Below are 57,671 nucleotides of genomic sequence, written 5' to 3' on the forward strand. Positions count from 1 at the left end.
TTAAATTAATTTTGAATGTAAAAAAATTAGTTGATAGGGGGAGGTTAAAAGAAAAATTTTTCTTTAATAATCTGTTTCTGACCATATGTCATTCATTTTATCAAAAGCTTGGTCAGCAGTAGGAATGTTTGTCTGAGTACCTTGTGTTTCCACGATGTATGATGAAACGGTACTTGCAAATCTTCCACAAGTTTTCAAATCATTATCTCTTAGGTATAAACTTAAGAAAGCTGCCCTGTAAGAATCACCCGCACCTGTTGGATCAACTGCTTTTGTTGGAACAACTTCAATATTTATTGGGTCTTCATTTTTAGCATAAATAATACTACCTTTATCTCCAAGGGTTTGAATTACCATATTAATATCTTCTTCAAGTAAATCTTCAACAGATTTTTCTAGTAAATCACATATATGATCTATTTCATGCTCATTTCCAAAGAGTATGTTACAGTTTTTTATCATTTCTTCAAGATTTTTAGTTGTATACAAGTGTAAATCTTGTCCTGGATCAAATGATACTAATTTATTTGATTCATAAGCATATTTTCCCGCTTTAATATTGTATTCTGGATCTCCTGTTGCTAAATGAACAGCACGTGCTTGGTCAATGGCAGCTTTAGGAACAGGGCTTGTTTCATATTCCTTTGCAGCACCCCAATAAAAATAAAACATCTGTTCATCTTCAGGGTTTGTTAATACAAAAGCTGTAGGCGTATTTGCATCTTCTGAAACTATCATATCAGAAATATCAATACCTTCTTCTATCATTTCTTGTTCGTACTCACTATCCTTAAAGTCTTTACCTATGCATGATATTAAACCAACATCTAACCCCATTTTGCTCGCGACAACTGCAACATTACCTGCAGCACCACCATGTAATTTTTCCATTTTATCTACAATAGCGGATGTGTTTATTTTTGAAAATTCTTTAACTTCCATAATATAATCAAAAGCTGTGTGTCCTAAAACTAGTAAATCCACGTTTTTCATGTTATCCTCCGAAATACTCTTTAATATGGTTTCTTTTTAAGCGTGTTAAAATAAATTGTAATTAACATTGTGTTTATTATTTTGATTTGAACAAAGGCAGAATATTGTTGATAATGAAAAAATATTCTAATTTTTTGTAGTAATACTTTTTTCTATCTAAAATAATTATGCCAAGTATCCTATAATTATTATGTAATTACATAATTATACTATTTGTCATGGAAAAAAATTATTATTAAAAGCTTCAAAAATAAGATTAGGTTTTTCAAATGTTTGAACATAAAATATTTACTTATGATAATTTATTATTGGGATTATCCATTTTTTCAGGGTTACTGGTTGGAAGTATAATAACCGGTATTTGCATATATTACCATTTAGTAATTTTTGGAGTAAATATTGATGTTTTTATTGCCCCTGTTGTTGCAGGTTTTGTTGAAACATTTGTTTCAATGTACCTTAGAAAAAAATCTTCCGGAGCAATAAGTGCTATAATTTTGTTCTTCTTAACAAATGGTATAGGCTGGCTTTTCCCATCACAACCTTTAACATTTAATATATTTACTGTTGGAGGTTTTTTATTGATGTTACAGGCAGCATTTCCTTTGTTAATAAATTATTTAATAATTGGGATATTTTTAGCATTCACTTATTTATTGGGCCTTGGTGGTAGTTTTATTGGTTCAAAGTTTAAAAATCAAAATGATTCTCAGTTAACCTTTAGCGATATTGAAGATACTGCACAATTAAAATTGCCTATATTAAATTCGAAACCTAATGTTCCTATAGCAAAGTATCATGGTTTGATTTGTGTAGAGGATGTAATAGAATTTGAAGAAAAGAATAGAAAAGAACAGATTAAATATATAGGATCTAATGTTGAAAATAAAAATATATTGAAGCTTAACGATTATGCAATGTCACGTAAATATATATTACATCTTCTTGAAGAACAGGCACTTAAATTAAATGCTAATGCAATAATTGAAGTTGAATTTGAATACACAAATTATAATCAGCAAATACCTCCAGACATAATAATAGCTGCATATGGTACCGCAGTAACTATTGATGAACAATACCTTGATTAAATTATTATTAATTTTAAATTTTTTTCTATTAAAAATGAGTTATTTTAAAAAAGGGGATTAAAATGATGAGATTCTTTTTTGATTATTGTTCCCATCGTTTTCTGTCAATTAATTCTTGTTTTTTACCAGCATTCCATCCACCGGATGCACTTTCTGAATGTCCTACTTGCTGTACATATCCTGTTATACGGTCATACCATTCAACATTTTTTGTTTCTCCACAATGTGTACATGTTGACTGTAATCCTTTCATTAATGTTTTACAGTTTATACAGAAACTAAGTGCACTACTGTATGCCCAGAATCCGATATCTGTTTTTCTTGCAATTTTGTTTGTTAAGCTCATTAAACTATCTGGGTCACTGTAACTTTCTCCCATAAATGCGTGGAAGATATGTCCTCCTTGTGTTAATGGATGGTATTCTGATTCAATTTTTATTTTTTCAGGTAGGCTCATAGGTGTATCTACTGGAACGTGGCTACTGTTTGTGTAGTAAGATGCATTGCTGTCTCCGTTACATATTACTTGGTCTGGATATTTTTCTCTGTCCATGGTTGCAAATCTGTATGCGGTACTTTCTGCAGGTGTCTGGATTACTCCCCATCTTAGGCCGGTTTCACTTTTAAGTTGGTCTGCCCTATCATTTATGTGTTGTATTATTTTATGTCCTAATTTGTTTGATTCCGGATCTTCTAGACCTGCACCTGTTTGTGCTAGTAACATTTCATTTAAACCTACAAATCCGAATGATAATGTACTGTTGTCTACTTGGTAGTATGGGTCTTCGCCCATTTTTTGTGTTAGGAATGGTAGTAATTTGTAATCATTTAAGCATTTTAGTGCTCTTTCTCTTCTTATTAAAAGTACTTCTTCTACGATTTTCATGTAGTCATCTAGGTAGTCGAAGATTTCGTTTTCGTCTCTTGCATTGTATCCGATACGTGGTAGGTTCATGGTTACATATGCTAGGTTTCCTGTTCTAAGACAGTCTTTTTCCCAGTCTCCTGTCCAGTTGTCGGATAATCTGGTTCTGCATCCCATATAGTTTGCATGGTTTCCCATGTATTTTGGTAACATGTTGATGAAATATGCGGTTCCGAACTTAGCGGATAAGTAGTGTACTCTGTCAATGTCTTCTTGGAATTCTGGTGTTAAGCATTCTTTTCTTAGGTAGTATATTGTGTTTGGGAAGAGGTGTGGTTTTCCTTCTGAGTCTCCTTTGATTAGTGCTTCTGTGAATGCTCTTTGTAAAAGTCTTACTTCTTTTTCATAGTCTCCGTATACTCCTACTACTTTTCCTCCTGGTCCATATGCTGGTTCGTTTTTCAGGAAGTCTGGGACTGTGAATTCTAATCCTACGCTTGTGAATGGTACTTGTCCTCCACGTGCTGCGTATGCCATGTTGAGGTTGAATATTAGCATTTCGACGGATTGTTTGATTTTATCATATGGGAGTCCTGCTGCAAATGGTGCTACAAATACATTCCATAGACTCATTGCTTGTCCACCACTCATGTTTTGTTGTGCTGCTAGCATTATTTCTCCTGAGTGGTTCATGAGTGTTTCTATGTGATTTGGTGATCCTGCTACGCTTGTATGGTCTCCTGTTCCATCTACTTTTAGTCCGTATCTTATGAATTGTCTTAAGTCGTGTTGTAAACAGTTTATTGGTCTTCCTGCGAAGAATTCTAGGTCGTGTATGTGTACTGTTCCGTTCATGTGTGCATCGGCTAGGTGGTGTGGTAGTATGTTTAGGAGTGTGTATTGTTTTAGGGATTCGTCTGCTACGTATTTGTGTATTGTTTCTGGGTTGTGCATCATGTTTGCATTATCTTTGTTTCCGTTTTCTATTAGGCTTGTTATGTTGTATACTGGCATTCCTAGTCTTGTGTATTTTCTTCTTAGGGATTCTAGTCCGTTTTCTGTTAGTTTGGTGTTTACCATTTCTCTTATGATTGGTGCTGTTAGGTAGTCTAGTTGAAGTTTTTTGAGTTCTTTGTATACTTCGTTTGCTATTTTGTTTGCGAGTTTTGGTGTTGTTTGTGTTTCTTGTATTAATGTATTTGCTATTTTGGTTTTGTCGAATGCTTCTATTGTGTCTCTTCCTGTTCTTACTCGGAGTGTGTTATTATTGTAGTATTTGTCTGCTAGTTTGGTATTTTCTTTTTTTAGTAGTTTATATATGAGATTTTTTATTTCTTTTGTTGTTATGTTGTCATGTGCTTCTTTGGATACTTTATAGGCTATTTTTTCTGCTAGGCCTAGTGGTATGTTTATCATTATGCATGATTTTATTAGTTTTTCGTAGCTGAATTTTTCTTTTATTCCATCGTTTTTTATTACGTGGATTTCGTTTAAGTTGTATGTGTCTTGTATTGTTTCAGGATCTTTCATCATTTTAATCACATGTTTTTTTTTCTAATATTATTTTTAGTTTTTGTTAATATATAAAAATTAGTATTTTTAGTTCGTATCTATTCAAATAGTTCGTATTAAAAAGAAATAAAATGTGGGGTGGTTATTAAATAATTCATTTAGAAGAATATGTCTAATGAACTTTGTTTAGATTTGTCACTTTCAAATAAAGAATTAATAGCAGTCTCTAAAATATCAATACGCTCCACTACATAAGGACTGATAGGATAACGATGAGCTAAATCCTTTGAAATATCCAAATACTTAAGAACAGAACCTTTGGAAATACTTAAAATTAAATCATTACCACAAGTACACTGTCCTGATAATGGAATACGCCTATACTTAGCTCCACACTTCGTACAACGTACCTTCTGTCTTGAAAATGCCCTAATATTTCCTGCCATATCTGGTAAGAAGTGAGAATTAATAACACCCTCAACAACACCTTTTTGGTCAACGGATCTTAATATTTCAGCAAGACCAATTTGACTCTCAACCTTCTCAGTCATAGTCTGTAAAGTTTTATACAAACAAACTTTTGGTCCGCTATGAATCGAACTAGTTGGATGGGAATACATAATACCACTATACTGTGCATCAGTACCTAACCTACCCTCAACATTATCCACTAAATTATTAACATCAGAAGGTTTAACACCTCCCTCCTCTGTTTTATGATAAATTTCCAAAGGAATACGTTTCATACAATCAATATTATGTGATTCATCATCTATTTCCTCAGGATCAATACGAATACTTAAAACCAAAGGAGCATCCATACTACCCCCACGAGTACTAGGAAGGTATGTTTTACCAAAATTCAACAAAGCATCTAACAACAACATAACCGCATCTTCATCACTATCACAATTACGTCTTTTAGCTGAATGGAAATAAGGATGAGCATAACAACCTGAAGCTTTAGTATAACCAACAATACGACCTAAAACACCAGCTGAAGTGTGAGGAGCAAGACCTGCAACTAATTCACCAATCAAATCAGTACGTGTCTCAGCATTATAAAATGGTTCCATATCATAATATTTGATAAGCAAATCATCAATAAACTGTGAAACCTTTAACAAATAATCCCCACAACTTTCACTAACAACAATATCCTGAATTTTAATTTCAACAATTTGATTCTCATCTGTAATAGGCTTACCATAAATATCCTCAGTATAACCCATCTCCAATATTTTATCCACACTAACACTAATTTCCCTAGGAATAAAATGTGTTAACGGAAGATCAGTAGAATCATGTCTGATAGTACCATCACGATAAGTATAAACATCATGTAATGCTCTAAGAATACCCTTTTCTAATGGTTCTGGATATTTATCTTCAGAAATCAATCCTTTAACACCTTTAACAGTGTCTAAACGCCGAACTTTCACACTATCAAAAGCATCATTTAACAATTTTCCTAATTTAATATTCTTAGCAGCTGATGATTCTAACTCCGTACGAGAACCACAAACAGGACATATTGACTTGAATGAAGTAACTTTACAAGTAGGATTAGTACATTTACATTTAGCAAGCGTAACTTTAATCGTACCTTTCTTTGCAGCTTCCACGATATTACGGATATTTCCAGCATAATTTCCTATAGGGAATAATGAATGTGGAGCAGGTCTCATAAGTCTCTCCTTAGTTTTTTCAGGACGACCAACACGACCACCTATATAAGTAGGTGCTTTTGCTTTAATACTAATCTCATTAATTTGGTTTATTGCTTCTATACTTTTTGTATCTTCATCTGGAGTCAAATGTTTATTTAAAGTTTTCATTAAAGCATAAAGATTATCATTAGATATAATTAATGAATTATTATTAACATGGTGTGGAACACCAAGTACTTCCAGTATTCTTTTATGATAATCAATAGGAATACGATTAATATCTACATTGAACACTTTATCCGGACTTTCAATATATTCATAAATATAATCATGAAGTGAATTCAATTCTTCTTTGGACACATCATGATAATAAAAGGTATACTTTGGATGAAGAGGAGTTTTTGTTTTTTCGGCAATTTCAAATGCTTTTTCTGCAGAAATATCTAATTTAAGCAAATCATTTAATTCAAGTTCTTCCTTAAATCCTATACCAAAATCGTCATGAGTTTCTTTAAAATAATCAGAAACTTCAACTTCCTGTGCCCACCATTCTTCACACCATGCTGAAACATCAAGAGGAATGTTTCCCCTGAGATACTCACCAAAAGCAACTAACATATCTCCAAGGAATAAAATCTCAGAAACATCCCTTCTAATCTTGATAGCCTGTGAAACATTATTAACTTGTACAACATCACCATTTTTTAATTTAACAATAGGACCCTCAACTGAATCACACGGCACAACACAATTTCCTTTTCCAGGTTTTTCAATTTTCATCTGTGTACCAATAGCTAGAAATTCTACAATTTCCATCGTAGCAGGATGTATTGCCATTGAAGCTAAACCACTATCACGTGTCCTACCATATCTTAATCTAAAACCACCTTTAGCACCAGGATAAGACATTACAGGTCTTCCTCCAATAATATCTTCCATATATTTTGCTTTTTTCTTAGGTTTTTTAACATTTTTTTCTTTAATTTCTTCTTCTTTTTTTTCTTCCTTTTTATCAGCTTTAGGGGCTGTGAAATATTCAAGCCAACTCCAACCATCAATACCTAAAGTATTTGCATATTTAACAATTTTTCTAGATTTTTGGATAACTCCTTCAGCTATAGCGAGTAAAGCTCCTCCACGAATATGGTTGGTTTCTACGCGGGGCAAATCCCTATTTTGCACTTCAATAGCATCTGTTTGTTCACCAGTAACTTCAACAGGAATGCTACGAACAGCTTTTCTTACTTCTTCGGGAGTAGGAGAATATTGGAGGTTTGTAACTTCAGATTCATATAATTCGACTTCTTCCACATACCTTTCAATTTCATCATCAGTAGGTTTGTACCTATCATGTCCTTGAGCAATACGTATGTAATCCCCTATTAATACAGCTAATGCAGCAGCTGTACCTCCAGCACTACGAATAGGTCCAGCGAAGTAAACACCAAAACATTTTGTTCCATCAGGATTATCTTTAATTTTTACTTTAGCAATACCCTCTAAAGGTGCTGCTACAACTCCTTCCGTAAGTATTGCAAGAGCAGTACGTATTGCACTATCTGCATTTTCCTCTTGAATTTCATAATTATTTTTTTCACCAAGAACATCATCTTTTGTTGCAATTTCTTTAGCTATTTGGAATGCTACTTCTTCCCTAGACATAGTTTCTTCTAATTTTTTTATTCTTTTTGCAACTCCTTCCGGACCTACAAGCCCTTCAACACGTTCGGCAAGGTCCTTTGCTAATGGTATTTCAGGTACTAATTCCAAGTCTTTTCCTTGTTTTCTAGCTTCTCGTGCAATATCATAAAGTTCTTCTGTTTTATCTTCAAGCATTTTAAAGTAATCCATTTTTTTACCTCCTTCTTTTCAATGTTTATGCTGGCGATATTTTTTTGCTAATAATAATATATGTGAAATATTTCTCTTATCTATTTTTGTATTACTATATTATTCTCAAAAATTTTTAGTAGAAACAAATTCATATATTATAATAATAGATAAATTTTTAGACAATAAAAAATTAGGATTGGTTCAATGTTAGATAATTCACTAAATAAACAATGGAAAATAGACTTTTTTAAGGTTTTTGCAACAGAATATGATAATATTCAAGTATTTGAAAAAGCAGACAAAAAAAAGTTCGAACATTTTCCTCCTGTCATAGGAAATTTCTATGAAAAAACAGTAAGTCCTGAAGAATTAAAAAATATTTGTGAAGGAAAGCTAAAAATAAAAAAGGCTAAACTGGATGAAAATTATAATGATATAGTTAAGATAGATTACTTGAAAAATATTAAAAGTCAGCTAAACAATGTAATGCATCAACAAATAATGAATCTTCAACAAGAAGATCCAACATTTCTCTCAGAAGAGGAAAAAGAAATTATTGAAAATGCAGATTTTCCATTTGCAAAACTTATGACTGTTGTATTCTCTAAGGATACTGATGAGATGACAGTTGAAGATCAACAAGAATGGAAAACTAACATGAACCAATTTATTAACCAACAATTCATATCTGGTATAATAAACATATATTTCACGATGAAGTTATACAAGGATAATAATTATGTGCGTTTATTCCAAACACCATATAATAAAAAAGAATTATGGGATGAATATGCAGGTAATCATAAAGGATTTTGTGTTGCTTATGACTTCAAACAAATAAAAAGAACTAACGCAATGAATCTTAACAGATTGTTCCCTGTATTATATGTTAAAGAAAAAATATCTGAAGATGAACTGGATTATGATGTATATAATTATCATTGTGCAAGTATTATGAAAGTAAGAAATGAAGTAACAGATTATGATAATGAATGGATGTTCATATACAATCATCATTACACTGAAACAGAATACCGAATGTTAGATAATCTTCTTGAACCAATATATCATAAAACAATGAATAATCCTAAAATTCAACAGATAACATTTAAAAACTATTTAAAAGAAGAAAATGATGAATTAATTTATAAACATGAAGATATAATAAATGACATCCTTAAAATATTAGAATCTGAAGAATTCGATAGTCAAATACATGATGAATTTGAAGAAGTACTTAAAATTACGGATGATGAAATCATGTTTGATTACATGAAACCAGAAGCAATATATCTTGGAATAAAATTCCCTGAAGAAAAAATTGAAAGCTACAAAAACATAGTGGAAAGTACTGGCACAAGAATATTTCAAATCAAAGAAAAAGATGGAAAAATATTTAAATCAATAATATAGTGATAAATATGTCAGGAATATTATACGAAGAATTAGTGGACGTATATGAAAAAATAGGAAGTACAACTCGAAGATTAGAAAAAGAGGAAATAATAGCCAACTTCCTTAAAACAATAAAACATAAAAGTCCAGAAACAACATATGATGTGACATTATTACTTCAGGGGAAAATATTTCCACCATGGAGTGATAAGGAAATGGGAGTTTCCACACAATTAATCATCAAAGCCTTATCCAAAATGCTTGGAGAAAACACTAAATCCATAGAAAATAAGTTAGCATCAGTAGGGGATATGGGTGAGATAACAGAAGAACTGGTATCAAATAACAAGCAAGTCACTTTCTTCAAAGTTCCTCTAACAATAACAAAGGTAATAAACAATCTTAGAAAAACTGAGTCTATCACGGGAAGTAATTCACAAAACAAAAAATTAAACCTCATACTGGAATTATACAGTTCTGCTTCACCATTAGAAGCAAAATATATAACACGTACAATAACAGAAAAACTGAGAATAGGTGTTGGGGAAGGAACGCTTGTGGATGCAATAAGTGATGCATACGGTATAGATAAAGAAATAATTGATAGGGCATACATGTTATCTAATGATCTTGGGGAAGTAGCCACAAGAGCACAAGAATCTATTGGTGCTGTTAAAGAATTATCAATTACTCCCGGAAAACCTATAAAGCCAATGCTTGCCCAATTAAGTCCGGGTATACGGGAAAGTATTGAGGAAATGGGTGAGGTTGTCTGTGAAACTAAATATGATGGGATACGTGTTCAAATCCATAAAATTGGTGATGAAATAAAAATTTTCACTAGACGTTTAGAAAATGTAACTCAAGCATTACCTGAAATAGTGGAATACATAAGAGAAGCATTACCTGATGAAGATTATATAATTGAGGGAGAAGTAATAGCAACAAGAGATAACAAGCCAATATCTTTCCAGTATATTCTTCAAAGAGTTAAACGAAAATATGATGTTGAAAAAATGAGGGAAAAAATTCCTCTGAAAATATTCTTATTTGATGTATTATATTATAAAGAACCTGTGGCAGAACAACCGATTGGTCAGAGAAGGCAATTACTTGAAGAGATAGTGCACACATCAGATGATGTTGAGTTAAGTACTATGAAAGTAGTGTCTTCGGATAATGTGGGTGATGCTGAAGAATTATTTAACTGGTCTATAGATAATGGGCATGAGGGGATTATGTTTAAAGATGTATCAAGTCCTTATTCTCCGGGTAAACGTGGAAAGAATATGTTAAAATTCAAACCAGTTAGGGAAACTTTGGATTGTGTTATAACTGGTGGATTGTATGGTAAGGGAAAAAGAGCTAAATTCTTTGGTTCTTATTTATTATCATTACTTGATAGTCAAACTGGTGAATATAAAACTCTTGTTCATGCTGCAACGGGGATGGATGATGAAATGTTGGCTTCATTAACGGATCGTATGCAACAGTATATCTTATCTACTAATGAACAAATTGTAACATTTAAACCGGCAGTTATTCTTGAAGTAGCGTATAGTGAAATTGTTGAAAGTAATGAGTACGAGGCAGGGTATTCTTTACGTTTTCCAGCTATTAAAAGAGTGAGGGATGATATTGGTTTGGATCAGGTGGATACTTTGGATAAATTAAAACAAATGATTGACTTACAAAATAATTAATTTATAATATTGGTATAAAAATAATAAACATTATCTATAATAAAGACATATATATTATTATAATTATTATGAATGACAAGAAAATATTTAAAATATCATTAATAACATTAATTATAGGATTGATGGGTATAATATTATTATCAGGATATGTAAACCCTGAAAAACTAACAATAAAACAAATAAACAAATCAAAAATAGACAATCAAATCGAATTAGATGCAAACATAGAATCAATCATCAAAACAAAATCAAATACTCAAATAATAAAATTAAAAGATCAAACCGGAAATATTAATTTAATAATTTTTCCCTCAACAAATCTAAAAACTAAATTAATCAAAAACCAGAAAATAACCGTTATAGGAAGGGTTACACAATATAATGGGGAATTAGAATTAATACTGGAAGAATCCAAAAATATTAAAATAGGATAACTCTATTGTAAACTATTCTAATTTTTAACCTCTTTTTTTCATTAAATAACTTAATTACAATATAAGACATTACAAATTATAATGAATTTATAATATCTTAGAACAATTTGTTAAATTAATAATTATAACATTTATCAATGATGAATGGAATATCTTAAATTAAATAAGATGAAGGTTGTAATTTTAAATGAATCTATTTTTAAAAGAAGATAAAAAATTATTAGTATTACCAGCAATCCTATCATTTATTTTAACATTACTCTTATTATACAAATATTCCTTCCCTATTTCATGGGATGTTTATTATCATATACATATGATTAATTTGTATGCTAATAATGGACTTGTTTTTTGGGATAATCTCACCGTTGCTCCCAAAGGTAGACTAATAATGTATCCACCATTATTCCATCTGGTATTCGCAGGCATTAGTAAAACCTTAAATATTTCATCAATAGAGTTATGCAGGTGTGCACAACCATTATTTTCAGCTTACCTTATAGGCATAATTACATTTACAACATATAAAATAACAAATGTCAGAACTTCATTTTTAACAGGATTTCTGGCAATGTTCTGTTTCATAACATTTAACAGATCCGTTATTTGCACACCCGCAACAATTGCAATAGGATTATTTTTAATAGCTATTGTCTATTGTTATAATGGTATCATCAAAGAAAATTATAAAGAAATCATAATATCCGCAATTTCACTTGCTTTAATATGGAATTTACATATGGCAACAGCTATACTAACAAGTGGCGTTATCGGATTATACATTTTAATACAATTGTTGAAAAAGCATATTAATTTGAAAATAATACTATGTTACTGTCTGATAGTACTATGTTTAGGTTTACCTTGGTGGATTTACATAGCAATAAATTATACTTTAGTATTTAATTCAATTTCAGGCACAGATACTATAATAACCAATTTCTTCTTCAAATACTTTGGAGTTATTACAACAATACTCCTATTAATTGGATATTATGTGTTGTTTAAAAAGAAAACAAAATTATCAATATTCCTATTATCAAGTTCATTATCATTAATATTATTAAGTCAGATAAAATATCTTGGATTTAACACAGTTTCGATAAGAATATTAGAAGTTGCATCCTATGTTCTCATAATTATTTCAGGTATTGGATTAAACTATATTTATGATAATAAAATAACTCAGATACAATACAAGAACCTTTTTGTGGCACTGGTAATATTATTATCCGTATCATCAGCATTATTATATGAAGACAGTTATACTCCTGATCTAATGGGAAATCATGATGTAAATAACACAATTATTGATGAACATATTCATTTAATTGTTAATCCTGTTGTAACATTATTTAAGCCAACAGTCATTTCTTCAAGATTCGCAGACAATAATCTAGCCCATAATCGTTATGAAATCATGAAATATTTTGAAGAAAATACTCCTAATGGAATGTTAATATCTGAAGATGCAATCATGGATACAATAATTGTTTCAACAAGTAGTACTCCAGTAGCTTACGGAGGTTTCACAGAATCTATACCAGATTATGTTACAGATCCCGTCCACATAATTAAAGGATGGTCCAATAAGAATGAAATACACCAACTCAATATTAGTCACATTCTATTGAAGAAGGATACAGCAGTACCATATTATGCAGAAATAGTAAAAGAAAATGATAATTATAAAATATGCAAAATAAGACAAGAATACAGGTAATTATTATGAAAACAACTCATAAAATAATGAGCATAATTATAATTGGAATACTGATAACATTATTCTTTATAAGCACATTATATACTGATACCATTGAATGTGATAATCAAACATTAATAATATCAGTATGCACAGGAGAAATGAGAGCATTAGAAACAGGAATAGCAGTATATGCAGGAATAGAAGAAGCACCATTAATCCTCTCAGATAAAACATTACCCGACCAATTAAACACATGGCTACCATCATACATAGAAAAAAACAACATAACAAAAATAATAATCGTAGGACCAGTAACGCCACAACAAATAATTGAATTCATGAAACTCAGAGTCACAATAAAACAAATAAATGGAGATAATATAGCAGATATCCTAACAAAAATAACAGAAAACAACAAAAACATAAACAAAAATGAAATAATAATAACCTCCTCTGATCCATTAGCAGGAATATTAGGAGCATACACAAAAACACCAGTATTCATAACAGCAACAAATAGCACATACCAATCAGCTAACACATTAAGTAAAGAATACAAAGAATACATAACAAAACACAACATAAAAAAGGCAACAATCATAGGAAACACACCACAAAACATAAAAGACGAACTAAAAAATCACAATATTCAAATAGAAGAAATAAGCGGAGAAACATCATTAGACGTAAGTAATAACTTAAACAATAAACTAAAACAAGAAGGATATCTCAAAAATACAAACACAGCATTTTATGGATTTTATGGAGAAATACCTACAATAATACCAACAGTAATAAAAGAAAATGCAATACTAATAGAAGACTCATCAAACAAAGGAAATATTATTCCATACTTACAAGAAAACAATATAACAACAGTATACATCTTAAGAAACACAGAATCACAATACATACAGATGGAAGAAACAGACTACATATCAACAGATGTAATAAACAATCTACAAAACAATAATATAACCATCAAATACCTAACAAAACCAAGAACACTAGATGAAGCAACAGGACTATACGACATGAAAATACTAACTGCAGAACACATGGAAAACACCACAGCCCCAACTATAAAAGAAGAAAAAACATCCCACATAAAAACACAACCACCATTAATAGCAATACTAGAAAAACAGAAAATAAAAGATTCAAACAACATAACTGCAACAATAACAAAACAAAACAACACAAAATACATACTAAAATGGGACACCATCCACCCATACACATATAATAAAATTAACGAAAACACTTATCATATAACCTCAAACACGGGCTACGAATACATATGGAAAAAACAACAAAACATGTGGAAAGAACAATACATATACAATAACACCACCTACTACAACATAACATGGACAGAAAACAAAGACAATACCTGGACCGAAACACATGAAAAACAAGAATACACCTGGAACTTTAACGGACAAAAATGGGTATGTTACAACCAACAACAAGAACCAATATACTATATTCAAAACATAACTTAACAAAAATGTATAACTCATTAAAAACATAAAATAATACAATAAAAGATAACATCAACATTTATCATTTTTTTTTATAAAAAATAATTCTTAAATAAGGCATGGGAGAATTGATATGAAACAATTATTTGGAACATTTGGAGTAAGAAGAATAGCAAACACAGTACTCACACCAGAATTTGCATCAAAAATAGCAGCAGCATATGGAACAAAAGTAAAAGGAACAATAGCTATAGGTTCAGACCCAAGAACATCCTCAGAAATGATTAAACATGCAGTAACTGCAGGACTATTATCTGCAGGATGTAATGTAGTGGACTTGGGAATGTTACCAACACCAGCAGTACAATATGCAGTAAGAAAATATTATGACGGTGGAATAATGATAACTGCATCACACAATCCACCAAAATACAATGGACTAAAACTATTAGATTCTGATGGAATAGGAACACCTGATGATTTAGAAGAAGAAATTGAAGACATATACTTCAACGACAAACAAGAAAGAGTCACATGGGATAAAATAGGAAAAGCATACAAACAAGACATCATAGATGAATACTGCGAAGAAGTAATAAAACGAGTAGATGCAGATAAAATCAGACAAGCAAAACTAAAAGTAGTACTTGACTGTGGATCAGGAGCAGCATGTGGAACCACACCATTTATTATAAGAAAACTTGGATGTGAAATCACAACACTAAACTGCCAACCAGATGGAGCATTTCCTGGAAGAAATCCAGAACCAACAGAAGACAACTTACAGGACCTGATAAAAGTAGTTAAAGCAACAGGAGCAGACATAGGAATAGCACATGATGGAGATGCTGACAGAACAATATGCATAGACGAAAAAGGACAATTTGTATTTGGAGACAAATCATTCGCACTAGTAGAAAAATCAATGCTAGAAAAAAATAATGGTGGAAAAATAGTAACAACAGTAGCTACAAGTAATGCTATTCGAGACATAGCATTAGAAAATAATGGTGAAATCATTCTAACAAGAGTGGGTGATTTAGTAGTAGCAAGAAAACTCCAAGAAGTTGATGGACTATTTGGAGGAGAAGAAAATGGTGGACTAATATTCCCTGACTTTGTATATGGAAGAGACTCCGGATTAGCAACAGCAATGTTACTAGAAATATTAGCAACAACAAAAAAACCATTATCTGAATTAATAAATGAACTACCAACATATTACTCTGAAAAAAGAAAAGTAGAATGTCCTGATGATAAAAAACAATTCGTTGCAGAAAGTATAATAAATGACACAACAGAATATGAAGTAGACACAACAGATGGAGTAAAAGTAATTACAGATGAAGGATGGGTAATTATAAGACCATCAGGAACAGAACCAATATACAGATGTTTCTCAGAAGCAAAAACTCCAGAAAAAGCAGCAGAACTAGCAGACTGGGGAATGACTTTAATCGAAAAATATTTAGATTAGAAAAAATGATTAAATACCTTTCATCCCTTTAAAACTTTTTTTTAAATAAAACCACTTATAAAACTAGTTCACTCTTTTTAAAATTTATTATCAACACATAACAAAATTATATATTAGATAAGAAAACAAATAATAGGAGAATAAAAAAAAATGTCAGACATAAAAAAGGAAATAGCCAGCAGAGTAAAAGATATGCGAGAAGTATGTGAAATAAGCATACAAGAAATGGCAGAAAAACTAGATCTACCAATAAAAACATACGAATCATATGAAACAGGAAATGTAGACATACCTGCAAGTATACTATATGAAGCATCACAAATATTCAATGTAGATACAAGTCTCTTACTAACAGGAGAAGACACAAGAATGAGTGTATTCGCAGTAACACGAAAAGACAAAGGAGTAAGAATAAACAGGAGAGAAGCATATGATTATGAAAACTTGGCATCAAGCTTCACACACAAAACAATAGAACCATTCATAGTAACAGTAATGCCAAGAGAAGATAATTACATACCTGAACCAAACTATCATAAAGGATATGAATTTGTATATGTACTCGAAGGAAAATTAAGATTATACATCAAAGACAATATCCTAGACTTAAATGAAGGAGACTCAGTATACTTCGACTCACAACATAAACATTCAATGATAGCATTAGAAAACAAAGCAGTAAAATTCCTAGATGTACTAAACAATAATGAGTAGGTGAAGAAATGGTTTCATTACTAAACAAATACATAAACAGGGATGACTTCACATCATATGAAGATTTCAACCAAAATTTTAAAATTAACGTACCAGAAGACTTTAACTTTGCATATGACATAGTAGATACCTATGCAAGAGAATGTCCTGATAAAGTAGCATTATCCTGGTGTGATGACAATGAAGATAAAGTATTCACATTCAAAGACTTAAAAACATTAAGTGACAAAGCAGCAAACTTTTTCACATCACTAGGAATAACAAAAGGAGACAGAGTACTGCTTACACTAAAAAGCAGATACGACTTCTGGTACTGTATGCTTGCACTACATAAAATAAAAGCAATAGCCGTACCTGCAACACACATGCTAAAACCTGAAGATATAGAATATAGGATAACTTCTGGTGGAATAAAAACAGTAATAGTAATTAGAGAGGATGGTGTTCCTGAAAACTATGCTGAAGTAGAAGAAACACTGGGAATAACACTCAATAAAATATTTGTAGGAACACAACCAAAAGAAGGATGGTATGATCTACGAGAAGAAGTAAAAAAAGCATCATCAAACTTCCCAAGACCAACCTATGAAGATGACTCTGTAGAAGACACATCAGTATTGTTCTTTTCATCAGGATCAACAGGACAGCCTAAAATGATAAAACACAGTTTTGGTTACCCACTAGCACACATAGTAACATCACACTACTGGCATCAAGTAGTAGAAGGTGGATTACACTATACAATAGCAGATACAGGATGGGGAAAAGCATTATGGGGAGAAATATATGGACCATGGATATCTGGATCAGGAATATACATCTATGACTATGACCGATTCCATCCTTATGAAGTATTATCAAAAGCATTAGACCACAAAATAACAACACTATGTTGTCCACCAACAATGTACAGATTCTTCATTAAAGAAAACATAGACCAACTGGACTTTTCCTCATTACAACATGTAACAACTGCTGGTGAACCATTAAATGATGAAGTATTTTATAAATTCCAAGAATTAACTGGATTAAGCATAAGAGAATCTTTTGGACAAACAGAAACTGTGGCAACAATAGCAAACTTCCCTTGGCTAGATATAAAACTGGGATCAATGGGGAAACCAGCACCACTATTTGATATTAAATTATTAAACCCTGAAGGACAAGAGTGTGATGTTGGAGAAGAAGGTGAGATAGTATTTGATATATCTGATGGATATCCATTAGGACTTTTTAAAGGATACTATAATAATGAAGAAAAAACTAATGAAACAATCTATGGTGGATACTACCATACTGGGGATTCCGCATGGAAAGATGAGGATGGTTACTACTGGTATAAAGGTAGAATTGATGATATAATTAAAAGTTCCGGTTACAAAATAGGACCTTATGAAGTAGAAAGTGCATTACTGTCTCATAGTGCAGTACTTGACTGTGCAGTAACAGGAATACCACATCCAATAAGAGGTCAAATAGTAAAGGCAACAATAGTTTTATCAGAAGGATACACACCATCGGAAGAATTAACAAAAGATATACAAAACCATGTTAAACATGTAACAGCACCTTACAAGTATCCAAGAGCAATAGAGTATGTTGATGAATTACCTAAAACTATTAGTGGAAAAATAATGAGAAAACAGATAAGAGTAGCTGACGAAGAAAAATATAAAAACGAATAACTAACTTTTTTTTATTATACCTTTTTTTTGGATTTGGACAGATACAGTAGAATGTTCTGGAATAAATCATTTTTTTTTAGTAGTATCTATGTTTAATTATTAGAATAATTTGTTTATTATTAAAAAAGAGTGTTGTTTGGGGATTAGAGTAAGTTTAGTTTTTTTATTTGTGTCTTTGTATAAGTTCTTCAAATAAGTCATCTAGGGGTATTCCTTTGTATGCTAAGTTTAATATTGTGAAAAATATTAAGTCTGCTGATTCATGCACCAAGTCTTCATTATTTTTACTTGCAAGTATGACTTCGGTAGCTTCTTCACCTAACTTTTCAAGTATTTTATCTTCGGCTTTTTTTTCTGAGTCTTGCATTAGTTGTGATGTATATGAATCGGTTGGATTATTCTTTCTATCTATTAGTGTATCATACACTTCTCTTATAATATTATCTTTCATAATCATTCACTTCTTAATTGTCGTATTTTTATCCCTTAAACTACCCGTTATTGCGATTAATGGATGTTGCGCATCATTAATTATCTCAATATCCTCAATTGTATGAATGCCATTCTTTTCAGCAGTCTTTTCTATTCCTAATTTTATAGGTTTATCTATTGTTATTACATATGCTAATATTTCATCATTACCCATTTGTGTTGATGCAACTAATCTATGATGTCCATCTATTACAAGATATTTATGTTCATCTACTTTCACGGACATTATTGGCTCTGCTAATCCTTTTTCTATTTCATAAGTTCTTCCCTGCAATTCATCTGCATAAACTTTGTCCTGTGTTGGTTTTAAATATGATACATTAATTTTTTCTTTAGTTAGTTCTGTTTTAACATCATATAATTGTTCTAGTGTTTGTCTATACTGACTTACTTTTTCAGGTGTTGATCGTTCTATGTGTGATCGAAGAATGTCTGTGTTTGTTATTATTCCTAATACTTTTTTCTTTTCATTTGTCACAGGTAATCTAGATATTCCCATCCTGAACATTACTCGTGCTGCATCATTGATTGATAATTCTTCGTTTGCTATTACTATGTCGTCTGACATCATTCCTCTAACAGTTGGTTTTGAATCTCTGATAAGAAGGTCGGATGCAGTGATTATGCCTACGATTTGGTTATCTTTTTCTACTGGGAATCCATCGTGTCCTGTGTTTTTTATGATTTTCTTAATTTCTGGTATTGGCATATCTGGATCTACTGTAATTACATTTCTTGTCATGTAATCTTTAACTTTTTTGTAATCACTCATCAAATCTCTCCATTTCATTGTTAATGGGGGGGATAAATTAAATTATAAAGAATCTAATTTATCTTTTATTATTTTGTTTGCTTCTCCGGCATTTGCTTTTCCACGGGTTAATCTCATTACTTGTCCTACTAGGAAGTTTACTGCATTTTCTTTTCCATTTTTGTAATCAGTTACTGCTTGTGGATTTTCTTCTATTGCTTGTTCTACTGCTTTTATTACAGCATCATCCTCTACTACTCCGATAATGTCCATTTCTTTTCCTATTTCTGTAGGTGTTTTATCGTTTCCAGGCATTTGTTCTATCAGTTTGTGTGCTGCTTCAGGTGTTACTTGTTTCGTGTTTATTAGTTCTATTAGTTCGATGATATCCTCTGGTGTTATTTTACTTTCAGTGTATTCAATTTTGTTGTAATGTAATACACGTTTGAGTTCATCTCTCATTAATCTTGTTGCTACATTAGCATCTACTTTTTTACATACTTCTTCGAATGCATCTGCTAGTTCTAATTCTGATGTTAATACTTTAGCATCTGCTTCGTCTATACCATATTGTTCTACAAATCTTGCACTTTTAAGGTGTGCTGGTTCTGGCATTACTTCTCTGATTTCTTCTACATGGTTTGGGTCAATTTGTAATGGTGGTAAATCTGGGTCTGGGATGTATCGGTAATCATCAGCGTCTTCTTTTGATCTCATAGGTACTGTTATCATTTGTGATTCGAGGAATGCTCTTGTTTCTTGTTGAACTTCTCCACCACGACGTAATATGTTTTTTTGTCTTATTAATTCGAATTTAAGTACTTTGTATGCACCACGGATTGAGTTAACGTTTTTAACTTCAGCTCTTTTTCCTCCTTCAATGGAGATGTTTACGTCAGCTCTCATAGTTCCTTCTCCACGAGTACATCCACTGTAGTTTAATACACGTACTAATTCGTTTAGGAAGTTTCTGGCTTCTTCAGGTGATTTCATGTCTGGTTCTGTTACGATTTCTATTAGTGGAATTCCTGATCTATTAAAGTCAACTGTTCCTCTGTCTGGTTTATATTGTCCTGGATCTTCTTCCACGTGTATTTCATGGATTCTTACACCATTTAATTCACCATTTATTCCAACAGGTACGGATGTTCTCTGGTATCCACTGGATAAATCAGGATAATCGTAGTGTTTTCTCATAAAGTATATGATTTCGTCAGAGATGTCACATCCTAACATTAATGCTACTTTTATTGCTTTGTCTAATACACTTTGGTTTGGTGGGTATGGTTTTGCTCCTGGTTGGTTTAAACATACATGGCATATGTTTGTGTTGTTAGGGGCTGATTGGTAGTTTGTTGGACAACTACAAAATAGTTTTGAATTTGTATCTAATTGAACGTGGATTTCAAGACCACACATCATGTCTGTAATAATTATTCCTCCAATTCCGATTTTTTATTTTTTTATAGAAAGATAATATTATATTATATATTTATATTTTGATTTTCAATTAATTTAAATTTTTATATTTTTTTCTTTGGTTATGTTTTTTAATTTAAATTCTTTTAATATCTAAGTTATCATAACACATATCAATATATCTCTGGATGTAAGGTTCTAGTTCTGGTCTAAGGTTGTTTCCTTTCTTTAATAAGTTCATGTTCGAAAAACTTCCTTTTAATTCACGATCTGCCCAATATACTTCTTCTTCAACTCTTTTTCCAAATCGGTTTCCGTACATTTTAAACAAAGGAAATTTTGTTAATCCATTACTTCCTGCTTTAAGCAGTACTCCCATATTTGCAAGGTTGTCTGTCCAGGTTCCTGTAATTATTTCTATGTTTGGGAATCTAATTCTTGTACTTGCAACTATGCTTGCATAATATAATGATGCAGGTTGTGGTGTTAAATGATATGCTGTATCAGGATGCGGATTTAATGAATAAAATATTATACGATCTATTTCTAGTTCTTCAATTAGATCAAATAAATCATTAATATGTTCTATTTCTTCGCCTAATCCTATTATGATTGTTATTGCTTTTTTATATCCCAGTTCTCCGGCAGTTTTTAGCATATTTTTGATATCGGGTATGGATTTACTTGGACATATTTCATCATGAAATTTGGGGTTAGCTGTTTCTACGGCACCTGTGACTCCTATTATTTCATCACCATATTGGTCTAATTCATCTGTTATACCTATATTTAACCAAACAGGATTGTCTGTAATGTCATATATTGTTTCGGATATTTCTTTTATTTCTTGGGTGGTGTATATTCCATATCCTCCGGATAAAAATTCTATATTCCAACCCATTCTTTTTGTTAATTCAGCTTCGGCATATATTCCCTTTACATGACGTTTTGCTTTGTCTGGATTATTTATTCTATCTTTTTGTGATGACATATAACAGAATTTACAGTCTCCTTTTTCACACCACCATGAAAGGAATATTGCTCGTTCTAATGTCACTTTTTTTCCATGAGTTTTGCGTGTTATTTTATCTGCTTCGATAAGTAAATCAAATATTTCTTTATTTTTGATTTTTCCTATTAAATCCATTTTTTTTGGACTCCTTTTTTAGATATCTTATTATAGTTTTTAATTTTTATTCTATTAATTATTTAACACTTTTTTAGTACTTATTTTTATTGTTTTATTATTTTATTTTTCTTTTTTTATTTTTCGTTTTACCTTAAAGTATATATACTATGAAAACAAATATTATATTGTACTGAAACTGTTAAGCTATATTTAGCTTAATGGGAAAGTTTATATATAATTATTTATAAATAAACTATTGTAAGATGGAAGTGCCGTCGTGGCTCAGTAGGTAGAGCGTTCGGCTGTTAACCGATTGGTCGCAGGTTCAAGTCCTGCCGACGGCGCTATATTACTTGGGCCCATAGCTTAGCCAGGTAGAGCGCCCGGCTCATAACCGGGCGGCCATGGGTTCGAACCCCATTGGGCCCATTTTACAAAAATTTAGTATATTGCTCCGATAGTGTAGTCCGGCCAATCATTTCGGCCTTTCGAGCCGAAGACTCGGGTTCGAATCCCGGTCGGAGCATTTCTAGAACTTTTTATTTTATATAATATTTATTCATGTTTTTAGTTTCTAGAACAATAGTAAGCGTAACATTCCTATATAAAGTATGCGGAAAAAACAATATTTTATATGCGGGGGTGCCCGAGCTGGCCAAAGGGGACAGGCTTAGGACCTGTTGGCGTAGGCCTACCAGGGTTCGAATCCCTGCTCCCGCACTCTAGAAGGAATATGTAATATGTTATGCCGGAGTAGGATAGTGGTTATTCTTCAGGACTGTGGATCCTGTGACTCGGGTTCGATTCTCGGCTCCGGCCCCATTTTAAAAATAAATTAAATTAATTTATTTAAGTAAGTAGCTCCGATAGTGTAGTCCGGCCAATCATTTCGGCCTTTCGAGCCGAAGACTCGGGTTCGAATCCCGGTCGGAGCATTTACCAATTTACTCATTTTATAAAAAATTTTATCATAATCTATAGAAAAAAAAATAGAAAATAAAATTAGATTTGTTTCATAAACCTGTTCTTTATTTTAGATGGTGATAAATCAATTATAGGTGCATCACTATTTCCAGGATTAACCTTAATATGAACAAAAATAGGACCATTTCTATCAACATAATTGCTCATATCAATATCTTCCACACTTTTTCTAGCATCAACGAAGAACACTTCCTTAAATCCAATACTATTTGCAATATCTGATAAGTTAATCTTTGAACTATACGTTTCCTGTGAACCAGTTGAACCATAAGCCTCATTATCAATCAAAGCAATAATTAAATTTCTAGGATTTTGAGCATATACAGTAACAAGTTCTCCAAAATTCATAAGAAGCGAACCATCACCATCAATAACAACAACTTTTCTATCATCATCATTTTCTTCCAAAGCTAAAGACAAACCTAAACCAATAGGAGTAGCCATACCCATAGAACCAGACATATAAAAAGTAGTTTTTCTATCCTTAATACCAAATAATTCCCTTGAAGGAAAACCAATATTCGATACAATAAAAGATTCATCATCTAAAGTTTCAACAATCTTTTTAATAACATCAAATCTCTTCACAACAAACACCTCTTTTCCAATACATTATATCAAATAATAATGCTATAGGTTCCTCAGAAATAAATGATAAATCCCAAGCCTTCTTAACAATTTCTCTTGATTCGTCAGGATTTTCAACTTTATAATATGAAATATCTAAACTATCCAGTACCTTTGTAGTAGCCTTACTCATAGGTATTTGTCCATAAACTCCTTCACCAAAAGTTCCCCTATGGCTAATAATCATAATAATGGGAAACTTATATAATTTCATAAGAGAAGCCAGAACATTTACACTATTTCCTAAACCAGAGTTTTGCATAAGAATAGCTGGTTTCATTCCACCCATATATGCTCCTGCACAAATACCAAATCCTTCTTCTTCACGCGTTACGGGGACATGTTTAATTTCATCATCTTCATCTATTAAGTTAAGTAATTTCTTCAGATTTGCACAAGGTACACTTACAATAAAATTTATACCTGCATCTTTAATTCCTTCATATATTACATCAGTACTGTCCAATACAATCACCATGTTAATAATGTCATGTTAATTTAATAATATATGAATAATAATTAAAATAAATTGTTAAAAAATAATATGAAATAATGGTGTGGGAGGTTAATGGTTTATTTATTTATTCTTCAAAGAAAGAAGTAATATCTAAATCTTTTTCTTCAGCAATTTCAATTAACTGATTATATAAAGCTTCATCTACAGGAATACCCTCTGTCATATTTTTGTTCATATTTTCTATTTCACGATCCCCTGGAATAACACCATTTTCTTCTCTAATTTCTCTTACAAATTGGTCAACATAGAATTTAAATTGCATTGAACCAGCAAAATATTCTGGATCTATTGCTATGAGTAAATCTCCTTTTGTACACATTACATCAGGAGTTGCAGTTCCCTGTACATCTACACCACATGCTGCTGCTACTAGTGGACCAGCTAATAACTCAAACATGAATGCAAGAGCATATCCTTTAAATCCACCAAATGGTAATATGGATCCTTCAAGTCCTTCTGCAGGGTCTGTTGTAGGTTTTCCATCTTTATCTAATGCAAGACCTTCTGGTATTGCTTCACCTTTTCTTTTGGATTCTAATAATTTTCCTCTTGCAGTTATACTGGTTGCCATATCCACACAGATATAATTATGTATATCGTCTGTTGGTATGCTGATGGTGATTGGATTTGTTCCTAATAAAGCTTTTTTTCCTCCGAATGGGGCCATAGCCGGTTCTGTATTTGAGATAACAATTCCAATCATGTCCTGAACTGATGCCTGGTCAGAATAGTATCCTGCAATACCGTAATGGTTACTGTCATGTATACCCACTACACCTACTCCATTTTTGCTAGCTTTTTCTATTGCAAGATCCATTGCTTTAACAGTAACGTAATGTCCAAATTTATGGTTTCCATTAATCATAGCTGAGGATTCTGTTTCTTTTTCTATTTCAAAATCACCTTCTAATCGTATGGTTCCTGCTTGTATACTTTTAATGTATTGTGGGAATCTTCCTAATCCATGTGTTGAAAATCCTTTGAGGTCGCCATCTGTGATTACATCTGCTACTATGGTTGCTTCATTATCTTTAACATCATATGCTTTAAGTATTGTGCTGATTAATTCTCTTTCATTATCTATGCTAATTTTCATATTGTAATCTCCATTATAATTCTATGTTTTCGTTTCGTGCTGTAATAACTACTTTGTTTTCAGCGTCTTTTTTTACTTCACCGATTACTGTGGTGTTATGGTATTTGTTAAGTATTTCTATTGCTTTGTCTTTGTATTCTTTATTTAAAATTACACAGAAACCAATTCCCATATTAAATACATGGTACATTTCCTTACTTTCTATTCCTGTGTCTTGAATTGCTTGGAATACTGGTAATGTTTCAGGTAATTCGTTAATATAATAACTCATATTCTTGTTTAATCTTTTAAGATTGCTGAATCCTCCACCAGTGATATGTCCTAATCCATGTACTTTAACATCTGAATTTAATAATTCCATTATTGGTTCTACATATATTATTGTAGGTTCTAATAATGCTTCACCAACGGTTGTTGTTTCATCTGTTGGTAGTTTGTCGTCTACGTTAAGTTTTGCAATGTCTAGTAGGGATTTTCTAGCTAAACTTAATCCGTTACTATGTACTCCACTACTGCTTATTCCTATTATTATATCGCCATCTTCTATTTCTGAACCTGTAATTATTTTGTCTTTGTCAACTGTTCCTATGCCTGTTCCGGCTAGATCAAAGTCTTTTATTATTTTTGGCAGTGATGCTGTTTCTCCACCTATCATGGATATTTTTGCTTGTTGACAACCAGTTTTTAAACCTTTTCCTATTTGGCTTGCTATTTCTGGGTCTGGTTCTTCTACTGCTAAGTAGTCTACCATTGCTATTGGTTCTGCTCCAACACATAATATGTCATTAACTACCATTGCTATGCAGTCTATTCCTACAGTGTCAAATTTGTTCATTAAATTAGCTATTAATATTTTACTTCCAACACCGTCAGTACTCATAGCAATAGCTTGTTTTCCAAAATCAACTAGTGCTGCGAAGTGGCCGGTGTTTTTAATTATATTTCTATATTCTAGTGTTTCTGATAGTTCTCCTGTTAATGCTTTAACAGTTCTTTCTTCTAAACTTATGTCTACTCCTGCTTCAGAATATGTTACCATTATTTCACCTACTTTATTTAGTATTTTGTTAAAAAAGTATTTCCTAGAGTATTATCTTATTTATATTATTTGTATTTTATAATTTAATATTTTTAACTAGATTTTTTTAAAAAAAGATATTTGTGAGATTATTGTAATCTCGTTGTTTCCAAGTTCATTGGAGTTTTTGTTTCTATTTTATATGATCGGTATATGCTACTTGCTAAGTCAAGTGCTTTGTATGCATCTCCGTGACATACTAATATTTTGTCAGGTTTTGGGGATAATCTTCTTACATATTCCATTAGTTGTTTTCGGTCACTGTGTCCACTGAATCCATCGATTGTTGTCACATCAAGATTGATATGGTATAATCTGGTTACTCCATCATCATCTAATGGTGCTTCCTTATGTCCTCTCTGAATTCTTCTTCCCAAGGATCCTTCTGATTGGTATCCTACGAATATGATGCTGTTCTTTTCATCTTCACATAACATTTTAAAGTATTCTACACTGTTTCCTCCGGTTAGCATACCTGATGTGGATAGGATTACACATGGTTCTTTGCTGTCTATGAGTTTTCTTCTTTGTTCATTGCTTGTTACTTTTCTGAATACTTCTGAGGTAAATGGATTTTTACCTATATGGAATATTTGGTCTCTTAAATCATTGCTTAAGAATTCTGGGTGTGCTGTATGTATTGCTGTTGCTTCCCATATCATTCCATCTATGTATACTGGTACATCTTTTAGTATGCCATGGTTTATGTATTCTTCTAGTACTATCATTATTTCTTGTGCTCTTCCTACTGCAAATACTGGAATTAGTACTTTTCCTCCATTGTTAAGAGTTCCGTATATACTTTTTATTAATTCTTTTTCTGCAGTGTTACGTGTTGGTGTTACATCTTCATGTCCACCATAGGTACTTTCCATGACCATTGATTCTATTCTAGGGAATCGGGTTACTGATGGTTCTAATAATCTACTTTTTTCGTTTTTAAAGTCACCGGTATATACGAAGTTATGTTTTCCATCTCCTATGTGGAGGTGGGCCATTGCTGATCCTACGATGTGTCCTGCATTGTGTAATGTTAATCTTATGTCTGGTGAGATGTCTGTTACTTCTCCGTAGTCTAAGGTTATTGTTCTTTTTATTGTTTCTTTCACATCTTTTATGTTGAATGGTAAGGGTTTGTCTTCTCTGTGTGATATATCCAGATGGTCTTGTTGTAGAAGTGTCATCATGTCCCTTGTTGGTGTGGTACAGTATGTTGGTCCTTCGTATCCATAGTGGTATAAGTATGGTACAAATCCTGTGTGGTCAAGGTGGGCGTGGGTTACAATTACTGCATCTAGTGTGTTTAAATTGAATTCGGGTACATTTAGGTATGGGAATGCAGTTTTTTCATCTATTCCTGCTACGTTTACTCCACAATCAAGTATTACTTTACTGTTAGGTGTTTGTAGGAATAAACATGATCTTCCTACTTCTCTGAATCCACCTAGGGAAGTTAGTCGTACCCAGTCATTGTCAAATCTTGCTTCTCTGTGTATTTTCTTACCTAATTCTTGTAAAAATTCTTTTCGTTCTTTACTGTTTCTTTTCATTGTTAGTCTAATTCTTTGCACAGTTTCTGAAGCAACTGGTGGTGTTCTAAGTATTTTTGGTGCCCATCCTGTTTGTTTTACAATTTCACGTGAGGTTGTTCCATATTTTCCTATTACTAATCCAGGTTTTTTTGATTCTATTATTACTTCGTTTGTTACTTCATCAAAGGATATGTCTGTGATTTCTGCTTCTACAGGAACTATTTCTTCAATTTTAGTGATTGTTTCTTGTGGTTCGGTTAGAACTGATTTATCTGATCGGATTATTATTCTTTTTCTTATATCTTTTGCTAAATCTCTTATTAAACTTCCATTGTCTTTGATGATTTCAGGATTTTTTGTGTATATAACGATTTCTGGTCCTTCAAATTCAACTTTAGCAAGTTTAACTTTTTCAGGTAAACGTTCAATTATTCTCTCTTTGATTTCATCAATCATTGTGTTCATATAATTTCCTCGTTTATATTCTTTTTTAATCGTTGAAAGAATGATTTATGTTGTTAATTTTGTGAAATTTGAATTTATTATAATAAGTTTAACAATTTAGAAAAATTCTTTTCTTGAAATTGTATTCGTGTTTAATATTAATTCATTAATAAATAGTTTTAATTAATTATGAATCATTTATCCTATTTTTATTCCTATTATTAATTTGCTAATTTTGGAATTAAAAATAATATTATCTTCTTGACTTATAGTCGAACTAATATAAAATAGTTTAAAAATAACTATTAATTTTTATGTTTTAGGTTATATATAAAAGTATTTAATGTTTTAAAATTAGGGTGTTTTTTGAGGATATTTACATATCCTCTTTAATTTCTGCAATTTCTTCAGGGGTGTATATTTTCATTCCTTTCTCTGTGATGGTTGCTAAACGATAACTGTTTCCACTGTATACATCTCTTTCCATTGCTGAAGTTATTGCTTTTATTGCAACTTTTTTTCCTTCTTCAACTGTTAAATCTTCGTTGTATCTGTCTTCTAATACTCCGAATGCATATGGTGATCCAGAACCTGTTGATGTACATTTATCTTCCATGTAACTTCCACTTGGGTCTAAAGAGTATAATTTTGGACCATTTTGGTCTACTCCACCTATTATTGTTTGCACATAGTATGGTCCTGATTTTAGTATGTTACTTGTTAATACTGCTACTGCATCTATGGACATGTCTTTTTCGTTTCTTAATTTGTATAATGCTATTTCTGCTTTTATAACGTCCATTAATGATTGTGCATGTGATACTGTACCTGCTATTGTTGCTCCGATTTTATCATCTAATTGGAATAGTTTGTCTGCGCCTTTGTTTGCAACTAATCCACCCATGGTTGCTCTTGTTTCTGTTGCTATTACTACTCCATCTTTACAAACAAAGCCTACGGTAGTTGTTCCTTTAACATCTTTATCTGTTGGTTTCATTTTATTTTACCTCCAATTTATTTTTTTTTAAAATTATTAAATTATTATAAATTTTTGATTTTTTTATTTTATTTTTTTATAATTATATTATATGTTCTTCTATATTATATAACCTTTGGTAATTAAAATATTTTTTGATATAACATATTTTAGGTTTTCTATTAAAAAGTAATATGCTGACTCTTTAAGGCATCTAAAAAAAAATTATGGAAAATAATTCATATAACATGATTAAATACAAGGGAACAAAAGAGGATTATATAGAAAAAAGAGGAATTATCAAAATTAATTCATATGAAAAAGTATTGTGGTTGCTTAATGAATATTATTAATCTCCTTAATTAAATATAACTATTGATTTTTTCTTTTTCGGTTAGCCATATAATCACGGCCTTTTTTAATTCCATAACCTGCCATAGCACTACCAATAATGATATTAGTACCTGTTAACAATCCTTTTCCCTTCATTGCATTAGTACCAAAATTGAATAATCTGGAAATGAGATCATAATTATCTTTTATATCACTAGCTAAATTCGCTGCTTTTTTAACATTAACTTTTTTTTTCAGATTTATTATTAGTATTGTTTAGGATTTTATCATATTTTTTTCTTTTTTTATCATCTGATAAAACTATATATGCATCCTGTATTAGTTTATACATTTTCTGTGAACGATTTGATTTATTATTTTCTGGACTATATTTTTTAGATAATCTTTTATAAGCTTGTTTAATAGTTTTTTTATTTGCATTGGTATTAATTTTTAATATTTTATAATAATCAGGTACGTATTTCACCATTTTATTTTCCTCATATTTTTATGATATATTATATTTTGTTAAATGTTATAGTATATCTATTTACTAATTAATTTCATTATCATTAATTTTTATTAAATATTTTTGAATATTTCTTGAAGATGTATATATTCATTATCATAAAGTTATTTTGGAAAAATTGACAATTATATCAAAAATAAATAATTACACAGAAAAAATTCAAAAAAAAGATATTCATATAGTCAGGTTATTTAAAAAAAATAGTCGGATGAAAAAATTATTCATCTTTATTAAAGTATTTGGATTCAATTTCTTTAGCAACATCAAAGAAACCCTGTGCTGCTTGTGATTCTGGTTCTGATTTTACTATTGGTACTTCATATTTGTCAGCAGATTCGGATACTTTTGTTCTGAAAGGTAAGTCTCCTAAGAAGTCAACATCCATTGCTGCAGCAAAATCTTTGCCTTTACAGTCTCCAAATAAATTAATTTTTTCATCACAATGTGGACATTCAAAGTATGACATGTTTTCTACTAACCCTATATTTTTAATATTTAACATCCTGGTCATACCAACACATTTAATTACATCCTCTTCTGATACAGAACTAGGGGTTGTTACCATAACGGCAGCATCTAAATCAGGTATCATCTGAAGGACTGTTAAAGGTTCGTCTCCAGTTCCTGGAGGATTATCAAATATCATAACATCAATGTTACCCCAAGCAACATCAGATATTAATTGTTTTATTGCACCAGTTTTTTGTGGTCCTCTCCATATAATTGGTGAACCGTTACTTTCAATAAGAAATGCCATTGATGCAACAAGTAATCCATCATCAGTTTCAACAGGTACTAATTTGTTTCCTTTAACACTTAATGATTCATTTTCTATTCCTAACATTTTTGGAACATTAGGTCCGTGGATGTCAACATCATATATGGCAGTTTTGTAACCCATAGCATTAAAAGCTTGTGCAAGGTTAACTGCTACAGTAGATTTTCCAACTCCACCTTTACCACTCATTACAGCTACTTTATATTTAATATTAGCTAAATTACGGGTAATATTAATATTTTGTTCCATTATTGCTTTTTTATCTTCATCAGATAAATTTGCGCCATGTTCGTGTGCCATTATATTATTCCTTCATTAAATTCAATAATTCTATATAATTATATTTTTTAATGATGAATAATTAAGTTAACTATATTAATTTTATCATATGGGAAAATAAGTTTATTAAATAATATAATACAATAAAAAAAGGTTGGGGGATTAAAATTTAAATTAAAGATGTTTCAGGCAATATCTTCACTAATATGTGATCATACATCTTAGATTTCTTAATTTCAGCAATATCTCCTAATCTATATCCTTCAACTTCAACATTAGCAATTTCCTCATGGAACTCATCATATGGTAATTTTACGCGTACCCCATCAAGTTGACTAACTATGGCCATAGGAGAATTGATATGTGCTACTTCATCTACGCTACGTTCAATACCAATTTTAGCAATTATTGGTGAAATTATCAGAGGATCATCTGAAAGATCTTCTTTTTGTTTTGCAATAATTTCTTCTGCAATTCCGGCTAATTTCCTTAAAGCCCTAATATTTTCACCACGTTTCAATCTTCTAGGAATTCTTCCAAAACCTGAAACATATGCATTTGCATTTATTTCTTCTGCATCTAATTCAGGACTTCCAACAACAATCACTGGAATATCTATATCCTCAAATAAGTGTGTTTTTTTACGTATGCAATCTTCAAAACTACCCAATGAGAAAATTGCAAGATCATGTTCTTCAATCAAATCCTTTTCAGGTTTACTAATCTGTGAAATTCCTTTCCCAGCACCTCTTGCAAGACCTATCATATTGGTTTTTGTTCCATATCTTCTAAGATATTCGGCAATATCACAAGCTGCATGGGGAAGATGTTGTCTGGCTAGAGTAGGAGATACAACAGCAATTTCAGTACTAGCTAAGGGAGATATTTCTACTTCTCCAAGTAATTCTTTTGCTTTAATCTCGACTTTATCAACATCTTCTGCAGGTATTGCAAGTGTGAATGTAATATCTAGTTGTGATTCATTTTTTTGTAAAATAAACCCACCAAGATCTTCAATTAATTCTTCAATTTCATAATTTTTATGAATACCACCAGTATATGTTAGTGTTTCATACATAATTCTCTCTCCAGTAAGTTGTATCGTTCATTAATCCTTTCAATAATATTGGTTGAAACATTTTTATGTGAGGGTATAATAATTAAGTTTTTTTTATTAGTCACAGTATTTTCTAAATAATCTGGACATACAACATAATCATATTCATTATCACAAACAGTATAACCCATGTCTAGTACGGTATCTTTAATAAAGTTACTATAAACTTTCACTTTAATATTTGCTCTATGCATTTTCTTTTCAGAATTTTTCTTAATAGATTTCTTTATATTATCCACTATGTAATCATTGGCTTTCAAATTAAACTTTTCACATATTGCATTAATACTCTCATATAATTGGGNAGTACGTGTTTAATTTAATCTTTAATGTAGGAATATCTGTTTTTGTTTCAGATAATAAAATGGCCAAATCAGCATCTTTTATCTCATTAGGTTTAACAACTTGGTAATCCGTTAATCCAGATATTCTTAAAACATCTTCACACATGGGAGTTGTAATAATTTTCATCATATCATTAATCCATTAGTTGATTATTACTATATTTGTATTAGTAAAAGTTTTTTTCTATATTTATTAGGGTGTTGTCAAAATGTGTGGTGAAGTTACCTTTTCCATCATAAAATTGCGTTTCGAGAATCCCATCTTTTAAGCTTCAAATTTAGTCTAGATAAAAATCCTCGTAATGTTTTAAATTTATTTTTTAAAGATTTAGGTGCTAAATCACCAAAAATACGTTCAATCCAATTACTAGTACGTTCAATAAAACTATCTTCAAGAAACATAGTTAAATAACGAGAATAAGGACGAATCTTTTTATCAATAATCTCATTAATAACATCCGGAAACTCTTCACGCCTACCARASWGATKAWYYARWATAWYKAAAACTTCAAATCTATTGTTTGATTCATAAATTTGATAAATTTCTTCTAAATATTTTTTATATTCCTTATGAGTCTTTTTTGAGATATTGTTCTCTTTTACATGATTATATAAGTATTTGTTGATGTTTTGTTTGGTGTGGAATTCACAAAATTGGTGTTTGAATCCTAAATCTTGTATTGGTTTTCGATAAGCAATATGTAAGTCAGTTGTAATTGCTTTACGGGGTTGATTAAGAGTAGCATTTCGTAAGAAATTATAAACTTCCGTACTATTTTCTTCTTCAACTATTTTATAATCCACCAATGTTCTATGATGTACATCAAATAATGCAAAGAAATAAACATAATTATCACTAATTTCATCTATTTTAACCCATAAACTATCAAACACATAATATCCAGAATAAGTTTCCAAATTAGACTCATATTTAATAATATAATCGACTATAATGTCCTGTACTTCCTGATAAGATACGCATACATTATGTATTCTTTTCATGATCTCCTGTATTCTACGAACGGGAGTACCACAAATAGCATAATAATTCTGTATTATCTTCATAATACGCTTGGAAACACTGAATTTTCTATCAACTACACTGCTAATATCTGCAGAAAAACCTTTACCACAATTACGACATTCATAACGTTTAATACGAGCATCAACATTACCAAAAACATTTAAAACAAGCTTTTTAGGATAATAACCATCTTCAACAACATGTTTAGAACCACAATGAGGACAATAACTCCTAAATTGAGTAAAAACAACACCATCTTTAGTTTCAAAAACTTTCAAATTATCCGCAATCCGAGATAGCTTAGATTTCACATAATCCTCAGCACAGGAAACTGGAAGATCATCATCAAAATAATTATCCAAATAATCTACAATCAAATCTTTACAATCAACAGATAATAAATTTACACATTCATCATCAGTATTATCTTTTCTAATAACATCAACCAATGGTTCACTAAAAAAACCGTCAAGTTTAAGTTGATGACCAACATAATTAATAATAGGAGAGTTATTTTGTACTTTCATAATATAATATCTCTCCTTTTTACTATAAAAACTTTATTATCGCTTATTTTTTAAAACACGCCCCAAGGGGCGAATAAAACTAGTAAAAATTAACATTTAAAAAGAATTAAAAAAGTATTACTTTTTTGCTAAAAAGTAACTGAAAATTCATCACCACACATTCTGACTACATCTTTATTAGGTGTTGTCAAAATGTGTGGTGAAGTTACCTTTTCCATCATAAAATTGCGTTTCGAGAATCCCATCTTTTAAGCTTCAAATTTAGTCTAGATAAAAATCCTCGTAATGTTTTAAATTTATTTTTTAAAGATTTAGGTGCTAAATCACCAAAAATACGTTCAATCCAATTACTAGTACGTTCAATAAAACTATCTTCAAGAAACATAGTTAAATAACGAGAATAAGGACGAATCTTTTTATCAATAATCTCATTAATAACATCCGGAAACTCTTCACGCCTACCAGAGAGATTATCCAATATATCTAAAACTTCAAATCTATTGTTTGATTCATAAATTTGATAAATTTCTTCTAAATATTTTTTATATTCCTTATGAGTCTTTTTTGAGATATTGTTCTCTTTTACATGATTATATAAGTATTTGTTGATGTTTTGTGTGGTTGTTCAGAATCCGGTTGATGTTTGGTTCTGATTTTTCTTTTTTGTGTTTGAAGTTGTGTGTTTTTAGAGTGTATGATTGGGTTTATTTACAAAAAAGAGTGTGTTCTTTGTTTCGTTTTGTTTTTATTGTTGTTTGTTTTTGTGTAGTTTTGAGAGAGAGTTATTGTGTGCAGTTAATTAGGGGCTTATAAATTTAGTGTTGTTTTGGGATTTTTTTTTAGATGTATGTGTTTAGATCTATGTTGTCTGTTTCTTTTAGTACGTTGCGGTGTGTCCAGCGTATTTGTGCTATTTTTATTGCTTTTTTGAGTCCTTGTAGTGTTTTATAGATTCTTTTTTGGCTTCGGGGTAGTGTGGTTCGGTAGTAGTTTTCTACTGTGTTGTTGGTTGCTGGTATTTCTTCATCAAGCAAGTGGTTTAACATGGTTTCTAGTTCGGGTTTGATTTTTTCTAGAAATTTTGTTATGTGTTTGTTTATTCCTTTTTTTTGGTTGTGTATGGTGTTGAATCGTCTTTTGGCTTCTTTGTATGTTTTTGCTGTGAATATTTTTTGTATGCGTTCTATGTCATATTGTATTTTCTTTAGTTGTTTATTGTTTTGTCGTATTTCTTTTTTGTGTGTGGATATTGCTTTTGTTAGTGTTTTAATTTTTTGTATTTGTGTGTTTGTTTTTTTATCTTTTAAAGGTATGCGTCCGGCGTATTTCTTTTTGTTTTGTTCTATGTTTTTTATTTTTGTTGTTTTACTGTTGATTTGTTCTTCTATTGTTTTGTTTTTTCTTCGTATTTTGTTGGTGTGTTTGTTTAGTGGTGTCATTAGGTTTTTCATTAAGTGGAAGTAGCATCTGTGGTGTATTGCTCCGGTTGCTTCTATTATTGTTTTGTAGCTTTTTCTTCCATCGGTTATTATTGCTTTGAGTGGTTGGGTGTTTATTGCTGTTTCTAAGAAGTTTTGTATAGTGTTATCATTAAATTCGTCCTGGGCTACTATGTATTCGTACATTATGAGTTTATTCAGATAATCTATTAATGTCATCCGTAGGTAGAGTTTTCTTTTAATAAAAACGTACTGTTCGTCATATGAATAAACTCCTGAGGGTTGTATGTTCATTTCTTTAATTTTTTGATATTGTTGTGATGCCAGATAATTCAGTAAGTCATTAGTACATTTTTGTTCATGATATAAAATAGTGTTACGTGGTATCTGTACTTCATACTGATCATAAATACTTTCTTTTTTATTTTGATATGATGAATATCCAATTAATGATTTTATTATTCCTTTATTACAGATACTTCTCATATAACTACAGAATTTATCTTTAAACTTAATAAGGGAGCTTATACAACTGCTTTTTTCACACTGATTATGAATATATTTTTGATATTTAACTTCCACATTTTTATTTAATCGAATACTTTTAGTACCATTACACGCTAATGGTTTTTTACAGACCTTACAAATAGGATTACGTTTAATAACACGTACTGGTAGGCCTTCTTGTAAAGCTATATCAATAATATCTTCAAAAACACGTGTTTGACAATCTTCATAAACTTGAACTTCATTAGTTTTACCACAAAAAATAATATCAAGTTCAAACATATTATCTTCAGTGGAGTTGAGAGTTTGTTTCATAATAGTATATATTACTCCACATCCTATATATACTATTTTATGAGCTTATTTTAAGAAATAATAAAATAATCGGGAGCATATTATATAATAAACATAGTATATCTCGGATTATTAAAATTTAAGCTTAAATCTTTCTTTTTATATCAATTAAACATTTATAGAACCTATTTAATTAAAAGTATTTTAAAACTATTAATTTAATTAATCAAGCTTTTATTTTAATTAATTTTAGAAAAAAGAAGTTTATCATTTTTTATATATTAAATAAAAACTAAATAATTATTTAATTTAAATTTAAGAATATTTAAATTGTTGTTTTAAAAAAGTATCAACCGGATTCTGAACAACCACGTTTTGTTTGGTGTGGAATTCACAAAATTGGTGTTTGAATCCTAAATCTTGTATTGGTTTTCGATAAGCAATATGTAAGTCAGTTGTAATTGCTTTACGGGGTTGATTAAGAGTAGCATTTCGTAAGAAATTATAAACTTCCGTACTATTTTCTTCTTCAACTATTTTATAATCCACCAATGTTCTATGATGTACATCAAATAATGCAAAGAAATAAACATAATTATCACTAATTTCATCTATTTTAACCCATAAACTATCAAACACATAATATCCAGAATAAGTTTCCAAATTAGACTCATATTTAATAATATAATCGACTATAATGTCCTGTACTTCCTGATAAGATACGCATACATTATGTATTCTTTTCATGATCTCCTGTATTCTACGAACGGGAGTACCACAAATAGCATAATAATTCTGTATTATCTTCATAATACGCTTGGAAACACTGAATTTTCTATCAACTACACTGCTAATATCTGCAGAAAAACCTTTACCACAATTACGACATTCATAACGTTTAATACGAGCATCAACATTACCAAAAACATTTAAAACAAGCTTTTTAGGATAATAACCATCTTCAACAACATGTTTAGAACCACAATGAGGACAATAACTCCTAAATTGAGTAAAAACAACACCATCTTTAGTTTCAAAAACTTTCAAATTATCCGCAATCCGAGATAGCTTAGATTTCACATAATCCTCAGCACAGGAAACTGGAAGATCATCATCAAAATAATTATCCAAATAATCTACAATCAAATCTTTACAATCAACAGATAATAAATTTACACATTCATCATCAGTATTATCTTTTCTAATAACATCAACCAATGGTTCACTAAAAAAACCGTCAAGTTTAAGTTGATGACCAACATAATTAATAATAGGAGAGTTATTTTGTACTTTCATAATATAATATCTCTCCTTTTTACTATAAAAACTTTATTATCGCTTATTTTTTAAAACACGCCCCAAGGGGCGAATAAAACTAGTAAAAATTAACATTTAAAAAGAATTAAAAAAGTATTACTTTTTTGCTAAAAAGTAACTGAAAATTCATCACCACACATTCTGACTACATCTTTATTAGTAATGATAAAACTATTGAAATAATACAAATAATAATATAATAGTATATAAGACATACACAAAAATAATTTAGTGATTTAATGAAAATAAATGTTACACTATATAATTCCGATACAAACGATGTGGCAATAATAATAGATTTACTGAGAGCTAGTACAACAATAACTCTAGCTTTAAACACATTTGAAGAGGTAATACCAGTTAACAGTGAAGAACAAGCATTTGAATTAAGACAAAATGTTCAAGCAATACTTGCTGGTGAAAAAAATGCTGAAAAAATAGAAAATTTCGATCTTTCAAATTCACCCCATTCAATAAATGATTTCACATCAAAAACATTAGTACTAAAAACTACTAATGGGACAAAAGTAATCAATAATGTACAAGAAAATGATAAAAATACCAAAATATTAATAGGAACAGCAATAAATGCAAGTGCAGTAGCTCATAAAGCATTAGACTTAGCAGATAATGAAATAAACTTGATTATGGCAGGAAGAAAACAAAAATTCACTATAGAAGATTGTGTCGGAGCAGGAATAATAATCAAAGAAATAATAAAAATAGCTGAAAAAGAAGATATATCCTTAGAATTAACAGAATCAGCACAAGTAGCATACATGATATCTAATGATGAAGAAGTATCTAAAAATTTAATAGATTCCTCTGAAAGTGCAACAAGACTGAAAGAATTAGGTGCATTTGAAGATATTGAAATTAGCAAATCAATAAATACAACAAAAAATGTACCCTCATTTATTGATGGTAAAATAATACTAATATGAGCATGTGATAACATGAACGAAAATTACGATGAAAGAAACTATAAACTACCACCTATAACAAGAGTGTATCCGAAAAATGATGAAAAAGAAGAAGATATTATCCTTCCCGAACAAACAGATGAATCATTTAACGAAGATGAAATTGTTGAAGAATCAGAAATAATAGAACCTATACTAGAACCATCACTTGAAATAGTAGGAACAGCACACATATCAGAAAAAAGCATAGATACTGTAAGAGAAACAATTTATGATAAAAAACCTGAAATAGTAGCAATTGAATTAGACACGGGAAGATACCAAACATTAGTGAATGAAAGTTATGGAATAAAACAAGAAGAAAAATTTGACCTAAAATCACTACTCAAATCATCAAATTTAGTAGTAACATTAGTAACTACATTCCTAGCACACACACAAAGGAAAATGGGTGATGACGTAGGTGTTAAACCAGGTTCAGAAATGTTAGAAGCAGCAAAAATAGCACAAGAAGTAAATGCTGAAATAGCATTAATAGACAGAAACATACAAATTACATTAAAAAGAACAATTAAAGGAATGACATTTAAAGAAAAATTAACATTTGTATGGGAACTAATAACATCCTTCTTATCAGGGGATGATGAAGAAGAAGGTTCATTCGAAGAAGAAATAGAACGATTAAAACAAGAAGACACAATACAAGAAGTAATGGGATATTTTAAAGAAGCTTCTCCTGGAGGATATAATGCATTAGTACATGAAAGAGATGCTTACATGGCATATAATCTTAAAAGTCTTGAAAACAGGAATGTAGTAGCAGTAGTGGGTGCAGGACACAAATCTGGAATACAAACATTCTTAAATAATCCTGATACAATACCAGATATAGAAACATTAAGCTACGTCAAAGAATCCAGATTTTCAATAACAAAAATAATAATTTATTCAATACCTATAATTTTTATACTAATATTCATAATAGCATTTTTTCAGGGTATTAATATAGAAGGAGGTTTAATAAATTATTTAATATTTGCAGGAGGAGGAGCATTTATAGGATCATTATTGTCCGGTTCAAAAATACAATCCGCAATAGTGGCTATGCTTGTAGCACCAATAACAGTTATACACCCGTTACTCGCAGCAGGATGGTTTTCAGGTATAGTTGAAGGAAAATTACGAAAAGTAGGATTTGATGATCTTCATGAACTAGCAGACTTTGAATCATTTGGAGACTTATGGCATAACAAGTTGTTTAGGGTAATACTAGTAGTATTAGGTACAAATCTTGGATGTACAATAGGAGTTTTAATAACAATTAATAATGTATTCTTACCTTACTTACAAGCAATTTTAGGCATATGAAGGAAGTATGATAATATGGCATATTTATTATATCGTTGTGACTGTGGAAGAGTATTATACTCAAAAGAGGGCGTTAAAACAAAAAAATGTACATGTGGAAAAACATTAAATGTAAAAAAAAGAAGAATACTAAAAATAGCAGATTCTATAGATTTGGCAATACAGGGAGTGCAGGACATGCAAGAAGAGATATATGGTGGTTCAATCTTCAGAACTGCTGATGAGTTATAAGTTCACTTATCTCTTTTGTCATTTCACAAGCTTTACAAGGACTTTTAGCAGTTGGCTGGCCACATATTTCGCATGAATTTAATTTAACTTTTTCTTGTTTAAGAGTAAATGTTTTCATAAATGATTTGAAAATATTATTCTTAGTTCCTTTCTGTTTTTCTTCAAGTCTATTTAATAATGATTTCACATCACTACGTAGTGATGTTACTGAATAAGGACATTCTTCATCATGAATAGGAATATTATTAACCACACACCATATTCCAACATCTTTCTCTGGAAGTCTCCATAATGGTTTAATACGCGGTACCATATTTTCGTGAATCTTACTAAGTTTAGGTCCAAACTTAGGGAATTTGTTCTGATCATTACGTGCAAAAGTCATGAGGAATGATTGAATTTCATCATCCATGTTATGTCCTGTAGCTATTTTATCACATTCATGTTCATCAGAAATTTTATTTAATAAATATCTTCTATAAACACCACAAGGCATACAAGTACTTTTATATAAATTATGTATTTCATCTAATGAATAATTCCATTCCTTTTTAAATGAATAAACAGTTAAAGGTATATCTAGTTTTTCACAATTTTTTCTTGCAGTTTTTATTCCTTCTTCACGATAACCTGCTATTCCTTCATCGATACATACTGCTTCAATATTAAAATTCAAATCCATCTTCTTTCTATAATTATGTATCATATGAAGAGTTAAAATACTGTCTTTTCCACCAGAAACACCAATCATAATCTTTTCATTTTCATTAATTAGTTTATACTCTTCAATGGTGGTAAAAACATTTTCTTCAACATATTTATTAAATGAATTTTTTTCAATTTTCATAATAACAGTTTTCCTAAAAAAATAGTAAAAAGAATGAATAATTGGGTGTTAATGTTTATAATAATTCTTCAGAACCTTTTTTTACTGTTTCAATAATTGTATCCAGTTCACTGGTCGTTAATGAAGGATGAACTGGTAATGAAATTACCTGGCTAGCTGCAAGTTCTGCTTCAGGACAATCTCCTGTAAGTCCAATATTCTGGTAATATGGTTGTTTGTATAGTACAATAGGATAATGTACTCCTGTTCCAATTTCATTATCGGTTAGGTATTGTTTGAAAGCATCTCTATCCTTGGATACTCGAATAGTGTACTGGTGGAATACATGGGTGACGTCATCATCTATTTTTGGTGTAGTTATACCATTAACATCACTTAATCCTTCAGAGAGGTATTTTGCATTTTCATTTCTTTTCTTATTAAATTCATCTATGTGTTTTAGTTGTACTAATCCAATGCTAGCAGCAATATCTGTCATACGGTAATTGTAACCGAGTAATGATTGTTCATATCTTTTACTTTCTCCATGAGCACGTACCATTCCTGCCTTTTCTGCAAGGTCATCATCATTGGTTGTGACCATTCCACCTTCTCCTGTGGTCATATTTTTAGTAGGATAAAAACTGAAACAGCCAAAATCACCTAAACTACCTATTTTTTTACCTTTATATATTGCTCCATGGGCTTGTGCAGCATCTTCAATGACTTTTAAATCATGTTTTTCAGCTATTTCAAGTATTGGATCCATATCTGCTGGCTGACCATAAAGATGTACTGGTATTATTGCTTTAGTTTTATCTGTTATTTTTTCTTCAATTTTTTCAGGATTTAGATTAAATGTTTCTGGATTAATATCTGCATATACAGGTTTTGCATTAGAGTATAATATTGAATTTGATGTTGCTGCAAAAGTGAATGGTGTTGTAATTACTTCATCTCCTGCTTCTATTCCTGCTGCAACAATGGCAGTATGTAATGCTGTTGTTCCGGAACTTGTTGCAATTGCATGTTTTGATTCAGAATATTTTGCAAATTTTTCCTGAAATTCTGCTACTTTTGGTCCTTGTGCAAGCATTCCTGATTTAAGAACTTCTGTAACTGCTTCTATTTCTTCATTACTAATTATTGGTTTTGCTATATTTATCATAAAGATACCCTTCCTTAGGTTTTGTATTCATTCTTGAATTAATTTCATTAATCATTCATTACTTATTTAATATCTAATTATTAATTAATAATTTTTTTTGTATATTATGAGTGTTGGCATAAATTCGTTTTTGTAATACTTTTTATGTGGATGAAACTTTTTTTTAGTATGATTGTTACGTATGTATATATGAATATGAAATATATTACTTATCAAGACCCCCCCCTGATTACTTACCAGCTGCTCTTGGATTAAACTTATATAGCTTTTATTCTATAATTTATATTATCGAAGTCATAGGATTGTTATTTTATGAAATTCTTTTCTTGATTTTTCGGTTTTAAAGTTAATGGAGTGAAATAAGCAGTATTGATTATTATGATGGATGAAAATTGTATATATTTAACTCAAAGTACTCTTATTCGAGGTCTTTCTAAGAAACAATTCAATGTTTTAGTGGATATTTCATTGAAATTAAATGATTTACGAAATTGTGCTATAAAAACTACTAAATTAGATAAATGTGCTGATGATAAACATTTTAAACAGTTGAATTTCAAATCAATAATCACTAAAGTTAAAACTGAATTCAGTAAAGATTATTCACTTATTCAAGCTCATATAGCAAATAATGTTATTAAAAAGCATGTTGAATCTTTTAATTCTTATGTTGCATTAACAAATAAAAGCATCGATAATGAATATAAACGACCATTAAATAAACCTAAAACCAGAGATAACAGTTTACATAATATTATAATATCAAAGGAGTCAATAACTTCTTCCAAGAAAAAATTGGCACAGGGTTACATTGAATTACCTTTAAGCAGAGAATATAAAAAAGAGTTAAAATCCAAAGATTGCAGACCACGTATTAGAATTCCTGAAAATATACGTGATAAAAAGATTATACAGGTAGAAATTATACCATTAAAGAATGGACAAATGTTTAAAGCCAATTTCACGTATCAAATGGAAAAAGAGTCTCTAGGTTTAGATGAAAGTAAGATGATGGGTATTGATTTGGGTGTTAATAATTTTGCAAGTATTGTTACAAGTGAAGGGACCCCATATCTTGTGGGCGGGCGATTTTTAAAAAATCAAATAGCCTTCAAATGCAAAAAAACAGCACAATATCAATCAATACTAAACAAACAGGGACTAAAAACATCCAAACGATTACAAAAATTTAACACCAAATTTAAAGCAATACAAAGACAACTTCCTAGATCACACAACCAAATTCATAATAGATACATGTAAAAAACAAGACATAGGAACCATAATACTCGGATACAACAAAAACTTCCAATACGAAACAGATATGGGAAAAAAACAAAATCAAATATTCACACAAATTGCTTTTAAAAAATTCATAAACAAATTAGAAACGCAATGCCAAAAATATGACATTAAACTAATTATTACCGAAGAATCCTACACAAGCAAAAGCAGTTTCCTAGACAACGACATATTACCAACCTACAAAGCAGATGAAGAAAAAAATGAGGAATATGAATTTAAAGGAAAACGAATAAAAAGAGGACTCTATAAAACAAGCACTGGAATATTGATAAATGCAGATATCAATGCAGCATGTAATATCATTCGTAAAAGTAAGCAGAACTTCCCTAAGGAACGACTGTATAAGTGGGCACGGACTGCCCCAGGGAAAATCAAAAAAATACAAGACTATTTTCAAAAATAAACAATAAAAGAAAAGGGTATTGTTACATTTGATTTGAACAAAGACATAATACTGGTTATCATTTTGAAAAAAAAANGGTTAATATTTTTTCGAGTATTACTTTTTTTTCTCTTGAAACTAATTTATGCCAAGTCTCATTATTATTTTTTCAGCTTTAAAGTATATTAGCAATTTTCTTCAAACATTAAAACTAGTGAATTGATTTAATATTAATAATTAATTAGGAGTTAAGTAGGATGGATACTCATTATATTGAAGAGGGATTAGTAAAAATAGAAGTACCGGATTTTGAAAAAGTTTCTGCTAAGGCACCAGTATTTTATAATCCTGTAATGGAATTGAATAGGGATATTTCTGTTGTGGTTTTGAATCAGTATCGGAAATCCTTGGATCATGACATTGTTATATTTGATGCTTTTGGTGGTACTGGTATTCGTGGGGCAAGATATTCTAAAGAAATACCTGGTGTAGAAAGGGTTCTTGTAGGTGATGTAAATCCGTTGGCTGTTGAGATTGCTAAAAATAATATGAAATTAAATGGAATTACTAATGTTGATGTAGAAAAAAATGATGCTAATGTTCTGCTTCAGTCAAATAAGGGTCTTTTTGATGTAGTGGATATTGATCCTTTTGGTACTCCGTCAATGTTCACACAATCAACAGCAATTAACATACGTCCTGGTGGTTTGATTTGTATTAGTGCAACAGATACTTCTGCTTTATGTGGAACTTACCATGATCCTTGTATCAGGAAATATGGTGCGGAACCTCAGAAAACGGAGTATTGTCATGAAAATGGTATAAGGATATTGTTGGCATTTATTGCTCGTAATTTGGCAGTTAACCAGAAGTATATGCATGTATTATTTTCTCATAGTACTGAGCATTATATGAGAATTTATGCTACTGTAAAACGTGGGGGTAAAGCCACTAATAGGTCGTTAGAAAATATTGGGTTTATTGCTCATTGTCCTCATTGTTTGCATAGACAGTCATTTAAAGGTTATGTTCCTCCAGTAGAAGATACTTGTCCTGTGTGTGGTGAAAAATATGTTGTTGCTGGACCATTATGGTTAGGACATATATCTGATAAGGAGTTTATTAAAAATATGATTGAAACTACTGATGAATTACAATTAAACAAGAAAGAGGATTTGTTGAAACTGTTTAATCTATGTTTGGATGAATCAGAGGGTCCTATAACTTTTTATGATATTCATAAAATTTGTAAATCTTTAAAAATTAGTTCTCCTAAAATGAATGATGTTATTGATGAGATACGTGATAGGGGATATTTTATTTCCAGAACTCATTTTAAATTGACTGGGATGAGAACTGATATGCCACTTGATGAATTGAAAGAATTAATTATTAAAATTAAGGAAGAAAAATTGGGTAAGGAAGTGTGAATAGTATTATTATTTTACTATTCATAGTTTAACATATTGTGTGTGTAATAGTATTGTAACTCGGATGCGTGTTCTATTTCGTATGCTCTGTATGGGTTGTTAAAGTATGGGAATATTGATCCTGTTGCTGCTCGCATTATTCCTCCGAAGTGTCCAAATTCTTTTGAACATACTTGGTAATATAATGGGAATCCACATCCTGGATTGATGAAAATACTTCCTTCTCTAACAGTTCCATGCCAAACCATTGGTATTGGTCCTTGTTGTCCTTGTTGTTTGGCCATTTCTAAAACTCTTGCCCATGCATCTTCAAAACGATCATAGATTTCACCATCTACTTTGTAATCCCATTTATTGTCTGGAACTCCATTTATACCATAATCAAGTACTTGGTTCCAGTCAATGTCTACTTGTGCTCCTGCTGTATCCATGAATGCCATTTCTATAATATATACTTTTCCATTCATGAAATTTCTATAATTTGAACTACCTGCATAGTGTAATACAATAGCACATTGTGAATTTCTTTCTTCTGCATATTGTGCTAAAAGATTTGCATGTACATGTTCTGGGTACATATCAGGATTTGCTATTTTTACAAATGCTAGTCTTCCTAGTGGTTCAATGTTTTCTGATGATGTGGATGTTGAAACATATAGTAAACCTACTAATATGAGTATGACTACTATAAAAGCAATGTACCATTTCATTAATTTTCACCCGATTTTTTTTTTGTTTTGAAAATCTTATTTATTTTTAATATTTGTTGGTTCATTTTTTAATATTTTTTTATTATTTTTTCGTTATATACTTTTTTTGTAATATGTTATTTTTATGTTGTGTTATTGGGTTATTTTGTTATATTTTTTTATTTTAATTTGATGTTTTTGATTATAAAGTGTATATATTTATTATAATTTTTTGTCTAAATGGGCTATTTTGTTCTTTTTAATATTTTTTGATAATATTATTTATAATTTTTATCTATTTGTTGTGGTATTTTTTTTCATAATTATGTAAAAAATTATATAAAAAAATATTATTTTCTTTATTTATTACATAAATTTAAAAAGGTTTATATACGATTAATCTTATAATAATAATATTTAACAATTAATTTAATACAAAAATGTTAGGGGATAATATGGCTCAAGAAATAACAGAATACAATGTAGAACCTGAAAATATGGCTTTATCAATGGATTCATTAGATAAAAGCATTTTAGAATTATTAAGTGTCGATGGGAGGAAATCATATAGGAAAATTTCTAGAGATTTAGGGGTATCTGTAGGAACAATTCATAATAGGGTTGATAAGCTAACAAAATCAGGAATAATCAGTAAATTCGTACCAGTAATAGATCATGAAAAATTAGGATTTCATTTAACCGCAATTATTGGTATAGAAATAAAAGGTGGAACAGTATCTCATTTAATAGAAAAAGAAGAATTCAAGAACAACCTATTAGCCGTTTATGATGTAACAGGACAATTTGATGGAATAATAATAGCAAAATTCAGAAACACATTTGAATTAAACAAATTTATTAAATTATTATTAAAAGAAGAACACGTAACAAAAACATACACACAAACTGTCTTAAACATAGTTAAAGAAGAATTAAATTCATCCATGATAAACTTCGATGATTAATTCTAATTATTTTTTATTTTAAACTTTTCACTCAAAAATACTATTTTTATAAAAATTATTATTATACTAAATATTGAAATAAAATATTACACAATATAATAAATATTAATCATATTTTTTCGTAAATAATTAGGAGAGATTATTTTAATGACTATAAAAGAATTTCCGGATACACAAGACAAAGAACCTAAAGCACCAATATCACTAACAAGAGTTGGAGTAACAGGTGTAAAAAAATTATTAAAAATAAACAGAGACAATAAAAGACCAATTATATTACTGCCGAAATTCAATGCTTTTGTTGATTTACCAAGCACACAAAAAGGAGTGCATATGTCAAGAAACCCTGAAGCAATAACAGAAATTATTGATGAATCAGCAAATCAGGGAGAAATTCATATAGAAACTATCTGTGCAAACTTAGTAAAAAGACTACTTGAAAAACATGAATATGCATTACGGGCTGAAACAGAAGCAAAAAGTGAATACATAATAAATAAATATTCTCCGGTTACACGAAAAAAAACACAAGAAACAACTAATATTATAGCAAGAGCAATTGCAACAAAAGATGAAACAGGTAAAATTTCAGTTCGTAAAATGATAGGTGCTGAAGTAGTTGGTATGACAGTATGTCCATGTGCACAAGAATCAGTAGAACAGGCATCAAAAGAAAAACTATTACAATTTTTAGATGAAGAAACAACAGAAAAGGTTTTAGAAGCAGTTACTTTTGCATCTCATAATCAAAGGGGAATTGGAACTATATTATTGGAAGTATCCGAAAATCAAGATGTGAATGTGGATGATTTAATAAAGATAATACAAGATTCTATGAGTTCTCCAGTATGTGAAATACTAAAACGACCTGATGAGAATAAAATTGTTATGAATGCTCATGAAAATCCCGTATTTGTAGAAGATTGTGTAAGAAATATGGTTATGGGATTACTTGAAAAATATTCTGACTTACCTAATAATTCTATGGTAACAATAAAACAAGTTAATGAAGAAAGTATACATCAACATAATGCATATGCAGAAAAAGTTGCATCATTTGGTGAATTAAAAAATGAATTTAATATGTGAGGAGATAAAATGGAAGTAATGCAAATGTCAAGACCAATAATGGAGTATTTAGATGCTTTTGAAGGATGTAAACCTGTAGTTCATAGTACCGAATCTATGATTATTAGAGGTAAAACTCATAACAAATTTGAAAAAGATGAAATGTTACCTAAACTATTAGAAATGTTTGAACACTTTAAAATTAAAAACATAGAAAAAGAATCCAATAAAGCAAGAGAAATAACGGATAAGGTTGATGGAATATTCAGAAAGACAGAAGAAGTTTATGATGAATCCAATGGATTAGAAGGTATTGAAAAAATTAAACAAGTATTTGAATCAACAGGGTTTAATGCTGAATATGTTATTGGACAAATAGAAAATTTAGCAGTATATGTAGTATTATATACAGATAAATCCGGTTTTGGACCAATGTTTGTTGAAACAATGATTCTTCGATTAGTTGAATAAGAAGAGAATCATACTCTATTTTTTTTAGGTGATGTTTATGTATAATAATATTTCAAAAGCAGAAGCAAAACAATTATTATCTTCAGACTTAAACACCTACCTTGATTGTATAAAATATTTAAATCAAAACAAACAAAGCAACCAAATTACTTATTCTAAAAATATTTTCCTACCCCTAACACACATATGTCAAAATAATTGTGGGTACTGTACATTCAAACAAGATGCAGATGAGGCAGAATTTATACTGATGAATAAAGAAACAGTAATGAACAACCTGCAAAAAGCAAAAAAACATGGATGTACAGAAGCATTATTCACGTTCGGTGAATCAGCAGACAAAAATGAAATAGTAAAAAATACACTAAACAATTATGGCTATGAATCAATGGTAGATTATGTTTACAATCTATCCGAAGAAGCATTAGAAAAATATGAAATATTACCCCACACAAACATGGGCATAATAAAACGAAAAGAATTAAAACAATTATCCCAAGTAAATGCATCAATGGGATTAATGTTAGAAACAACAAACAAACAATTAATGAAAACCATAGTTCATAAAGACAGCCCAGGTAAAAATCCGGCAAAACGATTAAAATACATCGAAAATGCAGGTAAAGAAAAAATACCATTCACAACAGGATTACTTATAGGAATAGGAGAAACAACTGATGATCATATAGACTCATTATTTGAAATACGAAAATTACATGACAAATACAATCACATCCAAGAAATAATACTTCAAAATTTCACACCAAAGGAAAACATTCCAATGGCAAATTATCCTGAGCCTTCAGTAATCGAATTATTAAAATTAACAGTACTCTCTGCAATAATGTTTCCTGATGTAAGTATTCAAATACCACCAAACTTAAATCATGATTTAATAAATTTCTTTGTACTATGCGGAGCAAATGATTTAGGAGGAATATCACCAATAACAATTGATTATGTGAATCCTGAAAATGAATGGCCAAAAATAGCAGAATTAAAAAATAGTTTAAACAACATCAACCACACAGTTAAAGAAAGATTACCAGTTTATGAAAAATTCATAAATAAAAAATATTTAAAAGAAAAAGTATATGAAAAAACAGTAAAACTACAAAGACAAATTAATTAATCTTAATATCAACAACAGTATGATAAACACCAGGGGAATACTTCTTAATACTCCTCTTATTCAAAACTTCAATAGTTCTACCAACTTTTTCAGCAGCTTCTCGCACTCTATTAACGGGACGTTCAAACAATATAGGTTCAGGAGTAGATTCATGGTAATGAATAATTCCACCTTCCTTAATGTATTGCATAGCACTATCTAAGTAATGATGAGTCCCACCAATATAACCCATCATAATTCTATCAGCTACATGATTAAAATCTTGTTCACCACAGTCTCCAAGAATAGGTTCAACAATATCCTCCACATGATTAAGCTTAACATTTTCACATAAAAAATTATAAGAAACCGGATTAATCTCAATAGCAAAAATTTTTTTAGGCTTAGAATGGACAGCCATAGGGATAGTGAAATAACCAATACCTGCAAACATATCCACAATCACTTCATCATTTTCAGGTAATTTACTCATTCTTAAGCGTTCACCAGTATTTCCCTTAGACCACATAACCTTAGCAACATCAATTTTAAATTTACAATAATTCTCTTTATGAACAGTTTCAGTAGAATTACCATAAATCATTTCAACTGTGGGTTCTCTTTTTTGACCGTGTATAGTTCCTAATTTCACAATATTATTAATATAAGGCAACTTTATAATTTCATCAATATCCTCTGGTTCCTTTTTAACAACTAATATGTCACCAATAATTTTTCCCTTCATGATGAACCCTCTAAAACTTAACTCCCATATAATTAATTAATTCAATTAAATCTTCAAAAGCATACAACTCTTGTTTTAAAACATCCTTCTTAGTTAATGTTCCACTCATTTCACCATCAGCTGTTAATAAATCAGGACCTCTATGAATCAACCGGAATTTACCGTCGCTACGAAATATCTCTTCTGCAACCATATCATGAACAAAACATCGTCCAGGGATAATCACAGTATCCTTCACTTCATCTAAATCTATTTGTCTCAAATCCTCTTCTGTTATCAGACAAGCAATTTCTTGTTCTGTAGCAACAACATTAACATGCTCGGAAGCACCTAAATTATCAATTATTTTACTGATATATTTGGCAGAAATTTTACTAGTTATAATAGTTGCTTCTGCTTTAATAGGAGTTAGTATTTCAAGATACTCCTTATTTTTATCTTTGGATAATGCATAAGGACTATCAGTTTCAGGATCACATACTGGAGTTCCAGTTACTCTTAAATTATATTCTTTTGATGTGTCAATAACAAGTTGTTCAAATTCATCCAATGCTTGTTGGCCAATACCTGGAATAATAGGTTCATCATTTAATATTAAACCCTGGTTACGATTATTTGCGAATCTCATTAAAATAAGCGCTTTAGCACCCCATGATTCTAAATCTTCACAGGTACGAGCCAATTCCTCACCATCATTAACTCCGGGGATAATGATTGAAGCAGCATGAACATCACATGATTCACAAAAACGTTTAAGTGCACTTACTGAAGCTTCAGGTGTGGGATCGTTCATCCATTCTCTTCGTAACTTAGGATCTGTTGAAAAAGCAGTGTATGTTGTTTCAATAACTCCATTATTTATTAATTTATCCACTATTTGTGGATCATCAATACCTTTTCCACTAGTATATCCTAAATGTATGGGCAGTCCTAAATCATTAATTCCTGAAGTTAAATTCAGTAAATCAGGATAACAACTTACATCACCATCACCAGTAATATTTACCATAGTATTTTGTGGAATTTGTGTCTGGAAAATGTTGGTTTGTAATGAAGCTAATACTTGGTATGCAGGAAAATAGTCACGAGTCATGTTAGTATCGGTTGTACAATGAGGGCAGCCCACTTGTCCTGGTGGGCAATGTTTACAACCAAGTATTTTGGTCTCTTTAACATTTTTGAAATAACAATATTTGCAAAAGCCTCTACAATTTTTTCCAGGTATTCCACCTACATCCGCCATAATTTGCATAAGTAATTATTTCTTTATTATATTTTTTAATATTATCGTATGATTAACTGGGAACAAATTATTATTGAAAAAAGATATAACTTAAGTAAATCAGATAAGTTATTATTAAGAAATATCTGATATAATATTTTTAAGGTAGTGTAATTATGATAGGGAAAAGTACTCATATCGTAGATTGTAGAGAAACCAGAGGAATAGGTGAAGGGGGAGGAATAGCACAAAGAGGTACATATGCTCAGTGTGGTGATGAATTATTGGCAGTAGCTATGTCACCAGGACGAAGACATATTACAAAACCTGTTTGTGAAATAACTTTCGCTTTAAGGGAAGCAAACATTCAGACAAGTACATTAGTATTAAATGCTGGTTCTGGTGTACCTAAAGACACACCATCTGGTGGAGGTCAAGGTTTATTTGGTGTAACACCGAAGGAAATTTCACAAATGAACAGACATCAAGTAGTTTTAATACATTTTGGTGGAGTGAAAAATCATATAATTCATAAAGCTAAACATGTTCTAAAAAATATTAATAAACCTGTAATAATAATCGCACAGTACCCTGTGGATTACGAAGATTTTGCAAGAATTGGTGTTAAAACGAAAGCTGTGATGCCCGAAAAACCAGAAACTAAGGGAACGATTGTTGAATTAATTACTGATGTAATTCGTGGTGAAACTTGTACACAAAGCAAATTGGATGAAATCATAGACAAAGTAGAAAATACTATTCACACTTATGGTAACTAACTTGGGATATTATGGATTTAATTTATAATTTAATGCTCACGGTTTTCATGGGTTTAATTGCTATAGTTGCTGGAATGTTTGAAGATTTGGAATCAGATGTTGCATCAACAAGCAATCCTAATTCTCAGGTCCAATTAGCACCACAAATTGGAAATTTACATAAACTGTTCAATAGGGCTGTTTCAGGTGAACCATTACTTGTTGGAACAATGGCTACTATTGCAGGGGTTATATGTTATGTATTATTGTCCTTAAATTATCCATTAGTGTTGGTATTATTAATTGCAACTTTTATTGCTACTTTGGTTCAGGTAGTTTTGTCAATTACTTCATACATGGGTAGAATAACAAGTCAAGCATTGTATAACCAACCATTATTCTTGGATGTGATATATAAACATGTTCCGATTATGGCTGCACATGCATATATAAGCATATTTTCGATAACATTATTATCTTATATTATGACAAATCTATTAAATCCTGTAATACCTGTAGCATTGCCTGTAATGTCATTATTACTGGGTTTATCACTGGGATCTATAGGTTCAGCAGTAGGTGACATTCATTATGGTGCTGAAAAATTGTATCAATCATCAGAGTTTGGATGTGGAATACCTGTATCATTAAATGGTAACATTACAACTAAATCTGCTTTAGGTTCAAGACAATCCATTGATGTTGTAAATTTTTGTTCTAAATTTGGAGGACCTGTAACTGGGTTATGTTTTGGAATAATTATCTTCTTAAACTTCTGGATATACCTCGTATTTGGGATACAGGGAGGTTTGTTGGCAGGAGTATGTATAATAATAATATTTTTAGTATTGAATATTATTCTTGAAAGAAAATCTCGTTTAAAATATGGGAAATTTGAAAAATAGGTGAATATCTTGTTATTAGAATTATTACTTAGTTTAATCATAGGTTCAACACTTATAGGTATAGGAGTTCATTTTATACCTGTGGGTGGCGCTCCTGCAGCATTATCTACCTCTGCAGGAATTCCTACTGGTGCACCTATGATAACAATTGGTATGGGTGTTACAGGAATATTATCTGCTTTAACATTCATAAATCAGCCAACATATATGATGTTACTTTCGGGAGTAATAGGTTCAATGCTTATGATAGCAGTAACTATGTTTTTCTCAAACATTATTCATGTTTATGGGGTTGGTGTACCATTAGCTTCATCAACTTTTGAAAAAGATCCATTAACTGGATTTGAACAAGAAGAATATGTGAGTCCTGGAACAACAGGTCATGGAATACCGACAATATCATTTGTAAGTGGATTAATAGGTGCAGGTCTTGGCGGATTTGGTGGAACTTTAGCATTTAATTCATTATACTCTGAATTAATACTCTCTATGCGGGATATTGCTCATGTAAGTACTATTGCAACAATATTGTCTTTAGTACTATTCTTCATACTGGCAGTTGTTGCTTCATATAATATAGGTGGAACAATCCAAGGATTTAATGATGAAAAGTTTAAACAAAAATTTCTTTCAGGATTCTTGTCATGCTTTTTAATTTCAATAGTATTGTCTCTAGTTTATATTCTAATAGTATGGGGGTTAAGTTATGTCTGATGACTTAATACCGGATCAAATATTAATGTTAATAAGTATAATTGGAGGATTATTCTGTATATATGCATCTAATATAAATTTATTGGGAGGATTATTATCTATTGTTCTTGCGGCAATAGCAACAGTATATGGAACGAACACCCTACGTCATATAGGTAAGTATAGTTTAGGTACGGGGGTACCATCAATAGTTTATTTATTATCATCGGTAGGATTAATTAGTTACTTGTTGGCAATTACACTATCAATATACATAAATCAAATGATGCTCTTTCCAATAAGTAGCATAATATTTGCCATAATTTTAGCATTGTTCATATCATTAATATGTAAGCATATATTTGGAATTCAAGTAGAAATTTTAACTAAATCTTTCATTTCTATAACCATCTCTTCTGTTCTATTAATTAGTGCAATGTCAACTTTAATAGCACAAACATACAATCCATTAATAATCTATGAAAATATTATACAATCAGGAATAATAATTATATTGATGATTATGGCTATAATGGCAATACAACAGCCTTATAATGCATGTATGGGACCAAATGAAGATCAATATAGAACATTATCTTTAGCATTGTCAAATACATTTCTTATGTTGATAATCATTTCAACAATAAGCATTTTAACATCAAAATATTGGGTTTTATATTTAATAATATCATTAGTGGGATGGTTTATATCATTCAGAAAATACCTAAATTATACAAAACATCAAGCAGCATCCATAAAAAGCTATGGATTATGGCCAAAAGGTGATGGGGAGAATTAATCATGACAATCGAAACATCAAAAATCATTATAGATGATAATTTAACATTAGATGTTAATACTGGAGTATTAGGCACATCCAACAATGAAGGTGCACATAAAACACAAGTATTTCCAACTGATGAAGTCATGTTGCAACTTGATAAACTTGAAAATGCCATATCTGACTTAGAATCATCTCATGATTCATCCTCAATATCCAGATTATCTAAATCAGGTAGGGAAGGAGTATATTACAAGGCAGGTTTAATTACTAACATAGTTTTAGGAGTTATAATTGCATTAATTATGATTTTACTATTAATATAATTAGGGGATGAAATTATTGGTTGAAAAAAAAGATGTAATAGATGGATGGCCCTTAGAAACGGGAGATTATGCAGTGGGTGATGCTCAATGTCCTGTAGCAGTAGTAACGTTAGGTTCAAAAATGAATGAAGAAATAGTAGAAGCTGGGGCGGCAATAGCAGGACCATTGCACACAGAAAATTTAGGTATAGAAAAATTAGTTACAAACACTATATCAAATCCAAACCTACGCTTCTTAATAATCTGTGGTTCAGAAGTTCAAGGCCATATAACTGGAAAAACTCTGGAAGCATTATATGAGAATGGTATAGATCCTGATACAAAATCAATCATAGGATCACCTGGAGCAATACCCTTTGTAGAGAATTTAACAGTTGAAGCCGTTGAAAGATTTCAAAAACAAATGTCTATCATAAGTATGATAAACAATGAAAATATCAGTGATATCTCCGAAAAAATTAAAGAATGCATAGCAAATGATCCTGGTGCTTATGATGACGATGCAATGATAATTCATTTAAACGAAAAAGAAGAAGATGAAACTGAAGAAGAGACAGAATATGATCAATTGGGTATGACCTCAAATGCCACTATGGACAAGTCTTCTTTATATCTTACAGGTATTGAAACAAGAATAAGACTAATGCAATCAGAAATTAAAGAAATTGGAAGCATTGAAAAATTTAATAATGGATACTATTCAGGTAAAATAGAAGGTATTGTTATAGGATTTATAATAACATTAATATTCATGCTATTAACATTCTGGAGTTTAAGACTATGAAAACTATTATAAACAATATTAAAGAAGTAACTGAATCCATAGAATATAAAACTCAATTAATTGGTCGTAATCAACGATTAAATTCTGGCGTCCATGATACTAGAATCAGGGGTATGTTAATAGGGTTTATGTTAACAGTACTGCTTGTTGGGTTACCTATTCTTTATTACAAGGGAGGATTTTGATGTCAGATAATCTTAAAGAGGATATGGCTATTATCCGGGAGCGATTAGATAAATTAGAAGAGAAAGTTGAAGAATCACATAGTGAATTCTCTCAACAAGCAGGTAAAAGGTTAGGAAGAGATATGGGAATATTATATGGTGTTATTATAGCATTAATATTCATAATAATCCTGCTGAAATTTCACATAATCTAAAAAAGGGGAAATATTATGTTTAAATTTGAAAAAAAACAAGAAGTATTTGATATTTATGGTGCAAAAATAGGTGGACAACCTGGTGAATATCCTACAGCATTAGCAGGTACAATCTTCTATGCAGGACATAACATAATCAGTGATGAAAGTAAAGGTATATTTGATAAACAAAAAGCAGAAATCTTATTAAACAAAATGGATGAAATGTCTGATAAAACAGGAAATCCTGCATTAATACAAATATTTGGTGCTACTTCTGAAGCAATAGTTAAATACATAGATTTTGTTAGTGAAGTAAGTGAAGCACCATTTCTCATAGATTCAACAGCATCCGAAGCAAGAATTGTAGGTTCTGAGTATGTTACAGAAATAGGGCTTGCTGAAAGAACAATTTATAATTCTATAAATATGTCTATAGATGATGAGGAAATAGAAGCACTAACTAATTCTGATATTACATCTTCAATTGTTCTGGGATTTAATCCAACAAAACCTGGATCTGATGGAAAAATGGATTTATGGGAAACTGGTTCAGGAATTCTTGAAAAAGGGTTATTGGATATTGCAAGTGATTGTGGTATAATTAAACCATTGATGGATGTTGCTGTAACACCTCTTGGTCAAGGTGGGGGAATAGCAATAAAAACAACTTTAAAAGAAAAAAGTAAATGGGGTTATCCTGCTGGTAGTGGGGTGCATAATGTTCCATCTGCTTGGGAATGGATTAAACAATATAAAAAAGAAAATCCGGATGTATGGCCAGTATGTGATATTGGTGCAAACATAGTTCAACAAATGGTTGGGGGAGACTTTGTATTATTTGGTCCTATAGAAAATACTGAGAAAGCATTCACGGCATGTGCCATGACAGACATATTTATTTCAGAAGCAAATGAAGAACTTAATATCAGTCCTGTTGATACACATCCATATAAAAATTTATTATGATTGTTATGTATGAACAAGTATCTTTTTCCAAATTCGATCCGTCAGATTTAAAAGATCAATTTTATACAGTACTTTCTGTTGAATTAGGTAACACTACTA

54 protein-coding genes, 6 tRNA genes and 1 pseudogene (1 of these 61 running past the window's edge) are annotated in these 57,671 nt (G+C 30.6%); 35 read left to right on the forward strand and 26 right to left on the reverse strand.

The window, feature by feature from the left end:
* Positions 1 to 63 precede the first annotated feature (63 nt).
* Positions 64 to 993 (reverse strand): carbohydrate kinase family protein, encoded by a 930-nt coding sequence (locus tag PXD04_RS13065; protein ID WP_323737312.1) that lies wholly within the window; start codon positions 991 to 993, stop codon positions 64 to 66.
* Positions 994 to 1,262: 269 nt separating this feature from the next.
* Here PXD04_RS13065 and PXD04_RS13070 point away from each other — a divergent pair, with 269 nt between their 5' ends.
* A complete protein-coding gene (locus PXD04_RS13070; RefSeq protein ID WP_323737313.1) occupies positions 1,263 to 2,084 on the forward strand; it encodes a heavy metal-binding domain-containing protein in 822 nt (273 codons plus the stop codon).
* A gap of 82 nt (positions 2,085 to 2,166) precedes the next feature.
* Here PXD04_RS13070 and nrdD read toward each other — a convergent pair whose 3' ends face one another.
* Positions 2,167 to 4,479 (reverse strand): anaerobic ribonucleoside-triphosphate reductase, encoded by a 2,313-nt coding sequence (gene nrdD / locus PXD04_RS13075; protein ID WP_409988294.1) that lies wholly within the window; start codon positions 4,477 to 4,479, stop codon positions 2,167 to 2,169.
* A 140-nt stretch (positions 4,480 to 4,619) separates the two neighbouring features.
* Positions 4,620 to 7,982, reverse strand: coding sequence for a DNA polymerase II large subunit (gene polC / locus PXD04_RS13080; protein WP_323737315.1), 3,363 nt, complete (start codon positions 7,980 to 7,982; stop codon positions 4,620 to 4,622).
* A 186-nt stretch (positions 7,983 to 8,168) separates the two neighbouring features.
* On the opposite strand from polC, the gene PXD04_RS13085 reads away from it, so the two are divergent.
* The 8 genes from PXD04_RS13085 (at position 8,169) to PXD04_RS13120 (ending at position 18,561) form a co-directional block, all read left to right on the forward strand.
* A complete protein-coding gene (locus tag PXD04_RS13085; protein ID WP_323737316.1) occupies positions 8,169 to 9,377 on the forward strand; it encodes a DUF2971 domain-containing protein in 1,209 nt (402 codons plus the stop codon).
* A gap of 17 nt (positions 9,378 to 9,394) precedes the next feature.
* Positions 9,395 to 11,062, forward strand: coding sequence for an ATP-dependent DNA ligase (locus PXD04_RS13090; protein WP_323737428.1), 1,668 nt, complete (start codon positions 9,395 to 9,397; stop codon positions 11,060 to 11,062).
* A gap of 68 nt (positions 11,063 to 11,130) precedes the next feature.
* Positions 11,131 to 11,496, forward strand: a complete 366-nt coding sequence (locus tag PXD04_RS13095; protein WP_323737317.1) for an OB-fold nucleic acid binding domain-containing protein — start codon at positions 11,131 to 11,133, stop codon at positions 11,494 to 11,496.
* Positions 11,497 to 11,683: 187 nt separating this feature from the next.
* A complete protein-coding gene (locus PXD04_RS13100; protein ID WP_323737318.1) occupies positions 11,684 to 13,219 on the forward strand; it encodes a hypothetical protein in 1,536 nt (511 codons plus the stop codon).
* 5 nt (positions 13,220 to 13,224) lie between these two features.
* Positions 13,225 to 14,706 (forward strand): hypothetical protein, encoded by a 1,482-nt coding sequence (locus tag PXD04_RS13105; protein ID WP_323737319.1) that lies wholly within the window; start codon positions 13,225 to 13,227, stop codon positions 14,704 to 14,706.
* Between the two features lie 112 nt (positions 14,707 to 14,818).
* Positions 14,819 to 16,162, forward strand: coding sequence for a phosphoglucosamine mutase (glmM, locus tag PXD04_RS13110; protein WP_409988268.1), 1,344 nt, complete (start codon positions 14,819 to 14,821; stop codon positions 16,160 to 16,162).
* Positions 16,163 to 16,312: 150 nt separating this feature from the next.
* Positions 16,313 to 16,876 carry a helix-turn-helix domain-containing protein gene (locus PXD04_RS13115; protein ID WP_323737320.1) on the forward strand — a complete coding sequence of 188 codons (564 nt, stop codon included), beginning with the start codon at positions 16,313 to 16,315 and terminating at the stop codon, positions 16,874 to 16,876.
* Positions 16,877 to 16,884: 8 nt separating this feature from the next.
* The gene (locus PXD04_RS13120; protein WP_323737321.1) at positions 16,885 to 18,561 is read left to right on the forward strand and encodes an AMP-binding protein; all 1,677 of its coding nucleotides are present in this window, start codon (positions 16,885 to 16,887) and stop codon (positions 18,559 to 18,561) included.
* A gap of 163 nt (positions 18,562 to 18,724) precedes the next feature.
* Here PXD04_RS13120 and hisE read toward each other — a convergent pair whose 3' ends face one another.
* The 4 genes from hisE to PXD04_RS13140 form a co-directional block, all read right to left on the reverse strand.
* Entirely contained in the window at positions 18,725 to 19,012 is a 288-nt protein-coding gene (gene hisE, locus PXD04_RS13125) for a phosphoribosyl-ATP diphosphatase (protein ID WP_409988269.1), read from the reverse strand.
* A gap of 6 nt (positions 19,013 to 19,018) precedes the next feature.
* On the reverse strand, positions 19,019 to 19,825 hold the full coding sequence (locus PXD04_RS13130) for a CBS domain-containing ParB/RepB/Spo0J family partition protein (RefSeq protein WP_323737322.1): 807 nt from the start codon (positions 19,823 to 19,825) through the stop codon (positions 19,019 to 19,021).
* A 42-nt stretch (positions 19,826 to 19,867) separates the two neighbouring features.
* Positions 19,868 to 21,226 carry an Asp-tRNA(Asn)/Glu-tRNA(Gln) amidotransferase subunit GatB gene (gatB, locus tag PXD04_RS13135; protein ID WP_323737323.1) on the reverse strand — a complete coding sequence of 453 codons (1,359 nt, stop codon included), beginning with the start codon at positions 21,224 to 21,226 and terminating at the stop codon, positions 19,868 to 19,870.
* 133 nt (positions 21,227 to 21,359) lie between these two features.
* Complete coding sequence (locus tag PXD04_RS13140) at positions 21,360 to 22,370, reverse strand: radical SAM protein (RefSeq protein ID WP_323737324.1); 1,011 nt, start codon at positions 22,368 to 22,370, stop codon at positions 21,360 to 21,362.
* A 253-nt stretch (positions 22,371 to 22,623) separates the two neighbouring features.
* Here PXD04_RS13140 and PXD04_RS13145 point away from each other — a divergent pair.
* The 6 genes from PXD04_RS13145 (at position 22,624) to PXD04_RS13170 (ending at position 23,287) form a co-directional block, all read left to right on the forward strand.
* Positions 22,624 to 22,696: transfer RNA gene (locus PXD04_RS13145), tRNA-Asn, on the forward strand.
* An 11-nt stretch (positions 22,697 to 22,707) separates the two neighbouring features.
* Positions 22,708 to 22,781: transfer RNA gene (locus tag PXD04_RS13150), tRNA-Ile, on the forward strand.
* A gap of 22 nt (positions 22,782 to 22,803) precedes the next feature.
* Positions 22,804 to 22,878, forward strand: a tRNA-Glu gene (locus PXD04_RS13155).
* Between the two features lie 110 nt (positions 22,879 to 22,988).
* Positions 22,989 to 23,072, forward strand: a tRNA-Leu gene (locus tag PXD04_RS13160).
* A 27-nt stretch (positions 23,073 to 23,099) separates the two neighbouring features.
* Positions 23,100 to 23,174: transfer RNA gene (locus PXD04_RS13165), tRNA-His, on the forward strand.
* A gap of 38 nt (positions 23,175 to 23,212) precedes the next feature.
* A tRNA-Glu gene (locus PXD04_RS13170) sits at positions 23,213 to 23,287 on the forward strand.
* Positions 23,288 to 23,354: 67 nt separating this feature from the next.
* Here the strand turns inward: PXD04_RS13170 and comE are convergent.
* The 14 genes and pseudogenes from comE to PXD04_RS13240 form a co-directional block, all read right to left on the reverse strand.
* Entirely contained in the window at positions 23,355 to 23,924 is a 570-nt protein-coding gene (gene comE, locus PXD04_RS13175) for a sulfopyruvate decarboxylase subunit beta (RefSeq protein WP_323737325.1), read from the reverse strand.
* Positions 23,911 to 24,435: a sulfopyruvate decarboxylase subunit alpha gene (comD, locus tag PXD04_RS13180; RefSeq protein WP_323737431.1), complete on the reverse strand. Its 525-nt coding sequence runs from the start codon at positions 24,433 to 24,435 to the stop codon at positions 23,911 to 23,913. Before comD ends, comE begins: the two co-directional genes overlap by 14 nt.
* Positions 24,436 to 24,544: 109 nt before the next feature.
* The gene (gene comC, locus PXD04_RS13185; protein WP_323737326.1) at positions 24,545 to 25,576 is read right to left on the reverse strand and encodes an L-sulfolactate dehydrogenase; all 1,032 of its coding nucleotides are present in this window, start codon (positions 25,574 to 25,576) and stop codon (positions 24,545 to 24,547) included.
* A gap of 13 nt (positions 25,577 to 25,589) precedes the next feature.
* Positions 25,590 to 26,615, reverse strand: coding sequence for a phosphoribosylformylglycinamidine cyclo-ligase (gene purM, locus PXD04_RS13190; protein WP_323737327.1), 1,026 nt, complete (start codon positions 26,613 to 26,615; stop codon positions 25,590 to 25,592).
* Between the two features lie 128 nt (positions 26,616 to 26,743).
* Positions 26,744 to 28,651 (reverse strand): beta-CASP ribonuclease aCPSF1, encoded by a 1,908-nt coding sequence (locus PXD04_RS13195; RefSeq protein ID WP_323737328.1) that lies wholly within the window; start codon positions 28,649 to 28,651, stop codon positions 26,744 to 26,746.
* A 355-nt stretch (positions 28,652 to 29,006) separates the two neighbouring features.
* Complete coding sequence (gene psmB / locus PXD04_RS13200; protein ID WP_323737329.1) at positions 29,007 to 29,627, reverse strand: archaeal proteasome endopeptidase complex subunit beta; 621 nt, start codon at positions 29,625 to 29,627, stop codon at positions 29,007 to 29,009.
* A 553-nt stretch (positions 29,628 to 30,180) separates the two neighbouring features.
* Positions 30,181 to 30,429 (reverse strand): DnaJ domain-containing protein, encoded by a 249-nt coding sequence (locus tag PXD04_RS13205; RefSeq protein WP_323737330.1) that lies wholly within the window; start codon positions 30,427 to 30,429, stop codon positions 30,181 to 30,183.
* A 256-nt stretch (positions 30,430 to 30,685) separates the two neighbouring features.
* The gene (locus PXD04_RS13210; RefSeq protein WP_323737331.1) at positions 30,686 to 31,546 is read right to left on the reverse strand and encodes an Mrp/NBP35 family ATP-binding protein; all 861 of its coding nucleotides are present in this window, start codon (positions 31,544 to 31,546) and stop codon (positions 30,686 to 30,688) included.
* A 148-nt stretch (positions 31,547 to 31,694) separates the two neighbouring features.
* Positions 31,695 to 32,603, reverse strand: a complete 909-nt coding sequence (locus PXD04_RS13215) for a methanogenesis marker 7 protein (RefSeq protein ID WP_323737332.1) — start codon at positions 32,601 to 32,603, stop codon at positions 31,695 to 31,697.
* Positions 32,588 to 32,902, reverse strand: coding sequence for a hypothetical protein (locus PXD04_RS13220; protein WP_323737333.1), 315 nt, complete (start codon positions 32,900 to 32,902; stop codon positions 32,588 to 32,590). The genes PXD04_RS13215 and PXD04_RS13220 overlap by 16 nt, the downstream gene beginning before the upstream one ends.
* A gap of 318 nt (positions 32,903 to 33,220) precedes the next feature.
* A pseudogene (locus tag PXD04_RS13225) lies at positions 33,221 to 34,537 on the reverse strand (hypothetical protein).
* A gap of 217 nt (positions 34,538 to 34,754) precedes the next feature.
* On the reverse strand, positions 34,755 to 35,015 hold the full coding sequence (locus tag PXD04_RS13230) for a hypothetical protein (protein ID WP_323737334.1): 261 nt from the start codon (positions 35,013 to 35,015) through the stop codon (positions 34,755 to 34,757).
* 361 nt (positions 35,016 to 35,376) lie between these two features.
* Positions 35,377 to 36,798: a hypothetical protein gene (locus tag PXD04_RS13235; RefSeq protein ID WP_323737335.1), complete on the reverse strand. Its 1,422-nt coding sequence runs from the start codon at positions 36,796 to 36,798 to the stop codon at positions 35,377 to 35,379.
* 294 nt (positions 36,799 to 37,092) lie between these two features.
* Complete coding sequence (locus PXD04_RS13240; protein WP_323737336.1) at positions 37,093 to 38,073, reverse strand: hypothetical protein; 981 nt, start codon at positions 38,071 to 38,073, stop codon at positions 37,093 to 37,095.
* Between the two features lie 260 nt (positions 38,074 to 38,333).
* Between PXD04_RS13240 and comB the strand changes: the two genes are divergently transcribed.
* From comB to PXD04_RS13255, 3 genes are read left to right on the forward strand one after another with little or no spacing between them, the layout of a single operon-like run.
* Positions 38,334 to 39,038, forward strand: a complete 705-nt coding sequence (comB, locus tag PXD04_RS13245; protein ID WP_323737337.1) for a 2-phosphosulfolactate phosphatase — start codon at positions 38,334 to 38,336, stop codon at positions 39,036 to 39,038.
* A gap of 12 nt (positions 39,039 to 39,050) precedes the next feature.
* Positions 39,051 to 40,385 (forward strand): TraB/GumN family protein, encoded by a 1,335-nt coding sequence (locus PXD04_RS13250; protein ID WP_323737338.1) that lies wholly within the window; start codon positions 39,051 to 39,053, stop codon positions 40,383 to 40,385.
* Positions 40,386 to 40,400: 15 nt separating this feature from the next.
* Positions 40,401 to 40,616, forward strand: coding sequence for a DUF1922 domain-containing protein (locus PXD04_RS13255; RefSeq protein ID WP_323737339.1), 216 nt, complete (start codon positions 40,401 to 40,403; stop codon positions 40,614 to 40,616).
* On the opposite strand, the gene PXD04_RS13260 is transcribed toward PXD04_RS13255, so the two are convergent.
* A complete protein-coding gene (locus PXD04_RS13260) occupies positions 40,594 to 41,466 on the reverse strand; it encodes a TIGR00269 family protein (protein WP_409988295.1) in 873 nt (290 codons plus the stop codon). The two genes, PXD04_RS13255 and PXD04_RS13260, sit on opposite strands and share 23 nt — an antisense overlap.
* 52 nt (positions 41,467 to 41,518) lie before the next feature.
* Positions 41,519 to 42,610, reverse strand: coding sequence for a DegT/DnrJ/EryC1/StrS family aminotransferase (locus PXD04_RS13265; RefSeq protein ID WP_323737341.1), 1,092 nt, complete (start codon positions 42,608 to 42,610; stop codon positions 41,519 to 41,521).
* 378 nt (positions 42,611 to 42,988) lie between these two features.
* Between PXD04_RS13265 and PXD04_RS13270 the strand changes: the two genes are divergently transcribed.
* The 3 genes from PXD04_RS13270 (at position 42,989) to PXD04_RS13280 (ending at position 45,727) form a co-directional block, all read left to right on the forward strand.
* The gene (locus PXD04_RS13270) at positions 42,989 to 43,873 is read left to right on the forward strand and encodes a transposase (RefSeq protein ID WP_323737342.1); all 885 of its coding nucleotides are present in this window, start codon (positions 42,989 to 42,991) and stop codon (positions 43,871 to 43,873) included.
* A gap of 10 nt (positions 43,874 to 43,883) precedes the next feature.
* Positions 43,884 to 44,318 carry an IS200/IS605 family accessory protein TnpB-related protein gene (locus PXD04_RS13275; protein WP_323737432.1) on the forward strand — a complete coding sequence of 145 codons (435 nt, stop codon included), beginning with the start codon at positions 43,884 to 43,886 and terminating at the stop codon, positions 44,316 to 44,318.
* A gap of 236 nt (positions 44,319 to 44,554) precedes the next feature.
* Positions 44,555 to 45,727 (forward strand): tRNA (guanine(10)-N(2))-dimethyltransferase, encoded by a 1,173-nt coding sequence (locus tag PXD04_RS13280; RefSeq protein ID WP_323737343.1) that lies wholly within the window; start codon positions 44,555 to 44,557, stop codon positions 45,725 to 45,727.
* A gap of 17 nt (positions 45,728 to 45,744) precedes the next feature.
* Here PXD04_RS13280 and PXD04_RS13285 read toward each other — a convergent pair whose 3' ends face one another.
* On the reverse strand, positions 45,745 to 46,437 hold the full coding sequence (locus PXD04_RS13285; RefSeq protein ID WP_323737344.1) for a hypothetical protein: 693 nt from the start codon (positions 46,435 to 46,437) through the stop codon (positions 45,745 to 45,747).
* Positions 46,438 to 46,871: 434 nt separating this feature from the next.
* Between PXD04_RS13285 and PXD04_RS13290 the strand changes: the two genes are divergently transcribed.
* From PXD04_RS13290 to cofG, 4 genes are all read left to right on the forward strand, one after another.
* Entirely contained in the window at positions 46,872 to 47,381 is a 510-nt protein-coding gene (locus PXD04_RS13290) for an Lrp/AsnC family transcriptional regulator (protein ID WP_323737345.1), read from the forward strand.
* Between the two features lie 147 nt (positions 47,382 to 47,528).
* Entirely contained in the window at positions 47,529 to 48,470 is a 942-nt protein-coding gene (mptA, locus tag PXD04_RS13295) for a GTP cyclohydrolase MptA (RefSeq protein ID WP_323737346.1), read from the forward strand.
* Positions 48,471 to 48,479: 9 nt separating this feature from the next.
* Positions 48,480 to 48,920 carry a DUF2120 family protein gene (locus PXD04_RS13300; RefSeq protein ID WP_323737347.1) on the forward strand — a complete coding sequence of 147 codons (441 nt, stop codon included), beginning with the start codon at positions 48,480 to 48,482 and terminating at the stop codon, positions 48,918 to 48,920.
* 37 nt (positions 48,921 to 48,957) lie between these two features.
* Positions 48,958 to 50,052: a 7,8-didemethyl-8-hydroxy-5-deazariboflavin synthase subunit CofG gene (gene cofG, locus PXD04_RS13305; RefSeq protein WP_323737348.1), complete on the forward strand. Its 1,095-nt coding sequence runs from the start codon at positions 48,958 to 48,960 to the stop codon at positions 50,050 to 50,052.
* Here cofG and PXD04_RS13310 read toward each other — a convergent pair.
* Positions 50,045 to 50,776: a class I SAM-dependent methyltransferase family protein gene (locus PXD04_RS13310; RefSeq protein WP_323737349.1), complete on the reverse strand. Its 732-nt coding sequence runs from the start codon at positions 50,774 to 50,776 to the stop codon at positions 50,045 to 50,047. The genes cofG and PXD04_RS13310 overlap by 8 nt on opposite strands.
* 10 nt (positions 50,777 to 50,786) lie before the next feature.
* A complete protein-coding gene (gene mmp10, locus PXD04_RS13315; RefSeq protein WP_323737350.1) occupies positions 50,787 to 52,028 on the reverse strand; it encodes a methyl coenzyme M reductase-arginine methyltransferase Mmp10 in 1,242 nt (413 codons plus the stop codon).
* 146 nt (positions 52,029 to 52,174) lie between these two features.
* Between mmp10 and mcrC the strand changes: the two genes are divergently transcribed.
* The 10 genes in view from mcrC to PXD04_RS13365 are tightly spaced (at most 16 nt apart) and all read left to right on the forward strand, a layout consistent with a single transcriptional unit that may run on beyond the window.
* Complete coding sequence (mcrC, locus tag PXD04_RS13320) at positions 52,175 to 52,777, forward strand: methyl-coenzyme M reductase I operon protein C (RefSeq protein WP_323737351.1); 603 nt, start codon at positions 52,175 to 52,177, stop codon at positions 52,775 to 52,777.
* Between the two features lie 11 nt (positions 52,778 to 52,788).
* The gene (gene mtrE, locus PXD04_RS13325; RefSeq protein WP_323737352.1) at positions 52,789 to 53,661 is read left to right on the forward strand and encodes a tetrahydromethanopterin S-methyltransferase subunit E; all 873 of its coding nucleotides are present in this window, start codon (positions 52,789 to 52,791) and stop codon (positions 53,659 to 53,661) included.
* Between the two features lie 9 nt (positions 53,662 to 53,670).
* The gene (gene mtrD, locus PXD04_RS13330) at positions 53,671 to 54,375 is read left to right on the forward strand and encodes a tetrahydromethanopterin S-methyltransferase subunit D (protein WP_409988270.1); all 705 of its coding nucleotides are present in this window, start codon (positions 53,671 to 53,673) and stop codon (positions 54,373 to 54,375) included.
* Positions 54,368 to 55,153, forward strand: coding sequence for a tetrahydromethanopterin S-methyltransferase subunit MtrC (gene mtrC / locus PXD04_RS13335; protein WP_323737354.1), 786 nt, complete (start codon positions 54,368 to 54,370; stop codon positions 55,151 to 55,153). Before mtrD ends, mtrC begins: the two co-directional genes overlap by 8 nt.
* Before the next feature lie 2 nt (positions 55,154 to 55,155).
* Positions 55,156 to 55,461, forward strand: a complete 306-nt coding sequence (gene mtrB, locus PXD04_RS13340) for a tetrahydromethanopterin S-methyltransferase subunit MtrB (RefSeq protein ID WP_323737355.1) — start codon at positions 55,156 to 55,158, stop codon at positions 55,459 to 55,461.
* 16 nt (positions 55,462 to 55,477) lie between these two features.
* A complete protein-coding gene (gene mtrA / locus PXD04_RS13345) occupies positions 55,478 to 56,245 on the forward strand; it encodes a tetrahydromethanopterin S-methyltransferase subunit A (RefSeq protein WP_323737356.1) in 768 nt (255 codons plus the stop codon).
* On the forward strand, positions 56,242 to 56,430 hold the full coding sequence (locus tag PXD04_RS13350; RefSeq protein WP_323737357.1) for a tetrahydromethanopterin S-methyltransferase subunit F: 189 nt from the start codon (positions 56,242 to 56,244) through the stop codon (positions 56,428 to 56,430). The genes mtrA and PXD04_RS13350 overlap by 4 nt, the downstream gene beginning before the upstream one ends.
* The gene (mtrG, locus tag PXD04_RS13355; RefSeq protein ID WP_323737358.1) at positions 56,430 to 56,624 is read left to right on the forward strand and encodes a tetrahydromethanopterin S-methyltransferase subunit MtrG; all 195 of its coding nucleotides are present in this window, start codon (positions 56,430 to 56,432) and stop codon (positions 56,622 to 56,624) included. The genes PXD04_RS13350 and mtrG overlap by 1 nt, the downstream gene beginning before the upstream one ends.
* 15 nt (positions 56,625 to 56,639) lie before the next feature.
* A complete protein-coding gene (gene mtrH, locus PXD04_RS13360; protein ID WP_323737359.1) occupies positions 56,640 to 57,572 on the forward strand; it encodes a tetrahydromethanopterin S-methyltransferase subunit H in 933 nt (310 codons plus the stop codon).
* Positions 57,573 to 57,577: 5 nt separating this feature from the next.
* Positions 57,578 to 57,671 carry the start of a methanogenesis marker 14 protein gene (locus tag PXD04_RS13365; protein WP_323737360.1) on the forward strand. Its footprint extends 1,259 nt past the window's final position, so the window shows 94 of its 1,353 coding nt (coding positions 1–94); its start codon is at positions 57,578 to 57,580; its stop codon lies off the right edge, out of view.

The sequence above is a fragment of the Methanosphaera sp. ISO3-F5 genome, assembly GCF_034480035.2.
Classification (GTDB): Archaea; Methanobacteriota; Methanobacteria; order Methanobacteriales; family Methanobacteriaceae; genus Methanosphaera.

Coding starts and splice junctions, on each gene's coding strand:
- mtrB (WP_323737355.1), top strand. CDS start 55,156: ATGACAATCGAAACATCAAAAATCATTATAGATGATAATTTAACATTA.
- polC (WP_323737315.1), bottom strand. CDS start 7,982: ATGGATTACTTTAAAATGCTTGAAGATAAAACAGAAGAACTTTATGAT.
- PXD04_RS13115 (WP_323737320.1), top strand. CDS start 16,313: ATGTCAGACATAAAAAAGGAAATAGCCAGCAGAGTAAAAGATATGCGA.
- PXD04_RS13070 (WP_323737313.1), top strand. CDS start 1,263: ATGTTTGAACATAAAATATTTACTTATGATAATTTATTATTGGGATTA.
- purM (WP_323737327.1), bottom strand. CDS start 26,615: ATGGTAACATATTCTGAAGCAGGAGTAGACATAAGTTTAGAAGAAAGA.
- mcrC (WP_323737351.1), top strand. CDS start 52,175: ATGATAGGGAAAAGTACTCATATCGTAGATTGTAGAGAAACCAGAGGA.
- comB (WP_323737337.1), top strand. CDS start 38,334: ATGAAAATAAATGTTACACTATATAATTCCGATACAAACGATGTGGCA.
- mptA (WP_323737346.1), top strand. CDS start 47,529: ATGACTATAAAAGAATTTCCGGATACACAAGACAAAGAACCTAAAGCA.
- PXD04_RS13300 (WP_323737347.1), top strand. CDS start 48,480: ATGGAAGTAATGCAAATGTCAAGACCAATAATGGAGTATTTAGATGCT.
- PXD04_RS13215 (WP_323737332.1), bottom strand. CDS start 32,603: ATGTATGAAACACTAACATATACTGGTGGTATTCATAAAAATTATGAA.
- psmB (WP_323737329.1), bottom strand. CDS start 29,627: ATGAAACCAACAGATAAAGATGTTAAAGGAACAACTACCGTAGGCTTT.
- PXD04_RS13270 (WP_323737342.1), top strand. CDS start 42,989: ATGATGGATGAAAATTGTATATATTTAACTCAAAGTACTCTTATTCGA.
- PXD04_RS13095 (WP_323737317.1), top strand. CDS start 11,131: ATGAATGACAAGAAAATATTTAAAATATCATTAATAACATTAATTATA.
- PXD04_RS13205 (WP_323737330.1), bottom strand. CDS start 30,429: ATGGTGAAATACGTACCTGATTATTATAAAATATTAAAAATTAATACC.
- mtrE (WP_323737352.1), top strand. CDS start 52,789: ATGGATTTAATTTATAATTTAATGCTCACGGTTTTCATGGGTTTAATT.
- glmM (WP_409988268.1), top strand. CDS start 14,819: ATGAAACAATTATTTGGAACATTTGGAGTAAGAAGAATAGCAAACACA.
- mtrG (WP_323737358.1), top strand. CDS start 56,430: ATGTCAGATAATCTTAAAGAGGATATGGCTATTATCCGGGAGCGATTA.
- PXD04_RS13250 (WP_323737338.1), top strand. CDS start 39,051: ATGAACGAAAATTACGATGAAAGAAACTATAAACTACCACCTATAACA.
- PXD04_RS13265 (WP_323737341.1), bottom strand. CDS start 42,610: ATGATAAATATAGCAAAACCAATAATTAGTAATGAAGAAATAGAAGCA.
- PXD04_RS13195 (WP_323737328.1), bottom strand. CDS start 28,651: ATGAACACAATGATTGATGAAATCAAAGAGAGAATAATTGAACGTTTA.
- PXD04_RS13290 (WP_323737345.1), top strand. CDS start 46,872: ATGGCTCAAGAAATAACAGAATACAATGTAGAACCTGAAAATATGGCT.
- PXD04_RS13350 (WP_323737357.1), top strand. CDS start 56,242: ATGAAAACTATTATAAACAATATTAAAGAAGTAACTGAATCCATAGAA.
- gatB (WP_323737323.1), bottom strand. CDS start 21,226: ATGATGTGTGGTCTTGAAATCCACGTTCAATTAGATACAAATTCAAAA.
- mtrH (WP_323737359.1), top strand. CDS start 56,640: ATGTTTAAATTTGAAAAAAAACAAGAAGTATTTGATATTTATGGTGCA.
- PXD04_RS13085 (WP_323737316.1), top strand. CDS start 8,169: ATGTTAGATAATTCACTAAATAAACAATGGAAAATAGACTTTTTTAAG.
- PXD04_RS13105 (WP_323737319.1), top strand. CDS start 13,225: ATGAAAACAACTCATAAAATAATGAGCATAATTATAATTGGAATACTG.
- PXD04_RS13100 (WP_323737318.1), top strand. CDS start 11,684: ATGAATCTATTTTTAAAAGAAGATAAAAAATTATTAGTATTACCAGCA.
- hisE (WP_409988269.1), bottom strand. CDS start 19,012: ATGAAAGATAATATTATAAGAGAAGTGTATGATACACTAATAGATAGA.
- PXD04_RS13255 (WP_323737339.1), top strand. CDS start 40,401: ATGGCATATTTATTATATCGTTGTGACTGTGGAAGAGTATTATACTCA.
- PXD04_RS13280 (WP_323737343.1), top strand. CDS start 44,555: ATGGATACTCATTATATTGAAGAGGGATTAGTAAAAATAGAAGTACCG.
- PXD04_RS13120 (WP_323737321.1), top strand. CDS start 16,885: ATGGTTTCATTACTAAACAAATACATAAACAGGGATGACTTCACATCA.
- mtrC (WP_323737354.1), top strand. CDS start 54,368: ATGTCTGATGACTTAATACCGGATCAAATATTAATGTTAATAAGTATA.
- PXD04_RS13065 (WP_323737312.1), bottom strand. CDS start 993: ATGAAAAACGTGGATTTACTAGTTTTAGGACACACAGCTTTTGATTAT.
- PXD04_RS13310 (WP_323737349.1), bottom strand. CDS start 50,776: ATGAAGGGAAAAATTATTGGTGACATATTAGTTGTTAAAAAGGAACCA.
- nrdD (WP_409988294.1), bottom strand. CDS start 4,479: ATGAAAGATCCTGAAACAATACAAGACACATACAACTTAAACGAAATC.
- PXD04_RS13210 (WP_323737331.1), bottom strand. CDS start 31,546: ATGGCACACGAACATGGCGCAAATTTATCTGATGAAGATAAAAAAGCA.
- mmp10 (WP_323737350.1), bottom strand. CDS start 52,028: ATGCAAATTATGGCGGATGTAGGTGGAATACCTGGAAAAAATTGTAGA.
- PXD04_RS13285 (WP_323737344.1), bottom strand. CDS start 46,437: ATGAAATGGTACATTGCTTTTATAGTAGTCATACTCATATTAGTAGGT.
- cofG (WP_323737348.1), top strand. CDS start 48,958: ATGTATAATAATATTTCAAAAGCAGAAGCAAAACAATTATTATCTTCA.
- PXD04_RS13235 (WP_323737335.1), bottom strand. CDS start 36,798: ATGAAACAAACTCTCAACTCCACTGAAGATAATATGTTTGAACTTGAT.
- PXD04_RS13240 (WP_323737336.1), bottom strand. CDS start 38,073: ATGAAAGTACAAAATAACTCTCCTATTATTAATTATGTTGGTCATCAA.
- comC (WP_323737326.1), bottom strand. CDS start 25,576: ATGAAAATTAGCATAGATAATGAAAGAGAATTAATCAGCACAATACTT.
- PXD04_RS13140 (WP_323737324.1), bottom strand. CDS start 22,370: ATGGATTTAATAGGAAAAATCAAAAATAAAGAAATATTTGATTTACTT.
- PXD04_RS13130 (WP_323737322.1), bottom strand. CDS start 19,825: ATGAGTGATTACAAAAAAGTTAAAGATTACATGACAAGAAATGTAATT.